Annotated in this window: 49 protein-coding genes and 1 tRNA gene (1 of these 50 running past the window's edge); 23 read left to right on the top strand and 27 right to left on the bottom strand. The window is 65.8% G+C overall.

Going from position 1 to position 57,074, the window contains the following annotated elements; genetic code table 11:
• Positions 1 to 419 carry the final stretch of a CHAD domain-containing protein gene (locus tag G3N93_RS02610; protein WP_206132236.1) on the top strand. Its footprint begins 1,219 nt before the window's first position, so the window shows 419 of its 1,638 coding nt (coding positions 1,220-1,638); its start codon lies beyond the left edge, outside the window; it ends in the stop codon at positions 417 to 419.
• Between the two features lie 48 nt (positions 420 to 467).
• A complete protein-coding gene (locus tag G3N93_RS02605; protein WP_174982698.1) occupies positions 468 to 1,304 on the top strand; it encodes a TOBE domain-containing protein in 837 nt (278 codons plus the stop codon).
• A 167-nt stretch (positions 1,305 to 1,471) separates the two neighbouring features.
• On the opposite strand, the gene G3N93_RS02600 is transcribed toward G3N93_RS02605, so the two are convergent.
• From G3N93_RS02600 to G3N93_RS02585, 4 genes are all read right to left on the bottom strand, one after another.
• A complete protein-coding gene (locus G3N93_RS02600; RefSeq protein WP_089428017.1) occupies positions 1,472 to 2,173 on the bottom strand; it encodes a sulfate/molybdate ABC transporter ATP-binding protein in 702 nt (233 codons plus the stop codon).
• 64 nt (positions 2,174 to 2,237) lie between these two features.
• On the bottom strand, positions 2,238 to 2,915 hold the full coding sequence (gene modB / locus G3N93_RS02595; RefSeq protein WP_174938667.1) for a molybdate ABC transporter permease subunit: 678 nt from the start codon (positions 2,913 to 2,915) through the stop codon (positions 2,238 to 2,240).
• Between the two features lie 10 nt (positions 2,916 to 2,925).
• A complete protein-coding gene (gene modA, locus G3N93_RS02590) occupies positions 2,926 to 3,726 on the bottom strand; it encodes a molybdate ABC transporter substrate-binding protein (protein ID WP_206132235.1) in 801 nt (266 codons plus the stop codon).
• A gap of 136 nt (positions 3,727 to 3,862) precedes the next feature.
• Positions 3,863 to 4,561, bottom strand: coding sequence for a phosphatase PAP2 family protein (locus G3N93_RS02585; RefSeq protein WP_206132234.1), 699 nt, complete (start codon positions 4,559 to 4,561; stop codon positions 3,863 to 3,865).
• 248 nt (positions 4,562 to 4,809) lie between these two features.
• Here G3N93_RS02585 and G3N93_RS02580 point away from each other — a divergent pair, with 248 nt between their 5' ends.
• Together G3N93_RS02580 and G3N93_RS02575 are read left to right on the top strand one after the other, a co-directional pair.
• Positions 4,810 to 5,919 carry a PHB depolymerase family esterase gene (locus G3N93_RS02580; protein ID WP_206132233.1) on the top strand — a complete coding sequence of 370 codons (1,110 nt, stop codon included), beginning with the start codon at positions 4,810 to 4,812 and terminating at the stop codon, positions 5,917 to 5,919.
• 81 nt (positions 5,920 to 6,000) lie between these two features.
• Positions 6,001 to 6,177 (top strand): DUF3563 family protein, encoded by a 177-nt coding sequence (locus G3N93_RS02575; protein ID WP_011355826.1) that lies wholly within the window; start codon positions 6,001 to 6,003, stop codon positions 6,175 to 6,177.
• Positions 6,178 to 6,290: 113 nt separating this feature from the next.
• On the opposite strand, the gene G3N93_RS02570 is transcribed toward G3N93_RS02575, so the two are convergent.
• The 5 genes from G3N93_RS02570 to G3N93_RS02550 all read right to left on the bottom strand — a co-directional run bounded on the left by G3N93_RS02570 (position 6,291) and on the right by G3N93_RS02550 (position 9,802).
• A complete protein-coding gene (locus tag G3N93_RS02570) occupies positions 6,291 to 6,710 on the bottom strand; it encodes an organic hydroperoxide resistance protein (RefSeq protein ID WP_174936990.1) in 420 nt (139 codons plus the stop codon).
• A 156-nt stretch (positions 6,711 to 6,866) separates the two neighbouring features.
• On the bottom strand, positions 6,867 to 7,319 hold the full coding sequence (locus tag G3N93_RS02565; protein WP_174936992.1) for a MarR family winged helix-turn-helix transcriptional regulator: 453 nt from the start codon (positions 7,317 to 7,319) through the stop codon (positions 6,867 to 6,869).
• Between the two features lie 187 nt (positions 7,320 to 7,506).
• Positions 7,507 to 8,316: a BPSS1780 family membrane protein gene (locus tag G3N93_RS02560; protein ID WP_089486238.1), complete on the bottom strand. Its 810-nt coding sequence runs from the start codon at positions 8,314 to 8,316 to the stop codon at positions 7,507 to 7,509.
• A complete protein-coding gene (locus G3N93_RS02555; RefSeq protein ID WP_174938656.1) occupies positions 8,307 to 9,305 on the bottom strand; it encodes a homoserine kinase in 999 nt (332 codons plus the stop codon). Before G3N93_RS02555 ends, G3N93_RS02560 begins: the two co-directional genes overlap by 10 nt.
• A 101-nt stretch (positions 9,306 to 9,406) precedes the next feature.
• The gene (locus G3N93_RS02550) at positions 9,407 to 9,802 is read right to left on the bottom strand and encodes a hypothetical protein (RefSeq protein WP_174936996.1); all 396 of its coding nucleotides are present in this window, start codon (positions 9,800 to 9,802) and stop codon (positions 9,407 to 9,409) included.
• 129 nt (positions 9,803 to 9,931) lie between these two features.
• Between G3N93_RS02550 and G3N93_RS02545 the strand changes: the two genes are divergently transcribed.
• Positions 9,932 to 11,458, top strand: a complete 1,527-nt coding sequence (locus G3N93_RS02545) for an AMP nucleosidase (protein ID WP_174936998.1) — start codon at positions 9,932 to 9,934, stop codon at positions 11,456 to 11,458.
• Between the two features lie 173 nt (positions 11,459 to 11,631).
• Here G3N93_RS02545 and G3N93_RS02540 read toward each other — a convergent pair whose 3' ends face one another.
• The 3 genes from G3N93_RS02540 to G3N93_RS02530 form a co-directional block, all read right to left on the bottom strand.
• Positions 11,632 to 12,603 carry an aldo/keto reductase gene (locus G3N93_RS02540; protein ID WP_206132232.1) on the bottom strand — a complete coding sequence of 324 codons (972 nt, stop codon included), beginning with the start codon at positions 12,601 to 12,603 and terminating at the stop codon, positions 11,632 to 11,634.
• A gap of 26 nt (positions 12,604 to 12,629) precedes the next feature.
• The gene (locus G3N93_RS02535) at positions 12,630 to 13,433 is read right to left on the bottom strand and encodes an SDR family NAD(P)-dependent oxidoreductase (RefSeq protein WP_206132231.1); all 804 of its coding nucleotides are present in this window, start codon (positions 13,431 to 13,433) and stop codon (positions 12,630 to 12,632) included.
• 64 nt (positions 13,434 to 13,497) lie between these two features.
• Positions 13,498 to 13,956: a cupin domain-containing protein gene (locus G3N93_RS02530; RefSeq protein WP_241026372.1), complete on the bottom strand. Its 459-nt coding sequence runs from the start codon at positions 13,954 to 13,956 to the stop codon at positions 13,498 to 13,500.
• A 164-nt stretch (positions 13,957 to 14,120) separates the two neighbouring features.
• Here G3N93_RS02530 and G3N93_RS02525 point away from each other — a divergent pair, with 164 nt between their 5' ends.
• Entirely contained in the window at positions 14,121 to 15,053 is a 933-nt protein-coding gene (locus tag G3N93_RS02525; RefSeq protein ID WP_174938646.1) for a LysR family transcriptional regulator, read from the top strand.
• Between the two features lie 154 nt (positions 15,054 to 15,207).
• On the opposite strand, the gene G3N93_RS02520 is transcribed toward G3N93_RS02525, so the two are convergent.
• Positions 15,208 to 15,504 (bottom strand): hypothetical protein, encoded by a 297-nt coding sequence (locus tag G3N93_RS02520; protein WP_174937007.1) that lies wholly within the window; start codon positions 15,502 to 15,504, stop codon positions 15,208 to 15,210.
• Positions 15,505 to 15,896: 392 nt separating this feature from the next.
• Positions 15,897 to 16,655 (bottom strand): TIGR00730 family Rossman fold protein, encoded by a 759-nt coding sequence (locus G3N93_RS02515; protein ID WP_011355812.1) that lies wholly within the window; start codon positions 16,653 to 16,655, stop codon positions 15,897 to 15,899.
• Between the two features lies 1 nt (position 16,656).
• On the opposite strand from G3N93_RS02515, the gene polA reads away from it, so the two are divergent.
• From polA to G3N93_RS02500, 3 genes are all read left to right on the top strand, one after another.
• The gene (gene polA / locus G3N93_RS02510) at positions 16,657 to 19,410 is read left to right on the top strand and encodes a DNA polymerase I (protein ID WP_174982711.1); all 2,754 of its coding nucleotides are present in this window, start codon (positions 16,657 to 16,659) and stop codon (positions 19,408 to 19,410) included.
• Positions 19,411 to 19,681: 271 nt separating this feature from the next.
• Positions 19,682 to 21,016: an NAD(P)/FAD-dependent oxidoreductase gene (locus tag G3N93_RS02505; protein ID WP_041493352.1), complete on the top strand. Its 1,335-nt coding sequence runs from the start codon at positions 19,682 to 19,684 to the stop codon at positions 21,014 to 21,016.
• Positions 21,017 to 21,439: 423 nt separating this feature from the next.
• Positions 21,440 to 22,315 carry a dienelactone hydrolase family protein gene (locus G3N93_RS02500; protein ID WP_174937010.1) on the top strand — a complete coding sequence of 292 codons (876 nt, stop codon included), beginning with the start codon at positions 21,440 to 21,442 and terminating at the stop codon, positions 22,313 to 22,315.
• Positions 22,316 to 22,369: 54 nt separating this feature from the next.
• On the opposite strand, the gene G3N93_RS02495 is transcribed toward G3N93_RS02500, so the two are convergent.
• Positions 22,370 to 23,239, bottom strand: a complete 870-nt coding sequence (locus G3N93_RS02495) for a sulfurtransferase (RefSeq protein ID WP_206132229.1) — start codon at positions 23,237 to 23,239, stop codon at positions 22,370 to 22,372.
• A 116-nt stretch (positions 23,240 to 23,355) separates the two neighbouring features.
• The gene (locus G3N93_RS02490) at positions 23,356 to 24,462 is read right to left on the bottom strand and encodes an aromatic ring-hydroxylating dioxygenase subunit alpha (RefSeq protein WP_174937012.1); all 1,107 of its coding nucleotides are present in this window, start codon (positions 24,460 to 24,462) and stop codon (positions 23,356 to 23,358) included.
• 270 nt (positions 24,463 to 24,732) lie between these two features.
• On the opposite strand from G3N93_RS02490, the gene G3N93_RS02485 reads away from it, so the two are divergent.
• The 4 genes from G3N93_RS02485 (at position 24,733) to folE2 (ending at position 28,857) form a co-directional block, all read left to right on the top strand.
• Positions 24,733 to 25,026, top strand: coding sequence for an exodeoxyribonuclease VII small subunit (locus G3N93_RS02485; RefSeq protein ID WP_174937013.1), 294 nt, complete (start codon positions 24,733 to 24,735; stop codon positions 25,024 to 25,026).
• On the top strand, positions 25,023 to 25,907 hold the full coding sequence (locus G3N93_RS02480) for a polyprenyl synthetase family protein (protein ID WP_069251092.1): 885 nt from the start codon (positions 25,023 to 25,025) through the stop codon (positions 25,905 to 25,907). The genes G3N93_RS02485 and G3N93_RS02480 overlap by 4 nt, the downstream gene beginning before the upstream one ends.
• A gap of 81 nt (positions 25,908 to 25,988) precedes the next feature.
• Positions 25,989 to 27,893 (top strand): 1-deoxy-D-xylulose-5-phosphate synthase, encoded by a 1,905-nt coding sequence (dxs, locus tag G3N93_RS02475; protein WP_174937014.1) that lies wholly within the window; start codon positions 25,989 to 25,991, stop codon positions 27,891 to 27,893.
• Between the two features lie 154 nt (positions 27,894 to 28,047).
• The gene (folE2, locus tag G3N93_RS02470; RefSeq protein WP_006486446.1) at positions 28,048 to 28,857 is read left to right on the top strand and encodes a GTP cyclohydrolase FolE2; all 810 of its coding nucleotides are present in this window, start codon (positions 28,048 to 28,050) and stop codon (positions 28,855 to 28,857) included.
• A gap of 92 nt (positions 28,858 to 28,949) precedes the next feature.
• Here the strand turns inward: folE2 and tsaD are convergent, their stop codons facing one another.
• Positions 28,950 to 29,990: a tRNA (adenosine(37)-N6)-threonylcarbamoyltransferase complex transferase subunit TsaD gene (gene tsaD, locus G3N93_RS02465; protein ID WP_206132228.1), complete on the bottom strand. Its 1,041-nt coding sequence runs from the start codon at positions 29,988 to 29,990 to the stop codon at positions 28,950 to 28,952.
• A 130-nt stretch (positions 29,991 to 30,120) separates the two neighbouring features.
• On the opposite strand from tsaD, the gene G3N93_RS02460 reads away from it, so the two are divergent.
• The 7 genes from G3N93_RS02460 to G3N93_RS02430 all read left to right on the top strand — a co-directional run bounded on the left by G3N93_RS02460 (position 30,121) and on the right by G3N93_RS02430 (position 38,792).
• Entirely contained in the window at positions 30,121 to 31,341 is a 1,221-nt protein-coding gene (locus G3N93_RS02460; protein WP_206132227.1) for an NAD(P)/FAD-dependent oxidoreductase, read from the top strand.
• A gap of 108 nt (positions 31,342 to 31,449) precedes the next feature.
• Positions 31,450 to 31,662 (top strand): 30S ribosomal protein S21, encoded by a 213-nt coding sequence (gene rpsU / locus G3N93_RS02455; RefSeq protein ID WP_006479415.1) that lies wholly within the window; start codon positions 31,450 to 31,452, stop codon positions 31,660 to 31,662.
• Positions 31,663 to 31,872: 210 nt separating this feature from the next.
• Positions 31,873 to 32,319 (top strand): GatB/YqeY domain-containing protein, encoded by a 447-nt coding sequence (locus G3N93_RS02450; protein WP_011355800.1) that lies wholly within the window; start codon positions 31,873 to 31,875, stop codon positions 32,317 to 32,319.
• Positions 32,320 to 32,389: 70 nt separating this feature from the next.
• Entirely contained in the window at positions 32,390 to 34,267 is a 1,878-nt protein-coding gene (dnaG, locus tag G3N93_RS02445; RefSeq protein WP_206132226.1) for a DNA primase, read from the top strand.
• Between the two features lie 88 nt (positions 34,268 to 34,355).
• Positions 34,356 to 36,779, top strand: coding sequence for an RNA polymerase sigma factor RpoD (gene rpoD / locus G3N93_RS02440; protein ID WP_174937028.1), 2,424 nt, complete (start codon positions 34,356 to 34,358; stop codon positions 36,777 to 36,779).
• 129 nt (positions 36,780 to 36,908) lie between these two features.
• A tRNA-Ile gene (locus G3N93_RS02435) sits at positions 36,909 to 36,984 on the top strand.
• A gap of 257 nt (positions 36,985 to 37,241) precedes the next feature.
• A complete protein-coding gene (locus G3N93_RS02430; protein ID WP_206132225.1) occupies positions 37,242 to 38,792 on the top strand; it encodes a phospholipase D family protein in 1,551 nt (516 codons plus the stop codon).
• 22 nt (positions 38,793 to 38,814) lie between these two features.
• Here G3N93_RS02430 and G3N93_RS02425 read toward each other — a convergent pair whose 3' ends face one another.
• The gene (locus G3N93_RS02425) at positions 38,815 to 40,281 is read right to left on the bottom strand and encodes a PLP-dependent aminotransferase family protein (RefSeq protein ID WP_206132224.1); all 1,467 of its coding nucleotides are present in this window, start codon (positions 40,279 to 40,281) and stop codon (positions 38,815 to 38,817) included.
• A gap of 297 nt (positions 40,282 to 40,578) precedes the next feature.
• On the opposite strand from G3N93_RS02425, the gene G3N93_RS02420 reads away from it, so the two are divergent.
• The gene (locus G3N93_RS02420) at positions 40,579 to 41,229 is read left to right on the top strand and encodes a pyridoxamine 5'-phosphate oxidase family protein (protein WP_206132223.1); all 651 of its coding nucleotides are present in this window, start codon (positions 40,579 to 40,581) and stop codon (positions 41,227 to 41,229) included.
• Positions 41,230 to 41,367: 138 nt separating this feature from the next.
• Here the strand turns inward: G3N93_RS02420 and G3N93_RS02415 are convergent, their stop codons facing one another.
• Entirely contained in the window at positions 41,368 to 43,062 is a 1,695-nt protein-coding gene (locus G3N93_RS02415; protein ID WP_206132222.1) for a DUF3300 domain-containing protein, read from the bottom strand.
• Between the two features lie 452 nt (positions 43,063 to 43,514).
• Entirely contained in the window at positions 43,515 to 45,347 is a 1,833-nt protein-coding gene (locus G3N93_RS02410) for a protease pro-enzyme activation domain-containing protein (protein WP_206132221.1), read from the bottom strand.
• Between the two features lie 774 nt (positions 45,348 to 46,121).
• On the opposite strand from G3N93_RS02410, the gene G3N93_RS02405 reads away from it, so the two are divergent.
• A complete protein-coding gene (locus tag G3N93_RS02405) occupies positions 46,122 to 46,916 on the top strand; it encodes an APH(3')-II family aminoglycoside O-phosphotransferase (RefSeq protein WP_206132220.1) in 795 nt (264 codons plus the stop codon).
• Between the two features lie 118 nt (positions 46,917 to 47,034).
• Here the strand turns inward: G3N93_RS02405 and G3N93_RS02400 are convergent, their stop codons facing one another.
• From G3N93_RS02400 to G3N93_RS02375, 6 genes are all read right to left on the bottom strand, one after another.
• Positions 47,035 to 47,505: a VirK family protein gene (locus tag G3N93_RS02400; RefSeq protein WP_206132219.1), complete on the bottom strand. Its 471-nt coding sequence runs from the start codon at positions 47,503 to 47,505 to the stop codon at positions 47,035 to 47,037.
• Positions 47,506 to 47,584: 79 nt separating this feature from the next.
• Positions 47,585 to 48,196: an ankyrin repeat domain-containing protein gene (locus G3N93_RS02395; RefSeq protein WP_174937044.1), complete on the bottom strand. Its 612-nt coding sequence runs from the start codon at positions 48,194 to 48,196 to the stop codon at positions 47,585 to 47,587.
• A 77-nt stretch (positions 48,197 to 48,273) separates the two neighbouring features.
• Positions 48,274 to 49,809, bottom strand: a complete 1,536-nt coding sequence (locus G3N93_RS02390) for a catalase (protein WP_174937046.1) — start codon at positions 49,807 to 49,809, stop codon at positions 48,274 to 48,276.
• 327 nt (positions 49,810 to 50,136) lie between these two features.
• Positions 50,137 to 51,624: an efflux transporter outer membrane subunit gene (locus tag G3N93_RS02385; RefSeq protein ID WP_206132218.1), complete on the bottom strand. Its 1,488-nt coding sequence runs from the start codon at positions 51,622 to 51,624 to the stop codon at positions 50,137 to 50,139.
• Positions 51,625 to 51,637: 13 nt separating this feature from the next.
• A complete protein-coding gene (locus tag G3N93_RS02380; RefSeq protein WP_206132217.1) occupies positions 51,638 to 53,224 on the bottom strand; it encodes an MDR family MFS transporter in 1,587 nt (528 codons plus the stop codon).
• Positions 53,217 to 54,338, bottom strand: coding sequence for an HlyD family secretion protein (locus tag G3N93_RS02375; RefSeq protein WP_206132216.1), 1,122 nt, complete (start codon positions 54,336 to 54,338; stop codon positions 53,217 to 53,219). The genes G3N93_RS02380 and G3N93_RS02375 overlap by 8 nt, the downstream gene beginning before the upstream one ends.
• Positions 54,339 to 54,430: 92 nt before the next feature.
• Here G3N93_RS02375 and G3N93_RS02370 point away from each other — a divergent pair, with 92 nt between their 5' ends.
• The gene (locus tag G3N93_RS02370) at positions 54,431 to 55,234 is read left to right on the top strand and encodes a CerR family C-terminal domain-containing protein (RefSeq protein WP_206132215.1); all 804 of its coding nucleotides are present in this window, start codon (positions 54,431 to 54,433) and stop codon (positions 55,232 to 55,234) included.
• 27 nt (positions 55,235 to 55,261) lie between these two features.
• Here the strand turns inward: G3N93_RS02370 and G3N93_RS02365 are convergent.
• Positions 55,262 to 57,074, bottom strand: a 1,813-nt coding sequence (locus tag G3N93_RS02365) for a mechanosensitive ion channel domain-containing protein (RefSeq protein WP_206132214.1), incomplete at its 5' end; no start/stop codon positions are given.

The raw sequence follows: 57,074 nt of genomic DNA, 5'->3' as shown, positions 1-57,074 counted from the left end.
TGCCGCCCGCCGAAGACGGCGACGCGCCCTCGCTGCGGCGCCACGCGACGAAGCGCGTGCGGCGGCTGTTCGGTCATCTCTATGCGTCGCCGTCGCTCACGTCGCTCGACACGGCCGCGCGTCATCAGGTGCGGATCGATGCGAAGCGGCTGCGCTATGCGCTCGAATTCTTCGCATCGCTGGCGTCGCGCCGCACGCGCACCGAGACGGTCAAGACGCTCACGCGCGTGCAGAGCGTGCTCGGTGAAGCGAACGACACGATGGTCGCGCTGCATCACCTCGAAAAATTGGCTGCCCCGCCGTACCAGCTCGGTTTCGTGCGCGGCTACGGCGCGGCGCTCGAGCAGCGCGCGGCGCGCGACGCCGAGACGCTGCTGGCCAGCCTGCGGCCGCCGAAGCTCGACGGCAAGCCGGGTTGACCGGCACGCGCTCCCTATAATGGCCCCCCGATTTCTACACGCATCCCGATGACCGACGCACCGCAATCTTCCCCGTCTTCCGAACCGCTCGAACTGGGCGGCGAGCTGTGGCTGCGCGCCGGTGAGCAGACGCTCGGCGGCGCCATGCGCATCGCGTTGCTCGCGGCGATCGGCGACACCGGTTCGATCACGCGCGCGGCGAAGGCCGTCGGCCTGAGCTACAAGGCCGCGTGGGATGCGGTCGACACGATGAACAATCTTGCCGGCGAACCGCTCGTCGCGCGTTCGACGGGCGGCAAGGGCGGCGGCGGCACGACGCTGACGCCGCGCGCGACGTCGCTGATCGCCGCGTTCCGCACGATCGAGCGCGAGCATCGCCGGTTCATCGAGGCCGCGAGCGCGGCCGTCTCCGGGTTCGACGTCGACTGGGCGCTGATCGGCCGGATCGGGATGAAGACCAGCGCGCGCAACCAGTTGTTCGGCAAGGTCGCATCGATCGTGCGCGGCACCGTCAACGACGAGGTCACGCTCACGCTGCCCGGCGGACAGCCGATCGTTGCGGTGCTGACGCACGAGAGCGCCGACGCGCTCGGCCTGCAGGTTGGCGCGGACGCCTGCGCGCTGGTGAAGGCGTCGTGGGTCGTGCTCGCGGTCGACGACGGCGAGCAAGAGCTGAAAGTGTCCGCGCGGAATCAACTGCGCGGCAGTGTGGAAACCGTTGCGGCGGGCGCGGTGAACAGCGAGGTGACGCTGGCGCTCGACGGCGGCGGGACGCTGACGGCCGTCGTGACCAACGACAGCGTCGAGGCGTTGCAACTCGACACAGGCCGGCGGGCGATCGCCTTGTTCAAGGCGTCGAGCGTGATTCTTGCGGTGACGGGCTGACGAAGCCGGCAGGACGGCGCGCTTCGACGATCGTGTGACGGGCGGGGCGAAGCCGGCATCGCACAGCGCCTGCACGGCGCCGGCTTCGTTTCCGCTTTCAACCTATGCCGCTACGCGCGGCTTCTCTCAGGCTCCAACCTGCCTGCCACGACCACGGCCTCGCGCGCTCACGTGACGCGCGTCGGCCACTCGGCGTGCGGCGGAGCCGCCTGCACGCGTCCTTCGCTCAACTGCACGACCTGGTCGCCGAACGCGGCGACGTCGTCGGGATCGTGCGAGATCAGCACCATCGGGATATCGAGCCGCGCCTGCAGCTCGGCGAGTTCGTGACGCATGCGCTGGCGCATTGCGCCGTCGAGCGCCGCGAACGGTTCGTCGAGCAGCAGGATCCGCGGCTGCGCGACCAGTGCGCGCGCGAGCGCGACGCGCTGTTTCTGCCCGCCCGACAACTGCGACGGATACTGCCCCGCGAGCGCTTCGAGATCGAACGCCTGCAGCCAGTACGCGACTTCCGGCGGCACCGTCTTCGCGCGCGGGTTGCGCAGCCCTGACGTGAGCCCGAACGCGATGTTCTGGCGCACGTTCAGATGCGGAAACAGCGCGTAATCCTGGAACAGGTACGCGACGCGGCGCTCGCGGGTCGGCACGTCGATGCGGCGAGCGGCGTCGAACAGCGGTTCGCCGTTCAGCGTGATCGTGCCTTCGTCAGGCGACAGCAGGCCGGCGATCGCCTGCAGCGTCATGCTCTTGCCCGCGCCGGACGGCCCGAACAGCACGACGCGCTGCGTCGTTGCCGTGAACGACATGTCGAGCGTGAAGCGGCGCTCGGCGTTTGCGTAGGTCTTGCGGATGTCGACGACGAGGCTCATGCATGCCTCCACCGACGCAACCCGGCTGCCGGGCGAAGCAGGCGACAAGGACGAGATGCGCGCTTCATGACAGCTGGCTCCGCGGGGCACGCGACGGCACGAGCCAGCCGGTCGCGAGCAGCACCAGCACGCAGGTGATCGACGTCACCAGCACGAGGAAGTTGGCCGTGCTGTCGTCGCCGGCCTGCACGGCCGCGTAGATCGCAACCGACAGCGTTTGCGTGCGGCCGGGCAGGTTGCCCGCGATCATCAGCGTCGCGCCGAACTCGCCGAGCGCGCGCGCGAACGCGAGCAGCGCGCCCGCGAGAATGCCGCGCGTGGCGAGCGGCAGCGTCACGCGGAAAAACACCGCGACTTCGCCGAGCCCGAGCGTGCGCGCCGCGCGCTCGAGATGCGGATCGACGCCTTCGAACGCAGCGCGCGCCGACTTCAGGATCAGCGGAAACGCGACGACCATCGACGCGATCACCGCGCCTTGCCACGTGAAGACGAGCTCGATGCCGAGCTTGTCGAGCCACGCGCCGAACACGCCGCGCCGGCCGAGCAGCACGAGCAGGTAATAGCCGAGCACCGTCGGCGGCAGCACGAGCGGCAGCGTCAGCACGGAATCGACGACGTCGCGCAGCGGCGAGCGCCAGCGCGCGAGCATGAACGCGGCCGCGACGCCGAGCACGATGTCGAGCGCGGTTGCCCAGCCGGCAACCTTCAACGACAGCAGCAGCGGTACCCAGGCGTCTTGCATCGCGCTACGCTCACTTGCCCGCGGGCTTGAAGCCGAACGTCGACAGCACGGCCTGGCCCTGCGGCGACGCGACGAAGTCGATGAACGACTGCGCCTGCGTGGCGTGGCGGCTGTCCTTGACCACGGCGATCGGATAGGTGATGGCCGTCTTCGTCGGCACGGTCAGCGCAATTTTCACGCGGCCCGGCATGATCGCGGCGTCGGTCCCGAAGACGAAGCCCGCGTCGACTTCGCCGCGCGCGACATAGTCGAGGCTCTGGCGCACGTTGGCGGCCAGCACGCCCTTCGCGCTGACGGCATCCCACACGCCGGCCGCGCGCAGCGCGCCTTCCGTGTAGCGGCCGACCGGCACCGACGCCGGGTCGCCGTACGCGATGCGCTTCACGCCGGGCGCCGTCAGGTCGTTCAGCGACGTCGGCGCGGCGGCCTTGCTGTCCGCCGGCACGATCAGCACGAGCGAGTTCGCCGCGAAATCGCGACGCGTGCCGGGCACGATCACCTTTTCGTCGGCTGCACGATCCATTGCCTTCTGGTCGGCCGATGCGAACACGTCAGCCGGCGCGCCCTTGGCGATCTGCTGCATCAGCACGTCCGACGCGCCGAAGTTGAACAGCACCTTGGTATCCGGATGCTGCTTCTCGTACGCATCGCCGACGGCCTTGAACGCGTTCGTCAGGCTGGCGGCGGCTGACACGACCAGTTCGTCGGCAGCGGAAGCGGGCGCGCTGAACGCGATACCGGCAGCGGCAAGCGTGGCGATCGGCAGCAGGCGAAGCAGGGTGCGGCGAAGCGGACGGACGGTTGAGCGCATGGTGGATTCGTTTTAATGGGTGGAAACCGTAATCGTAATATAGGGTGGGTTATAACGCTCGACATACCGCTCATGCGACGGCGCGCATGTAATGGTCAGACGTGAAAAGGGGCGGGCGTGACGGCCGGGCGGCCGGTCACGTACGGAGCGTTTGCGGCGACGACTGGGTGCGCTGCAGCGACAACGGCTGCGATGCGGGGCGATAGTTCGGGTTGGCCTTCCAGCGCGCGCGGACGAACGGGCGTTCGTGGCCCGACAGCTGCAGCGCCACCTTGGTGACCCAGCGGTGCGACGGCACCGTGATGCCGTGCAGCGCCACGGTGACTAGCGCGAGGCTTGCGACGACCGCAGGCACCGACCAGCGGTGCGGCACCGCGCGCCACGACCCGGCGATGAAGGCGAGCGCGGCGATTGCGCCGACGATACAGCCGGTGATCGATTCGGACGGCGAATGGGCATCGAGCGCGACGCGCGACACGCCGACCGCGACGCCGGCCGCGAGCCCGAGCGCGATGCCGGCGATTCGCACCGGCGTGCGCGTGCGGATCAGCGCCAGGAAAATCGCGACCGGATACACCGACGTCGACAGCATCGCATGGCCGCTGAACCCCGTGAAATCCCACTTGCGGATGCCGATCCCCCAGCCGAGGAACGCGATCTTCGTGAGCGCGACCACGCCGATCGCTGCCGCCAGCACGCCGAGCCATGCAGCCGCGCGTTGCCACGAGTAGCCGAGTGCGAGCCAGACGGCGATCGTGATCGCGAGCGGCAAGGTCAGGCCGGCGCCGCCGAACGCGGTGATCATGATCCACAGGTGAGACGACAGGTCGAACATCGGGAAGGGGACGAACGAAGGCGGGGAAGATGCTTAAATCAACGCGCGAGCCGGGAAGAACGACTACAACGGATACAAGCGGCGAAACCCCAGTATAGCGCCGCGTGCGCATGAGCCCCGTTTTTTGCGCGGCCGGGAACTATCCGCGTGCAGGAAAAATCCCAGAAACAATGTTATGGTGCATTGCACAAAGACGAACGATGCATCCGTTGTGGTGCCCCTATTTTTCCTGACTGCGAGCCCGATCGATGACCAAAAGTCTGACCAAGGTGTGGCTGGGCGGCATGAAACGCATGCTGTCTCCGGCCGCCCAGCGCGCGGCGCGCGATGCGCAGCGCATCACACGCGACGCCCTCGAGGCGGCGGCCTCTCCCGCCGTATCCGATCTGTCCCCACCGCGCGAGTCGCGCGTGCGACCGCGCGCGGCCGCATGGGCGGCCAGTGAGTGGACGCGCGGCGAACATCCGATGGCGCCCGCGCTCGGGCGCCTCGTCCAGAATCTCGCTTACGGCCTCTACGTGCCGCCTGGCCGCCGGCGTGGCCCGATGCCGCTCGTCGTGATGCTGCACGGCTGCCAGCAGTCCGTCGACGAATTCGTGCAAGGCACGCGGATGAATCTGCTGGCCGACAAGCACGGCTTCGCGGTGCTGTATCCGGAGCAATCGCTGCGCGCGCACGCGCACGGTTGCTGGCACTGGTATGAAGACACCGACCGCGCGGGCCGCGGCGAGGCGAACGCGGTGGCGTCGCTCGTCGACGCGCTCGTCGACGAGCGCGGTTTCGACGCGTCGCGCGTCTATGTCGCGGGGCTGTCGGCCGGCGCGGGCCTCGCGTCGCTTCTTGCACTGCACCATCCCGACCGTTTCGCGGCGGTGGCGCTGCACTCGGGCCCCGCGCTCGGCGAGGCGAGTTCGGGCATTACCGCGATGGACGTGATGCGGCGCGGCGTGCGCCAGAACCCGGCTGCGGCCGTCGATGCGCTGGTCGATGCCGCCGCGTATCCGGGCATGCCTGCGTTGATCGTCCAGGGTGACGGCGACCACGTGGTCGCGCCGAAGAATGCCGACCAGCTGACGGTGCAGTTCATGCGCCTGAACGGGCTCGCCGACAGCCGCGGCGCACTGCGCGGCGGCGAGCGGGTCGAGACGCGCGACGCGGGTGCGCAGATCACCGATGTCTGCCGCGACGGTGAGCCGGTCGTGCGGCTCTGTCATGTGAAAGGGCTCGATCATGCGTGGGCCGGCGGCGATGAAGCCGTACCGTTTCATGCAGCGGTCGGCCCCGACGCGAGCGCGATGATCTGGGCCTTTTTCGAAGCACATCGCCGCACTGTGGCGACCGAACGACGCATCGTCTGATCGACGCTGGCCAAAGCCTAGGGTTTTCCCTATAATTCGGGAAAACCCTAGTCAAAGAACCTTTGGATTGCGAGATCAACCATGTACCTGCTGAGCCACCTCTTCCTGATGCTGACCAAGAACGCTGAAAAGGCCTCGAAAGAGCGCGCCGAGGCGTACCTGGCCGACGCGACCGACATCTATGATCTCGAATTCCGCATGCGCAAGATCGATCGCGAAGCGGCGATGAACCGCCCGTATACGTTCGGCTCGCGCTAAGGCGCGCAGGGCGGGCAGTCAGGTCCGCCGCTCCGGCGAATCACGCAGCAAAAAAGGGCGCGTGCGGCTACATGCCGCACGCGCCCTTTTTGTATTCCAGGCGCTGTGTCGCGTCAGACGATCGTCAGGCGCACCGGCACGTTGTTACGCGTCGCGTTCGAGTACGGGCACACGTGGTGCGCCTTTTCGACCAGTGCTTGCGCGTCGGCCTTGTCGAACCCCGGCAGCGATACGCGCAGTTCGACGTCGAGCCCGAAGCCGCCTGCGTCGTTCGGGCCGATGCCCACTTCCGCCGTGACCTGCGTGTCGGCCGGCAGTGCCTTCTTGTCCTGGCCGGCGACGAATTTCATCGCGCTCAGGAAACAGGCCGAGTAACCTGCGGCAAACAGTTGCTCCGGATTCGTGCCTTCCGCGCCCGTGCCGCCGAGTTCGCGCGGCGCGGCCAGCTTCACTTCCAGCTTGTTGTCAGCGGATACCGCGCGGCCGTCGCGGCCACCCGTGCTCGTGGCGCTGGTCTTGTACAGAATGTTCATCGTGCAGCTCCTGTCGGAAAAAGGGAGGAAGCGCGGTCCGGTCGAACGGGGTGTCGCCGGCCACGTGCAAACAATAGAACACAAATTATTTGTGTGCAAATGAATTTTTGAAGAAAAGGCCCGGTACTGCCGGGCCGGTTCGTCGAGGCTCGCCTGTCAGCGTTCGTTGGCGGCCGACAGTGCGTCGCGCAACTGCTGGAGATCGGCGCGCAGCCTGACCAGGAAGTCGGGCGATTGCTGCATCGCGCAAAAGAGATCGGCGGGTACCGAGCGCGCGCGATCTTTCAGCGCACGGCCTTCCGGCGTCACAAGCACGTTCACGATGCGTTCGTCGGCCGCGCTGCGGACGCGCTCGACGTAGCCGAGCGCCTCCAGCCGCTTCAGCAGTGGCGTGACGGTGGCCGGGTCGAGGTCGAGCCGCGCGGCGATGTCCTTTACGGCGATGTCGTCTCGCTCCCACAGCACGAGCATCGCGAGATATTGGGGATAGGTCAGCGACAGCTTGTCGAGCAGCGGCTTGTACGCCTTCGTCATCGCGTGCGAAGTCGAGTAGAGCGCGAAGCAGAGTTGCTCGTCGAGCGTCTGGGGCAGCGGGGGCAGGCGGTCCATGATTCGGAAGGCGCGTCGAACGCGCGAACAATTTGTACGCAAATTATTTTGCGCGCAAAAGATCGGGATGAACAGGGGCGGCCGGCGACGAGCGGTGGCTGACGGAGGCGGGGGAAGGGCGGGTGCGCCGGGAGACAACCCGGCGCGGAGAACGGCGGGCCGGCGACGCGCGCCGGCCGGGGAGGCTTCAGCGGCCCGACGTGGTGGTCGTCGCGCCCGGTTCCTGTACGCCGAAGCAGCCGCGATAGGTCGCGTAGAACGAGCAGTACAGCATCGTGACGATGATGATCGTCACCGGCATCATGATCGTCAGCGCATAGGCGCCGGCGCCTAGCGCCTGCAGCAGCAGCGACAGCGCGAGCGACGTGCCGAGCGCGACGGCGAACCACAGCACGCCGTACACGACGAACGCGCCGCGATTGCGCCAGCAGCTGACGACGCTGAAGAACAGCGCCTTGGCGGGCGGGACGTCATGCCACGCGACCAGCACCGGCGCGAACCAGAACAGCATCGCGACCGGCAGGTAGAGCAGCGTCGCGAAGAACAGTGCGCCGAGCGTGCCTTGCGCGGCGAGCGCCTCCGGCGTCGTGCTCGCTTCGTCGGCCGCGCCCATCATCACGTGGAACAGCGCGCCGCCGTCCACGAACGACGACGCGGCGAACACGACCACCATCGACGCGACGTAGATCACGCCGAGCACGAGCAGCCGCTGGGTCGCGACGGTGCCGTACGAGCGGAAGCCGTCGACGAGGATCGTCGGCATCACGGGCTTGCCGGCCACCGTGTCGCGGCACGCGGCCATGAAGCCGACCGCGACGCCGGGAATGAAGACCAGCGGCAGCGCGGAGCCGATCACGGGCACCATCGATATCAGCGTGATGGCCAGCAGGTACGTGAAGAACAGCGTGATGAACGCGAGCGGGTTCCGGCGGAACAGCCAGACGCCTTGACGGAACCAGACATAGCCCGTTTTGGCGGGCACTTCGATCAGTTGCATGCGGTTTGGATCTCGGGAAGCGCGGGCGTATGCGCGATACGCTCGCGCAGGATGCGTTCGAAATGGCCGGGGTCGTGCGGCTTGAGCATCTCGGCCGCGCGCGGCAGGTAGAAGTCGTACAGGCGCGACACCCAGAAGCGGTACGCGCCCGCGCGCAGCATGTCGCTCCAGTGGCGACGCTCCTCGGCCGTGAACGGCCGGACCGTCTGGTACGCGCGCAGCAGCGCGTCGGCGCGCGCGACGTCGAGCACGCCGGTCGCGAGGTCGACGCACCAGTCGTTGACCGTGACCGCGACGTCGAACAGCCACTTGTCGCAGCCCGCGAAATAGAAGTCGAAGAAGCCGCCGAGCCGCACGTCGTGCCCGGTGCCGGGCGCCGCGTGCGCGAACAGCACGTTGTCGCGGAACAGATCGCAATGGCACGGCCCGGCCGGCAGCGCCGCGTAGTCGTCCGACGCGAAGAAGCTGGCCTGGTGCGCGAGCTCGCCTTCCAGCAGCGCGCGCTGCTCATCCGAGATGAACGGCACGATCGCCGGCACGTTCTCCTGCCACCACGGCAGGCTGCGCAGGTTCGGCTGGTTGCGCGGATAGTCGCGGCCGGCGAGGTGCAGGCGCGCGAGCATCTGCCCGACCTCGATGCAGTGTTCGACCCCCGGCGCGAGTTCGGCCGAGCCGTCGAGCTTCGTGACGATCGCGGCCGGCTTGCCGTGCAGCATGCCGAACAGCGAGCCGTCGTCGCGCGGGATCGGATCGGGCACCGGCACGCCGTGGCCGGCCAGGTGGCTCATCAGGTCGAGGTAGAACGGCAGCTGTTCGGCCGTGAGCTTTTCGAAGATCGTGAGGACGTACTCGCCGCGCGTCGTCGTCAGGAAGAAATTGCTGTTTTCGATACCGGACGGAATGCCGCGGAACGCAAGCACGTCGCCCAGTTCGTAGTGGCGCATCCATTGCGCGAGATCGGAGTCGGAAACAGCAGTGAAAACGGCCATGCGGGATGCGTCAGGTCAGGGTGTCGGCACGCGGGCGGCGTGCGTCGCGACAACAGGTGAAGGGGGGCGGCGCGCGGCGTTCGGTGCCGCGCGCCACGGAATCAGTAGCGCAGGTTCAACGACGGCAGGCGCGTGATCGGGATGCCCGCGTCGTGCGGCTTCGGCGACGTGTCGGGCGTCGAGCTCATCTGGTAGCGCGTGCCGAAGTTCGACTTCACGTCGATCTCGACCGGTTTGCCACGATCGCGGTACTCGGTGACTTCGGTGCCGTTCTTGCTCTTTTCGTGGAAGCTCGGCGTGCGGCGGATGTCGTCGAAGTCGACTTTCGACGTGACTTCGGCGCCCGGCCGGTTGATCTTGCGGAGATCGGGCAGGCCGGCGGCCTCGTTGGCCTCGGCCCGAGCCTGCGCGTCGGCGTCAGGCGTGCCGCCGGCGGCGTAAGCGACGCTGGCGGCGGCAAACGCGGCGGCAGCGGCGACGAGAATGAGCGGCTTCATGATGAGTCTCCAGTGAACCCACCGATTTTAGCAAATACTGCGGCCCATCCGGCCCTCGCGTGCGTAGGGGCAGCCATAAGGGCGACCGGGTTCCGTGTTAATGTCGTCGGATCAGACGAGGTGATGAAAATGAAGAACGATTTGAGCCGCCGGCACCGAGTGCTGACGCCCGAGAGCCCGTCAGTCGAGGCTTTCGACGATCCGATCGCCGCCGTCGCGCGGCTGTCCGCCATTTACGACACGAACACCGGCTTCCTGCGCGACGCATTCGCGCGCTATCGCCGCCACGAACCGATTACGGAGCACGTCCGCGCGTGCTACCCGTTCGTGCGGATCCGCACCGACGTCAACACGCATGTCGATTCGCGCCGCTCGTACGGCTTCGTCGCGGGCCCCGGCGTGTTCGAGACGACGGTCACGCGCCCCGATCTCTTCGCGAACTACTATCGCGAGCAACTGCGCCTGCTGGCGAAGAACCACCATGTGAAGATCGAGATCGGCGTGTCGTCGCAGCCGATTCCGATCCATTTTGCGTTTCCGGAAGGCATCCATCTCGAGGGCGAGCTCGACCGTGACCGCCTGCTCGCGATGCGCGACATCTTCGATACGCCTGACCTGTCGTATCTCGACGACCGCATCGTCAATGGCACGTTCGAGCCGGCGCCGGGCGAGCCGCATCCGCTCGCGCTGTTCACGGCCGCGCGCGTCGACTTCTCGCTGCACCGGCTGCGTCACTACACGGCGACGTCGCCCACGCATTTCCAGAACTACGTGCTCTACACGAACTACCAGTTCTACATCGACGAGTTCGTGAAGCTCGGGCGTACGGTAATGACGGAGAGCGACGATCCCGAGGTGCGTGCATACCGCAGCCAGTACAGCGCGTTCGTCGAGCCGGGCGATGTCGTCACTTACAACGCGAACCTCGGGAGCGAGCCGGCCGAGGGCAACGCGCCGCCGCGCCTGCCGCAGATGCCGGCGTATCACCTGAAGCGCGCGGACGGCAGCGGGATCACGATGGTCAACATCGGCGTCGGCCCGTCGAACGCGAAGACGATCACCGATCACATCGCGGTGCTGCGTCCGCACGCGTGGGTGATGCTCGGTCACTGCGCGGGGCTGCGCAACACGCAGCGTCTCGGCGACTACGTGCTCGCACACGGCTACGTGCGCGAGGATCACGTGCTCGACGCTGACCTGCCGCTGTGGGTGCCGATTCCGGCGCTCGCCGAAGTGCAGCTCGCGCTCGAGCGCGGGGTGGCCGACGTCACGCGGCTGGAAGGGGCTGAACTGAAGCGCGTGATGCGCACGGGTACGGTGGCGAGCGTCGACAACCGCAACTGGGAGCTGCGCGATCATCGCGAACCGGTGCAGCGGCTGTCGCAGAGCCGGGCGGTTGCGCTCGACATGGAAAGCGCGACGATCGCCGCGAACGGCTTCCGCTTCCGCGTACCGTACGGCACGCTGCTGTGCGTGTCGGACAAGCCGCTGCATGGCGAGCTGAAACTGCCGGGGATGGCCGACACGTTCTATCGTGGGCAAGTCGATCAGCATCTGCAGATCGGCGTGAAGGCGATGGAGATCCTGCGCACTAACGGGCTCGACAAGCTGCATAGCCGCAAGCTGCGGAGTTTTGCGGAAGTGGCGTTCCAGTAAGTGCGATGTCCGGCGGGCCCTGTGGGGCCCGCCGGGGTTGACGTTTTCCGGTTTACCGCACTCGTTGACGTGACGGCGCATGCGATTTCGCGGGCTGGCAGCGTGCGGTCGCGTACCTGTCATCAGCGACGCGGCTTCGAAACTCCGGCTCTACCGGATTGCCGGCGCCGTGATCACCATTGCACCGGTTCGACTGTCCGGTCGAATGCGGCCTCGAGCAACGCGGTCTCGCAATCGTCGAGCCTCAGGTCGAGTGCTGCGAGCGCGTCGGTCAGGTGATGCGGCTTCGACAACCCGACGATCGGTGCGGTGATGCCTGGCCGGCTCAGTGCCCATGCCAGGGCGATCCGGGCAGGCGCCACCCCGCGCGCCTGCGCCACCTGCCTGACCGCATCGACGGTCGCCGCGACTGCGTCGCGTCCGTCGTACCAGGACACCATTTGCTGGTCGGTTGCGGCCCGCGTCGTCGACGCATCGCGCGAGCCGGCCAGCAGCCCGCGGCCGAGCGGGGACCACGGCGTGCAGGCAATCCCTTCTTCGATGCAAAGCGGCAGCATGTCGCGTTCGTCGTCACGGCAGATCAGGCTGTACTGGCTCTGCATCGAGACGAATCGGGCGAGGCTGTGATGCTGCTGAAACGCGAGCATCTTCATGAATTGCCACGCATGCATCGACGACGCACCGAGATAGCGGACCTTGCCGCTTCTCACGAGGGTATCGAGCGCATCGAGCGTTTCTTCGATCGGGGTGTCCGGATCGAACCGGTGGATCACGTAGAGATCGACGTAATCCGTCCCGAGGCGCTGCAGCGACGCGTCGATGCTGGCGAGCAGATGCTTGCGTGACAACCCGCGCGCATTTGGCCCGTCGCCGGTCGGAAAGAACGCCTTGGTTGCGATCACCACGTCGTCGCGCGTCGCGAAATCGCGCAGCGCTCGCCCGAGAATGCGCTCGCTCTCGCCGCCCGAGTAGATGTCGGCCGTGTCGAAGAAATTCATCCCGGCATCGAGTGCCGTGCGGATGAAAGGGCGGGCCGCCTCTTCGGTCGCGACCCACGGACGCCATGACGGGTCGCCGTAGGTCATGCAGCCCAGGCATAGCCGCGACACCTTCAGCCCGGACCTTCCCAGTCTCACGTATTCCATCGCTTTTTCCTCCGTCGCCGTGCCGGTCAGCGCATGCCGCCGATCGTGTAGCCGCCGTCGACCAGGAGCGATTCACCCGTCACGAAGCGCGCTTCGTCGCTGCAGAGCCATACGACCGCGTCGGCCACGTCTTCGGGCGTGCCGATCCGTTGTGCGGGCGTGAATGCGGCGAAGGGGCGGAACATCTCGTCGTCGCCGAAGCGGCGCGCCATCGGCGTGTCGATGATGCCGGGGTTCACGTTGTTGATCCGGATGCCGTGCGGGCCGCCTTCTAGTGCGACCGCACGCACCAGTGCATCGAGCGCCCCCTTGCTGGCCGAATAGGTCGACGAGCCGGCAAGCGCGCCTTTCGCGAGCCACGACGACGTATTGACGATCGCACCGCCGCCGTGCGCGAGCATCGCCTCCACTTCGTATTTGATCGACAGCCACGTACCCTTGAGATTGGTGGCGATTACATGGTCGAAGTCGGCCTCGGTCTGTTCCACGATCGGCGCGAACGTGCCTTCCGTACCCGCATTGTTGAATGCGGCGTGCAATGCGCCGTAGCGCGCGATCGTGGCGTCGATGAGCGCGCGCACGCCATCGACGGATGTGACGTCAATGGCCATCGCGAAGACTTCGCCGCCGCGTTCGGCAATGGCGTGCACGGTTTCGTCGAGCGGCGCCGCGCGCCGTCCGGCGACGACGACGCGGGCGCCTTCACGCGCGAAGGCGAGCGCGGCCGCCCGGCCGATGCCGGTGCCGCCGCCGGTGACGAGCGCGACGCGTCCGTCGAGCCGGTGCCGCGTCGTGGCGGGAGAGGATGACGAGCTTCGTGAATCAGGCATGACGAGAGTGGCTCCATGTAAACGGAAGCGAGCCGGCCGGCGGGCCGGCGCATGGTCGAGGTGCTTAGTCCCGGTGGTCGGGCACCGTCAGGGGCGTGCCGGGCGAGCCGGCGTAGAACACGATCAGTTCGGCGCGCTCGTCGCCGGTTTCCCCGCGATGGGCGCCGTCGACCATTTCCGGCACCACGTCGCCGAGGCCGAGCGCCAGCCGCTTGCCGTCGCTGCGGCGCACGGCGGTCAGGTGGCCCGACAGCACGTAGCCGATGTTGATCGACGGATGCGTGTGCCACGGCAATACCGCGTGCGGCGGAATCGTGTAGCGTACGACCGAGATCTCCGGTTGTCCTGACGGGTAGGCGCGATACCGCGAGCCGTCCCACGCATGCATGGTTCGCAGCAGTACCGTCTCGGTCACGCGACCACCCGCGTCCGCTTCCTGTGCGGTTGCACGCGGCGAACCAGCGACGATCAATGCAGCCGCGAACACGGTTCGCGAAACGGCTGAAAATGTAAGTGTGTTCATGGCGGCGGGCCGTTTGGCCACGGGTATCGAAGACAGCGCCATTGTGCGAAGCAGGGTGCCGCGCGAATAGCACCCGACCGGTTGAAACCGATTCAACCGGTCGGGCAGGCGTTGCGATGCCATGGACGATTGCCCGGGCGTTCCGGGTTTGACGGGAGCTGCGAATGGATCGGTTGAAGGCGCTGACGGTATTCGTCCGTATCGCGGCCGCGGGCGGCATCAGTGCGGGCGCCCGCGAGCTGGGCATGACGCCGCAAGCGGCCAGCAAGCAGGTCGCAGCGCTGGAGGCGCTGTTGAACGTGCGGCTGCTCCAGCGCTCGACGCGCGGCATCGTGCTGACGCTCGAAGGTGAACGCCTGCTGGCACAGTGCCGCGGCGCTGTCGGGGAACTGGAGAGCGCGCTGCGCATGCTCGACGACGATCGGGCGCAGGTGGCCGGCACGATCCGTGTTGCGGCGCCGTATTCGCTGGCCCGACGCTTTCTCGCGCCGCTGCTCGGCGAGTTCTGCGACCGGCAGCCGGGCGTCACGGCCGAACTGATCGTCAGCGACGACATGGCCGACATCGTCGAACAGCGGATCGACATCGCCGTGCGGACCGGCAACCTGCCCGACAGCGGGCTCGTGGCGCGGCGCATCGCCGATCTGCAGTTGATCGTCTGCGCGGCGCCCGCGTATCTGCGTCGCCACGGCGAGCCGCAGACGATCGACGCGCTGCGCGATCATCGTTGCACCGCATTCCTGTATCCGCGCACGGGCAAGCCGTTTCCGTGGGAATTCCTGGTTGATGGTCGTGTCGATACACGACAGATCGACCCGTTCATCGCGACCAACGACATCGATGCGGAACTGGACACGGTGCTGAGCGGCGCCGCGATCGGCCAGTTCTTCGGCTATTCGGTTCACGCGCACATTCGCGAGGGACGTCTCGTGCCGCTGCTGACCCGGCACGTGACCTGCCGTTATGGCCTCCACCTGTGCATGCCGCAGCGCATGCACCTGCCGCGGAGGAGCCGTTTGCTGATGGATTTCCTCGCCGACCGGCTTGGCGGGCATCCGGATCTTGCACCGCTTTCGTTTGCGGACGCGTCGGCATGACACGTGTCTGATCGCGGGCGCGCCTCCGGGCGGCTGCGCATCATCGCTTCACGCTCGCCCGTCTTCATGTCGGTAGCAGTCGAAAATCAAAAGGCCGCCCGGCGCCGAAGCGCACGGGCGGCCTTGTGTAGGTCGAGCGGCCGAGCGGTGTGACTCAGCACTCACCCTTCTTCGCATGTCCCGGCGGGCAGTGATAGCCGCGATCATCGTGACCATGATGACGCTGGTGGTCTTCCCACTCGCGGCGTTCCCAGTAGCGGTGGCCGTCGTAGTAGCGATCGCCATGCCAGCCGACGATTACCGCGGGCGCCGGGGCGACCATGACGGGTGCGGGCGCGACGACGACCGGTGCGGGCGTGCCGATGTTGACGTCGACGTTGACGGCGTGGGCGAGGCCGGACAGCGAAAGGCCGAGGCCGGCGAAGGCAAGGGCGATCAGCGAGCGTTGCATGTTCTTTTCCGTGATGTCGTTGTAGAGGGTCGGCGCGACACGATGGAAGCGAGGGGGGATCGTTCCACCGGGGGAAACGCCGCACCGACACATGAAGTGTGCTGGCGCGCGACGGAAAACGCGAGGCGGGTTTGTTACGGCGGATTGGCGGCCGGCAGGCGCGGGGTGTGGGCGTCGGGCCGCGTCATTTGACAATGGCGGCCCACATGTACGGACGATTGCGCGTGCGTCGCACGGCACCGGCGGTGCGGATTTGACATTCCGCAGCGCACGATCGCGAAGCGCGATTAATCGCGCGTTACAAAGTGACACGCGGCAGGTGGCGGGATCGCCATGCCTGCCGCGCGGGAAGCGGTACGCCGGCCGTCGGGCCGGCAGTCGTCACGGATGGATTACAGGTAGAACATCCGGTCTTCGTCCGGGCGCGGCGGATGGCCTTCATCGTCCGAACCTTCTTCCTCGCCGCTGTCCTCGTAGAACGCGAGCACGGCGTCGAGCACCTGGTCGGGATCATCGATCACCTGCATCAGGTCCATGTCTTCCGGATTGATCAGGCCCATCGGAATGAGCTGGTCGCGGAACCACTGCAACAGCCCCTTCCAGAACTCGCTGCCGACGAGGATGATCGGCACGAGGCGCGACTTCTTCGTCTGGATCAGCGTGAGCACTTCCGACAGCTCGTCGAGCGTGCCGAAGCCGCCCGGCATCACGATCACCGCATCCGAATTCTTCACGAACGTGACCTTGCGCGTGAAGAAGTGGCGGAAGCGCAGCGAGATGTCCTGGTAGTGGTTGCCGGCCTGTTCGTGCGGCAACTCGATGTTCAGGCCGACCGACGGTGCTTTACCGGCGTGCGCGCCCTTGTTCGCGGCTTCCATGATGCCGGGGCCGCCGCCGGAGATCACGGCGAAGCCGGCGTCGGACAGCTTGCGCGCGATCTGCGCGGCAAGCTTGTAGTGCGGCGTATCGGGTTTGAGGCGGGCAGAACCGTAGATGCTGACAGCCGGGCGGATCTCCGACAGGTACTCGGTCGCCTCGATAAACTCTGCCATAATCGTGAACATCTGCCACGATGCGCGGGCCTTCTTGGCCGTCGCGCGTTCTTGATCTGCGAGCGAACGCAGACTCGGAATCACTTTTCTCTTGTTCATAATGCCTGAAGAACGAAATCTGGAAGGTAAGACCCTGCTATTGGTTGACGGTTCGAGCTATCTGTATCGGGCTTACCATGCGATGCCTGATTTGCGTGGCCCTGGCGGGGAGCCGACCGGAGCGCTCTACGGAATCATCAACATGCTGCGCCGTATGCGCAAGGAAGTCAGTGCAGAGTATAGCGCTTGCGTGTTCGATGCAAAGGGCAAGACGTTCCGTGACGACCTTTATGCCGACTATAAGGCAAACCGTCCATCGATGCCGCCCGACCTCGCATTGCAGGTCGAACCGATCCACGGCGCCGTGCGTGCGCTCGGCTGGCCGCTGCTGATGGTCGAAGGCGTCGAGGCCGACGACGTGATCGGCACGCTCGCGCGCGAAGCCGAGCGGCATGGGATGAACGTAGTCGTGTCGACCGGCGACAAGGATCTCGCGCAGCTCGTCACCGACCACGTCACGCTCGTCAACACGATGACCAACGAGACGCTCGACCGCGACGGCGTGATCGCGAAGTTCGGCGTGCCGCCCGAGCGCATCATCGACTACCTCGCACTGATCGGCGACACCGTCGACAACGTGCCGGGCGTCGAGAAGTGCGGGCCGAAGACGGCCGTGAAATGGCTGGCGCAGTACGACAGCCTCGACGGCGTGATCGCGCATGCGGGCGACATCAAGGGCGTGGTCGGCGACAACCTGCGCCGCGCGCTCGACTTCCTGCCGCTCGGCCGCACGCTCGTGACCGTCGAGACGGCTTGCGATCTCACGCCGCATCTCGAATCGATCGAAGCGTCGTTGAAGAGCGACGGCGAAGCGCGCGACCTGATGCGTGACATCTTCGCGCGCTACGGCTTCAAGACCTGGCTGCGCGAAGTCGACAGCGCGCCGGCGGAAGGCGGCGGCGCGGATGCGCCGGAAGGCGAGCCGGCGCCGGTGGTGGCGGCCGACATCGTGCGCGAATACGACACGATCCAGACCTGGGAGCAATTCGACGCGTGGTTCGCGAAGATCGACGCAGCCGCACTGACCGCGTTCGACACCGAGACGACCTCGCTCGACCCGATGCTCGCGCGGCTCGTCGGCCTGTCGTTCTCGGTCGAGCCCGGCAAGGCCGCGTACCTGCCGGTTGCGCACCGCGGCCCCGACATGCCCGAACAGCTTCCGCTCGACGAAGTGCTCGCGCGCCTGAAGCCGTGGTTGGAATCGGCCGATCGCAAGAAGGTCGGCCAGCACCTGAAGTACGACGCGCAGGTGCTCGCGAACTACGACATCGCGCTGAACGGCATCGAGCACGACACGCTGCTCGAATCGTACGTGGTCGAATCGCATCGCACGCACGACATGGACAGCCTTGCGCTGCGTCATCTTGGCGTCAAGACGATCAAGTATGAAGACGTGGCCGGCAAGGGCGCGAAGCAGATCGGTTTCGACGAAGTTGCGCTCACGCAGGCCGCCGAATACGCGGCCGAAGATGCGGACATCACGTTGCAGCTGCATCACGCGCTGTATCCGCAGGTTGCGCGCGAACCGGGCCTCCTGCACGTGTACCGCGAGATTGAGATGCCCGTGTCGCTCGTGTTGCGCAAGATGGAGCGCACGGGCGTACTGATCGACGATGCGCGCCTGCAGGCGCAGAGCACCGAAATCGCGACGCGCCTGATCGAGCTCGAAGCGCAGGCGTACGAACTGGCGGGCGGCGAATTCAATCTCGGCTCGCCGAAGCAGATCGGGCAGATCTTCTTCGAAAAGCTGCAGTTGCCGGTCGTGAAAAAGACGCCGAGCGGCGCGCCGTCGACCGACGAAGAAGTGCTGCAGAAGCTGGCCGAGGACTACCCGCTGCCGAAGCTGCTGCTCGAGCATCGCGGGCTGTCGAAGCTGAAGTCGACCTATACCGACAAGCTGCCGCGCATGGTGAACCCGTCCACGGGCCGCGTGCACACGAATTACGCGCAGGCCGTGGCGGTCACGGGCCGCCTTGCGTCGAACGATCCGAATCTTCAGAACATTCCGGTGCGCACGGCCGAGGGCCGGCGGATCCGCGAGGCATTCATCGCGTCGCCGGGCCACCGGATCGTGTCGGCCGATTATTCGCAGATCGAACTGCGGATCATGGCGCACATCTCGGGCGACGCGTCGCTGCTGCGCGCGTTCTCGCAGGGCGAAGACATCCACCGCGCGACGGCCGCCGAGGTGTTCGGCGTGACGCCGCTGGAGGTCAATTCCGACCAGCGCCGGATTGCGAAGGTGATCAACTTCGGGCTCATCTACGGGATGAGCGCGTTCGGGCTTGCGTCGAACCTCGGCATCACGCGCGATGCGGCGAAGCTCTATATCGACCGCTATTTCGCCCGCTACCCGGGCGTCGCGCAGTACATGGAAGACACGCGCTCGGTAGCGAAGGAGAAGGGCTACGTCGAAACCGTTTTCGGTCGCCGCCTGTGGCTGCCGGAGATCAACGGGGGCAATGGCCCGCGCCGCCAGGCGGCCGAGCGTGCGGCAATCAATGCGCCGATGCAGGGCACGGCGGCCGACCTGATCAAGCTGTCGATGATCGCGGTGGACGACTGGCTCACGCGTGACAAGCTGGCGTCGCGGATGATCATGCAGGTGCACGATGAACTGGTGCTCGAGGTACCCGACGGTGAACTGTCGCTGGTGCGCGAGAAACTGCCGGAAATGATGTGCGGCGTGGCGAAGCTGAAGGTGCCGCTGGTTGCCGAAGTGGGCGCCGGCGCGAACTGGGAAGAGGCACACTGACGCACCGCCGCGCGGTTCCCGATTCCTGCGGCATATTGTTGCAGGGATGCTGAATATCGAGATGGTTTGCTTGTGGTCAACGCGCAAGCTCCCGGACAATGCATGTCATTGACACGGGGGCATGCGCGCCCCGCGTTCCGGGGTTGGAAACATCGGAGTGCTTCGAACTGCACATCGATGATGTCCGAACCGGTTAATCCACCGGGTCGCGCGAATGCATTGCGTTCGCACTGTCCGGCGGCAGCAGTTTCGAATCGCAAAGGGGGAACAGATGCATCGGATCATCATCGTAGGCGGAGGCGCGGGCGGCCTGGAACTGGCGACGCGGCTCGGCGACCGTTACGGCGCGCGCGGTAATCGTTCTGCGCGGGCGCTTGTCACGCTCGTCGACCGCAATCCGACCCACATCTGGAAACCGCTGCTGCACGAGGTCGCGGCCGGCAGCATGGACCCGTTCACGCAGGAGCTCGAGTACGCGGCGCAGGCGCGCTGGCACGGCTTCGAATTCCAGCAGGGCGGGCTGACCGGGCTCGACCGCGCGGCGAAGCGCATCACGCTGTCGCCCATCAACGACAGCGACGGCGAGGAGCTGTTGCCGGCGCGCGAGCTGGAATATGACACGCTCGTGATTGCGATCGGCAGCACGACTCACTTCTTCGGCGTGCAGGGCGCGGCGGAAAACGCGATCGCGCTCGACACCGTTGGCGAAGCCGAGCGCTTCCGCAAGCGGCTGATCGCCGCGTGCATGCGCGCCGAGCATCAGCCGCCGGCGCCGACCGCGCCGGGTGAAGCGGCCGAGCCGCGCATCCAGGTCGCGATCGTCGGCGGCGGCGCGACCGGCGTCGAGCTGTCCGCGGAACTGCGCAACACCGCGCAGGTGTTGTCGGCCTACGGGCTGCACAAGCTCGACCCGCGGCACGACGTCGGCATCGTGCTGATCGAATCGGGGCCGCGGATCCTCCCGGCGTTGCCGGAGCGCGTGTCGTCGGCGACAGCCGAACTGCTCGAAAAGATCGGCGTGCGGCTGATGCTCGCCGAGCGCGTGACCGAGGTGGCGCCCGGGGCCGTCCATACGGCGAGCGGCAAGACGGTGCGTGCCGACCTGACGGTCTGGGCCGCGGGCATCAAGGCGCCGTCCGTGCTCGCCAATCTCGATGGTCTCCAGGTCAACAAGCTCGGCCAGCTCGACGTGCGCCGCACGCTGCAGACCTTTACCGACGACAACGTGTTCGCGCTAGGCGATTGTGCGGCTTGTGCATGGCCCGGCAACGAGCGCAACGTGCCGCCGCGCGCGCAGGCTGCGCACCAGCAGGCGAACTTCCTGCTGAAGGCAATCGGCTGCCGGCTCGACGGGCGCCCGCTGCCCGAATTCACGTATCGCGACCTCGGCTCGCTCGTGTCGCTCGGCCATTTCAGCGCGGTCGGCAACCTGATGGGCGGGCTGATCGGCGGCAACATGCTGATCGAAGGGCTGTTCGCACGCTTCATGTACATGTCGCTGTACCGGATGCACATCGCCGCGCTGCACGGCTATCCGCGGATGATGCTCGACACGGTCGCGCACTGGCTGCGGCGCACGACGCTGCCGCGCGTCAAGCTGCACTGAGCGCGCGTTCGCGCGGGAAGCGGGCGGGGAGTGCGCACGTCGTGCGCAGTCTTCGCCCGTTGTTCATTGCGGGTAGCCGGGCTGCCGTGCCTGCGCGTGACGGGCAATATCGACCGCGTGCTTTTCGTTTCAATTCGCAAGCATCCGATCGCGCAACGGCGATCGACAGGCGGTTTGTTGCATCGCGATTCGACGGGCCGCCGGCGGTTTTTTGCGTGACGATCGACGTGTCGAATCAACACGCCGTAATCGAGTCTTACATATCCGACAGTTGACGTGACAACGGATTATTAGGCATCGTGTCCGGGTTTCCGTTTGCGGCGGGGTGCCAACCGCCGCAGCATCCGCGCCGCGCGCCGGCGCGATGCCCCGTCATGCCGTGTCCGTGATCGTGACGGCGGCGCCCAATCGAGGAGTGCATTCATGTTGAAACCCGAAGTCGACAGCCTGGTTCCCCACGTTCCGTTCTCGCGCCGCAAGTTCATGCAGGCCGCGCTGGGCGGTGCCTTCGCGGCGGCCGTGCTGCCCGTGTCGGCGCAGACGGTCACGACCGACAGCGAAGGGCTGGACGTCGACACCGTCGAGATCCGCTCGGGCGACGCGAGCGTGCCCGCGTATCGCGCACAACCGAAGGACAAGACGAACCTGCCGGTCGTCATCGTGATCCACGAGATCTTCGGCGTGCACGCGCACATCGCCGATGTCTGCCGCCGCTTCGCGAAGCTCGGCTATCTCGCGATCGCGCCGGACCTGTTCGCGCGGCAGGGCAATGCGGCGAAGTATCCGACGATCAAGGATCTGGTCGAGCACATCGTCAGCAAGGTGCCGGACCGGCAGGTGACCGAGGATCTCGATGCGACCGTCGCGTGGGCCGGCAAGAACGGCGGCGACCTGTCGCGTCTCGGCGTGGTCGGGTTCTGCTGGGGCGGCCGCCAGAGCTGGCTGTACGCGGAGCACAATCCGCACGTGCGTGCGGCCGTCGCATGGTACGGGTTCGTCGAAGGCAAGACCGACGAGATGACGCCGTTCAACCCGGTCGATCATGCATCGATGCTGAAGGTGCCGGTGCTCGGGCTGTATGGCGAGAAGGATGCGAACATCACGCAGGCTTCGCTTGCGGACATGCGCAAGGCGATCCAGGCGAGCGATTCGAAGCTCGCGCGCGAATCGGAGATCGTCGTGTATCCGGATGCCGGTCACGCGTTCTTTGCCGATTACCGGCCGAGCTATGTGAAGGCCGATGCGGAAGAGAGCTGGAAGCGCGCGATCGCGTGGCTCCGCCACTACGGCGTGATGTAAACGGCAAGCGGCGGCACATGCCGCCGCTTCGTTACGACTGCGCCGCGTCGGCGCTTACGGCGTCGGGCCGGTTGCGATCGGCCGCGACGGGTCGGCGCTCCATTCGCTCCACGAGCCCGGATACAGCGACGCGCCGTGCAGGCCCGCAACCTCCAGCGCAAGCGCGTTGTGGCATGCGGTGACACCGGAGCCGCATTGCAGGATCACGCGGTTCGGTTCGGTGCCTGCCAGCACGGCGGAAAACGCCTCGCGCAGTTCATGGCCGGTCTTGAAGCGGCCGTCGGCGGTCAGGTTGTCCTTGAAGAAGCGGTTGCGTGCGCCGGGGATGTGGCCGCCCACGCGATCGATCGTTTCGTTTTCGCCGCGGTAGCGATCGGGTGCGCGCGCATCGATCACGACACGCGTGGGTGCATTCACATTGGCGAGCACGGCTGCTGCGTCGACCGTCGATTCGAGCGGCGCCGCCGCGCGGAAATCGCCAGCGGCCGGTTTCGGTGCGTCGGTTGCCAGCGGCTGGCCGGCTGCCTCCCAGGCCTGCAGGCCGCCGTCGAGCACGGCAACCGAATCGTGGCCCAGCCAGCGCAGCAGCCACCACAGGCGCGCCGCATAGGCGCCGCCTTGTGCATCGTACGCGACGACCTGCTGGCCCTGCTTGAGGCCGCGGCTCGCGAGCAGCGTGGCGAGTGCGTCGCGGGTCGGCAGTGGGTGGCGGCCGTTGGTGCCCGTCTTGCGGCCTGACAGGTCGCGGTCGAGATGGAGGTACTGGGCGCCGGGGAGATGGCCGGCCGCATACGCGGCTTCGCCGGCAGCGGGATCGGCGAGATCGAAGCGGCAGTCGAACAGCGCGACGCTGCCGGGCGCCGCCGCCAGGCGCTCGGCGAGATTGGCGGCGGAGATGAGCGTGGTGTAGTGAGTGTGTGGCATGACGGCTCCCTGGAGTGCGAATGGCCTGACATTCCAAGTCTAAACAAAAAAGACGGGCCGAAGCCCGTCTTTTCGTCTGCCGGATGCCATGCAGCGTCAAAGCGCCGCACCGGTTGTCAGATGTCGCCGAGGTGGCGGCGCAGGAACTCGTGGAAGTGCTGCATGCCGTCTTCCATCGGGCTCTGGTACGGGCCGACCTGCGACTCGCCGCGTGCCATCAGCGCACGGCGGCCTGCGTCCATCCGCATCGCGATCTCGTCGTCCTCGACGGCCGTTTCCATATAGGCGGCGCGTTCCGCCTCGACGAATTCGCGTTCGAACAGCGCGATTTCCTCGGGGTAATAGAACTCGACGATGTTGGTCGTCTTCTGCGGGCCTTGCGGAATCAGCCACGACACGACGAGCACGTGCGGATACCACTCGATCATCAGGCCCGGGTAGTAGACCATCCAGATCGCGCCGAACTCCGGCGGCACGCCGTTGCGGAACTTCAGCACCTGCTCGTGCCATTTCTGGTAAGTCGCGCTGCCCGGTTTCGCAAGGGCGTTGTGCACGCCGACCGTCTGCACGCTGTACCAGTCGCCGAACTCCCAATTGAGGTCGTCGCACGACACGAAGCTGCCGAGGCCCGGGTGGAACGGGACGACGTGGTAATCCTCGAGGTAGACCTCGATGAACGTCTTCCAGTTGTAGTCGCACTCGTGCACTTCGACGTGATCGAAGTGGTACTCGGAGAAGTCGAAGTGATGCTTCGTGCCGAGGTTGGCGAGGTCGCGCGCGACATTCCTGCCTTCGGCCTCGAACAGCAGCCCCTGCCAGTTCTGCAGCGGGCTCTTGCCGAGGTTCAGGCACGGCTTGTCGGGGAAGTGCGGCGCGCCGAGCAACTCGCCTTCCAGATCGTACGTCCAGCGGTGCAGCGGGCACACGATGTTCTGCGTGTGGCCGCGCCCGTTGAGCATGATCGCCTGCCGGTGGCGGCAGACGTTCGACAGCAGTTCGATCTGGTTCGCCTGGTTGCGGACCAGCACGCGGCCTTCCTTCTCGGACGGCAGCGCAAAATAATCCCCCGCCTCGGGCACCATCAACTCGTGCCCGACGTAACGAGGTCCTTTCTTGAAGAGGGTTTCGATCTCGCGCTCGAGTAGCGCCTCATCGAAATATGCAGTGACTGGAAGCTGGCTGTGAGCCGACTTCAACTGAAGCGCGTCGCTCAGATTGGACATTCCCACTCCCGGTGTTAGCGTGAAAGCAGTGAACAACCCAACCATCGAAAAATCGATTTAGGGAAACGGGGAATTATACCCGGTTCGCCTCGCAAGGCTAGGATTAAGTGCCTGATTTGTGTCAATTTTTTGTCGGGCGACAATCGGAAGGCGCACAATGTGTGTCGAAGATGGGGCCGGAATATGGACCCGGGTGCCAAGACGGCAGGTCGGAAAATTCTCTTTTGCCGTAGAATGTCCGACTTGTTTTGAAATTTGACACCCTCGTCCATGGCGAAAACCGCATCCCCAGGCGCCACGCCGCCCGGCAATGGCACCGAACCGTTGCCGGACAATTACGAGATGGCGCTCGCGGAACTCGAGACGCTGGTTACCCGGATGGAAGGCGGCGCGCTGAGCCTCGAGGATTCACTGACGGCGTATCGCCGCGGTGCGACCCTCGTTGCGTTTTGCCAACAGCAGCTCGAGAAAGTGGAGCAGCAGGTTCGCGTGCTCGACGGCGCGACGCTGAAGCCGCTTTCGTCCGGAACGGCCGCCACGGACGGCGAAGACGACGATCTATGACATTCGAACAATGGATGCGGTCTGTGCTTGACCGTGTCGAGGACGCACTCGGCCACTATTTGCCCGCTGAAACCGCGGTGCCGGAGAAACTCCACGAGGCGATGCGCTATGCGGTCCTCGGCGGCGGCAAACGCGTTCGCCCGCTGCTGTGCCATGCAGCAGGCGAACTGACCGGCGCGACGGAAGCAGCGCGCAATGCGGCGGCAGCGGCACTGGAGATGATCCACGTCTACTCGCTCGTGCACGACGACATGCCGTGCATGGACGACGACGCGCTGCGTCGCGGCAAGCCGACCGTGCACGTGCAGTACGACGAGCCGACGGCACTGCTGGTCGGTGACGCGCTGCAGTCGCAGGCGTTCGTTGCGCTGACCGACGCCGCTGCGCTGTCGCCGGTGCAGCAGGCTGCGCTCGTGCGCGAGCTGGCGCTGGCAAGCGGCTCGATCGGCATGGCCGGCGGGCAGGCGATCGACCTGGCGAGCGTCGGCCTCAAGCTGACGCGCGAGCAGCTCGAGACGATGCACCGGATGAAGACGGGCGCACTGTTGCGCGCGGCCGTGCGGATGGGCGCGCTGGCCGGCGAGACGCCGTCCGCGGAAACGATGGCTGCGCTCGATGTGTACGCGGGGGCCGTGGGTCTGGCCTTCCAGGTCGTCGACGACATTCTCGACGTCACGACCGATTCGGCGACGCTCGGCAAGACGGCCGGCAAGGATGCGGCGAACGACAAGCCGACCTATGTATCGATCCTCGGCCTCGAGGCGTCGCGCGAGCTCGCAGCGCAACTGCGCGCCGAAGCGCACGACGCGCTGAAACCGTTCGGCGCACGCGCACAGCGTCTCGCCGAACTTGCCGACCTGGTAGTGAACCGGGTCAGCTGACGCGAAAGCCCGCCGCCGCGCACATGCTACGGTGCGTGCAACAGAATGCGGGCGCGTTTGATTTCCTACAATGGAACGACGATGTACGACTTGCTGAAAACCATCGACGACCCGGCGGATTTGCGCCGCCTCGATCGTCGCCAACTTCAACCGCTCGCGGATGAACTGCGCGCGTTCGTGCTCGACAGTGTGTCGAAGACGGGCGGCCATTTGTCGTCCAACCTCGGGACGGTCGAGCTGACGATCGCGTTGCACTACGTGTTCAACACGCCGAACGATCGGATCGTCTGGGACGTGGGCCACCAGACCTACCCGCACAAGATCCTGACGGGTCGCCGCGACCAGATGCATTCGCTGCGCCAGCAGGACGGCATCTCGGGCTTCCCGCGTCGCAGCGAATCCGAATACGACACGTTCGGCACCGCGCACTCGAGCACGTCGATCTCGGCCGCGCTCGGCATGGCGATCGGCAGTCAGCTGAACGGCGACGACCGCTTCTCGATCGCCGTGATCGGCGACGGCGCGATGACGGCCGGCATGGCGTTCGAGGCGATGAACAACGCGGGCGTGTCGGAAGACGCGAAAGTGCTCGTGATCCTGAACGACAACGACATGTCGATCTCGCCGCCGGTCGGCGCGCTGAATCGCCATCTCGCACGCCTGATGTCGGGCCGCTTCTATGCGGCTGCGCGCGCGGGCGTCGAGCGCGTGTTGAGCGTTGCACCGCCGGTGCTCGAACTCGCACGCAAGCTCGAAGAGCACGCGAAGGGCATGGTCGTGCCGGCCACGCTGTTCGAAGAGTTCGGCTTCAACTACATCGGCCCGATCGACGGTCACGATCTCGATTCGCTGATCCCGACGCTGCAGAACATCCGCGAACTGCGCGGCCCGCAATTCCTGCACGTGGTGACGAAGAAAGGCCAGGGCTACAAGCTCGCCGAAGCGGATCCCGTGCTTTATCACGGCCCCGGCAAGTTCAACCCGGCCGAAGGCATCAAGCCGTCGACCACGCCCGCGAAGAAGACGTACACGCAGGTGTTCGGCGAGTGGCTGTGCGATGAAGCCGAGCGCGACACGCGTGTCGTCGGCATCACGCCGGCGATGCGTGAAGGCTCGGGCATGGTCGAGTTCGAGAAGCGCTTCAAGGATCGCTATTACGACGTCGGCATCGCCGAGCAGCACGCGGTGACGTTCGCGGGCGGCATGGCAACCGAAGGCCTCAAGCCGGTCGTCGCGATCTACTCGACGTTCCTGCAGCGTGCTTACGACCAGCTGATCCACGACGTCGCGCTGCAGAACCTGCCGGTCGTGTTTGCAATCGACCGCGCGGGCCTCGTCGGCGCCGACGGCGCGACGCACGCGGGCGCGTACGATCTCGCGTTCATGCGCTGCATCCCGAACATGACGATCATGGCTGCGTCCGACGAGAACGAATGCCGCCAGATGCTGCACACGGCGCTGCAGCAGCCGAACCCGACCGCCGTGCGCTATCCGCGCGGCGCGGGCACGGGCGTGGCGACGGTGAAGGAATTCACCGAGATCCCGCTCGGCAAGGGTGAAGTGCGTCGCCAGACGTCGCAGCCGGAAGGCAAGCGCGTTGCGATCCTCGCATTCGGCACGATGGTCGCACCGTCGCTCGCCGCGGCCGAGGAACTCGATGCAACCGTCGCGAACATGCGCTTCGTGAAGCCGGTCGATGCGGCGCTCGTGCGTGAACTCGCCGAGACGCACGACTACCTCGTCACGGTCGAGGAAGGCTGCGTGATGGGCGGCGCGGGCTCGGCCTGCGTGGAAGCCCTGATGGAGAGTGGGGTTATCCGACCCGTACTACAATTGGGCCTCCCTGACCTGTTCATCGATCACGGCGACCCCGCGAAGCTGCTGTCGCAATGCGGCCTCGACGGCGCGGGTATCGCGAAATCGATTCGCGAACGCTTTCTGAATCCGGCGGCCGACGTCGCCGGTCAGGCGAAGCGCGTCGCATAAGCTGGCGCCGCCTGCGGGCGGTGTCGGTGCGACTGGCGCAACCGGTCTTCATTGATGCGGAAAACATGGGCCTGCGGGCCCATGTTGCTTTTCCGGCTGCCGCATGACGCGGCGTGCGCGTCGTCGAACGCGCGGCTTACAAGGATTGAACAAGATGAACCAGATGAATCCCGCCTTCGTGATGCCCGACGTGCAGAGCACGGTGGATACCCGCCAGATTCCGATTCAGCGCGTGGGCGTGAAGGCGGTCCGGCATCCGTTGACGGTGTGTACCGAAAGCGGCGACGTGCAGCCGACCGTCGGTGTCTGGAACCTCGATGTCCGCCTGCCGGCCGACCAGAAGGGCACGCACATGTCGCGCTTCGTCGCGCTGCTCGAAGAGAACCGTGCACCGCTGACGGTCGAGCGTTTCCGCGCAATGCTCGCGTCGATGCTCGAGAAGCTGGAAGCCGAAGCCGGTCGCATCGAGGTCACGTTCCCGTACTTCGTGAACAAGACGGCGCCGGTGTCGGGCGTGCAGAGCCTGCTCGATTATGAAGTGACGCTCGCGGGCGAAAGCCGCAACGGCGACACGCGTCTGTTCCTGAAGGTGCTCGTGCCCGTGACGAGCCTGTGCCCGTGCTCGAAGAAGATCTCGCAGTACGGCGCGCACAACCAGCGTTCGCACGTGACGATCGACGCGGAGCTCGCGGCCGACCTGCCGGTCGAGGCGCTGATCCGCATCGCGGAGGAAGAGGCGTCGTGCGAGCTGTGGGGCCTGTTGAAGCGTCCGGACGAGAAGTTCGTCACCGAGCGTGCGTACGAGAACCCGAAGTTCGTCGAGGATCTCGTGCGTGACGTCGCGCAGCGTCTCGACGCGGACGAGCGTGTGGTGGCGTACGTACTCGAAGCTGAGAACTTCGAGTCGATCCACAATCACAGCGCGTATGCGTTGATCGAACGCGACAAGCGACAGGCTGCATAACGCTGCGGCGTTTTGTCGCGCCGATGAAAAAAGGCCGCTCGAACGAGCGGCCTTTTTGTTTGCCGGTGCGACGTTGCGTCGCGTCGCATGGCTCAGTGTGCGAGCGATGCGAGATCCCAGCGCGGCTTCACCGTGAATGCGTAGTCGGCGCTCGCCTGCTCGGGCCAGCGGCCGAGCCGCAATGCGCCTGCGAGCGCGATCATCGCGCCGTTGTCGGTGCAGAGCGCGAGATCGGGGTAGTGCACATCGAAGCCGCGCTTGGTCGCGGCGGCCGACAGCGCGGCGCGCAACTGGCGGTTCGCGCCGACACCGCCCGCGACCACGAGGCGCTTGAGCTTCGTCTTCTTCAGTGCGGCGAGCGACTTGGCGACGAGCACGTCGACCGCCGCGTCGACGAAGCCGCGCGCCAGGTCGGCCTTTGCGCGTTCGAGTGCTTCACCGTCGAGCTTCGCCGCTTCGAACTTCTTCATCTGCGTGAGCACGGCCGTCTTCAGGCCGCTGAAGCTGAAGTCGAGGTCGCCCGAATGCAGCATCGGGCGTGGCAGTACGACCGCACCCGGCGTGCCGGTTTCGGCGAGCTTCGATACTTCCGGGCCGCCCGGGTAGCCGAGGCCGATCAGCTTGGCTGTCTTGTCGAACGCTTCGCCGGCCGCGTCGTCGAGCGTTTCGCCGAGCGTCTCGTACACGCCGACGTCGGTCACGCGCATCAATTGCGTGTGGCCGCCGGACACCAGCAGCGCGACAAACGGGAATGGCGGCGGCTGGTCGACGAGCAGCGGTGACAGCAGGTGACCTTCGAGATGATGGATGCCGACGGTCGGCTTGTTCCAGGCGAGGGCGAGCGCATTCGCGATGCTCGCGCCGACCAGCAGCGCGCCGGCAAGGCCGGGGCCCTGCGTGAACGCGATCGCGTCGATGTCGTCGCGGTGCGTGCCGCTTTGCGCCATCACTTCCTCGAGCAGCGGTAGCGCGCGGCGGATGTGGTCGCGCGATGCGAGCTCGGGCACGACGCCGCCGTATTCGCGGTGCATGGCGATCTGCGAGTGGAGCGCGTGCGCGAGCAGGCCGCGCTGCGTGTCGTAGAGCGCGAGGCCGGTTTCGTCACAGGAGCTTTCGATGCCGAGAACGAGCATGGGTACGGGCAGGGCACGCCGTCTCGGGCGCGCCGCAGGAAGGTCAACGTAACCGGAAAGTATAGCAGGCGAGGGCCCGCTGCCGCTGGCCGCGGCCCGGGCCCGATGCCGGGCAGGTACAATCCGCGCCATGGAAACTTATGACATCGCCGTGATCGGCGCGGGCGCGGCCGGGATGATGAGCGCCGCGGTTGCCGGGCAGCTTGGCCGCCGCGTCGTGCTGATCGATCACGCACCGCGGCTCGCCGAGAAGATCCGCATCTCGGGCGGCGGCCGCTGCAACTTCACGAACCTGTACGCCGGCCCCGACAACTATCTGTCGTCGAATCCGCATTTCGCGCGCTCGGCGCTGGCGCGCTACACGCCGCGCGACTTCCTCGGGCTGCTCAAGCGCCATCACGTGACCTGGCACGAAAAGCACAAGGGCCAGCTCTTTTGCGACCACGGCAGCGACGCGGTCATCGACGTGCTGAAGCACGAGTGCGATGCGGGCGGCATCGCGTGGCGCCGTCCTGTCGTCGTTGAGGCGGTGCGCCACACGCCGGCCGACGGCTTCACGCTCGACACGCAGCAGGCGGGGACGATCGGTGCGCGCGCACTGATCATCGCGACCGGCGGCCTGTCGATCCCGAAGATCGGCGCAACCGACTTCGGCTACCGGATCGCCAAGCAGTTCGGTCACAAGCTCATCGATACGCGGCCCGCGCTCGTACCGTTGACGTTCGCCCAGCAGGACTGGGAGCCGTTCGCGGCGTTGTCCGGCGTCTCGCTCGAGGTGCGCGTATCGACCGGCGACAAGAAGCGCGGCGGCGAATTCGTCGAGGACCTGCTGCTGACCCATCGCGGCCTGTCCGGGCCCGGGATCCTGCAGATTTCGAGTTACTGGCAGCCTGGCGACCCGATCCGCGTCGATCTGCTGCCGCAGCGCGACACGGTGGCCGACCTGCTCGACGCGAAGCGCACGTCAAAGCGCCAGATCGGTTCGCTGCTCGCGGACTGGGTGCCGTCGCGCCTCGCGCATGCGTGGCTCGACACCCACCGCGTCGCGGCCGATGCGCGGCTCGCGGACCTGCCCGACAAGACGCTGCGCCAGATCGGCGACGCGCTGTCGGGCTGGACGCTGACGCCGAACGGCACCGAGGGCTACAAGAAGGCCGAAGTGACGAAGGGTGGGGTCGATACACGCGACCTGTCGTCGGCGACGATGATGAGCGCGCGCGTGCCGGGGCTGTTCTTCGTCGGTGAGGCAGTGGACGTGACGGGCTGGCTCGGCGGCTACAACTTCCAGTGGGCGTGGGCGTCCGGCACGGCCGCCGGACAGGCCGCGGCGGAGTATTCGCGCGGCGCCTGACGGGGCAGGGCCGACGCCGTTTTGGCGGGACCAGGCCCCGTGCCTTTAGGCAATCGCTCTGCTATACTCGGTAGTCTTTCCCTTGCAAACCTTTATTCGTGTCGGATCATGACGATCATTCGCGTTAAAGAGAACGAGCCGTTCGAAGTTGCAATGCGTCGCTTCAAGCGCACGATCGAGAAGAACGGTCTGTTGACCGAACTTCGTGCGCGCGAGTTTTACGAGAAGCCGACCGCGGAGCGCAAGCGCAAGAAGGCTGCTGCGGTGAAGCGTCATTACAAGCGTATCCGTAGCCAAACGCTGCCGAAGAAGCTGTACTGAACGATTGGGCGCCGCACGGTTCGTTGAGCGGCGCACTGGCGATTCCGTGCGATTGGGTGATCGCGAAAGATCGAGCATGATCGTGCGACTGATCAGGCGAGCCGCCGATGCCGGATTCGAGCAACCCGCTTGAGACACTGTCCCAAGCGGGTTTTTGTGTTGACGCCCTGTTGGCGGGCGTCGGATTCACGTTTCCTTCCCGGGTGAAAGATGAGTTTGAAAGAGCAGATCAGCGAAGACATGAAGGCCGCGATGCGCGCGAAGGAAAGCGAGCGCCTGGCAACGATTCGCCTGCTGATGGCCGCGATCAAGCAGCGCGAAGTCGACGATCAGATCACCCTCGACGACGCGGGCATCACGGCCGTGATCGACAAGATGATCAAGCAGCGCAAGGATTCGATCAGCCAGTTCCAGGCAGCCGGCCGTGACGACCTCGTCGCGAAGGAGCAGGCCGAACTGGTCGTGCTGGGCGGCTACATGCCCGAGCAGCTGTCGGAGGCCGAGGTGGCCGCCGAAGTCCAGGCTGCGGTCGCGCAGACCGGCGCCGCCGGCCCGCAGGACATGGGCAAGGTGATGGGCGTGCTGAAGGGCAAGCTCGCCGGCCGTGCCGACATGACGGCCATTTCCGCGCTGGTCAAGGCCGCGCTCACGAAGTAACACCTGTTTCCCCGGCGCGCGCGGTGCGTGCGCCGGGGTGTCGTATTGTCTTTTTTCGCTCGATCCCACGGTGATTCCGCATTCGTTCCTGCAGGACTTGCTGAACCGCGTCGATATCGTCGACGTGGTGGGCAAGTACGTGCAGCTCAAGAAGGGCGGCGCCAACTTCATGGGGCTGTGCCCGTTCCATAACGAGAAAAGCCCGTCGTTTACGGTCAGCCCGACCAAGCAGTTCTATCATTGCTTCGGTTGCGGGGCTCACGGCACGGCGATCGGCTTCCTGATGGAACACGCGGGGCTCACGTTCCCGGAGGCCGTGCAGGATCTCGCGCAGTCCGTCGGCCTGACCGTGCCGCACGAGCCGTCGATGCGTGGCGGCGGTGGGGGCGGAGGCGGTGGCGGCGACTATCCGGCGCCAGTGTCGAAATCGGTCGCGACCGCGCTGTCCGATGCAATGACCGCCGCGTGCGACTACTACCGCAAGCAATTGCGCGGCGCGACCGTCGCGATCCAGTACCTGAAGAACCGGGGCCTGACCGGCGAGATCGCCGCACGCTTCGGGCTCGGCTACGCGCCGGACGGCTGGCAGAACCTCGAAGCCGCGTTCCCGGACTATCGCGACGAGTCGCTCGTCGAGTCGGGGCTCGTGATCGTCAGCGAGAAGACCGATGCGCAGGGCGTTGCGCGCCGCTACGACCGGTTCCGCGAGCGGATCATGTTCCCGATCCGCAACGTGAAGGGGCAGGTGATCGGCTTCGGCGGGCGCGTGCTCGGCAGCGGCGAGCCGAAGTACCTGAATTCGCCCGAAACCCCGCTGTTCAACAAGGGCAGCGAGCTGTACGGCCTGTTCGAGGCGCGGCTCGCGATTCGCGAGCGCAAGTACGTGCTGGTCGTCGAAGGCTACATGGACGTCGTCGCGCTCGCGCAGCTCGGGTTCCCGAACGCGGTTGCGACGCTCGGCACCGCGTGCACGCCGATTCACGTGCAGAAGCTGCTGCGCCAGACCGATACGGTCATTTTCAGTTTCGACGGTGATTCGGCCGGGCGGCGTGCGGCCCGGCGTGCGCTCGAGGCTTGCCTGCCGCATGCGGGGGACAACCGCACGATCCGGTTCCTTTTTCTGCCGGCCGAGCACGATCCGGACAGCTATGTGCGCGAGTTCGGCGAGGATGCGTTCTCCGAGCAGGTCGAGCGCGCGATGCCGTTGTCGCAATTTCTGCTGAACGAAGCAATTTCCGGCAAGGCGCTCGATCAGCCGGAAGGCCGCGCGAAGGCGCTGTTCGATGCGAAGCCGTTGTTGCAGGCGCTGCCCGCGAATGCGTTGCGCGCGCAGATCATGCACATGTTCGCCGACCGCCTCGATATCCCGTTCGAAGAGGTCGCGGGGCTGTCCGACGTCGATACGCGGATCGCGGCGCCGCCGCGCCAGGCGCCCCCGCGCAGCGAGCGGCGCCGCGTGACGGACAGCGAAAAGCGTGCGCTGCGCACGCTGGTGATGCATCCGCGCATCGCGTCGCAGCTCGACGACGAGCAGCTTGCGACCCTGCGCGCGTTGCCGCGCATCGGCGAACTGTTCGCGGAAGTCGTCGATCATGCGCGCGCGCTGGGCGACGGCGCGGAGTTCCGGCTGCTGTCGGATGTCCTGCGGACGTCCTCCAATGGAGCGACTTACGAGGAAATCTTCCGCGAAATTCTGGACTATGATGAAAACGTCCGCGACTTGCTGTTACAGAATCCGGAAGACGAGACGGTGCCCGAGCGGCAGCGTGAACAGGAACGGATCGCGGGGGAGGAACTGCAGGCGGCGGTGCTCAAGATGCGTTACGACGCCTGCTGCGACCGGCTTGACAGGCTGGCGCGGCAATCCACCTTCACACCCGAGGAATTGGCCGAATTGACGGAATTGAACCAGCAGCGAACCGACATGAAGCGTCGGCTCGGGCTGTAGGCGGCCGGGGAGCTTAGAGAGGGTTCCCCAGCGTGCTATAATATAAGGTTTCCAGCGGTTTGTTTTCTAAGCAGAGGCGAGAATCGCGATGGCAAAGACGACAGGCGGAAAGAAAGCAGCAGGCAAGGGCTCGACGGAGCCGACCAAAAAGGTCACAGCGGCCAAGTCTGCTTCTTCCACCAGGACAACGTCTTCAGCCACGTCAGCCCCTGCAGGAAAGAAAACCGTGGCCGGCACTGCTCAGGCTGCGCCGGCGCCGGCAGCCAGAACACGGGCTGCCGCCAGACCCGACTCCGGGCCGGCCAAGCCGGCGGCGAAGCGGGCAAGTGCGAAAAGCGCAAGGGACACGACTGTCGCCGCGGACGAAACGGCAGTACGTACTACTCATGCACCCACGGTTCAACCGGCTGTCGTCCAGCAGCCGCGAGTCGATATAGCCGGTACGGCGAACTCCATGACCAAAAAGCTGAACGAAGTATCCGTCGAAGACGACGCAAATCAGAGCGACGAGCAGCCCGCAGCAGCAGCAGCGGCTGCACCGGGCAAATCCAAGGTGCGCGACCGTCGCGCCAAGGAAAAGGCGCTACTGAAGGAAGCGTTCGCGACGAGCACGCCGGGTACGGCCGAGGAGCTCGAAGAGCGCCGCGTGAAACTGCGCGCGCTGATCAAGCTCGGCAAGGAGCGCGGCTTCCTGACGTACGCCGAAATCAACGACCACCTGCCGGACAACTTCACCGAGACCGAAGCCCTCGAAGGCATCATCGGCACGTTCAACGATATGGGCGTGGCGGTCTACGAGCAGGCGCCGGACGCGGAAACGCTGCTCTTGAACGACAACGCGCCCGCTGCGTCGTCGGACGATGAAGTCGAAGAGGAAGCGGAAGTTGCGCTGTCCACCGTCGATTCGGAATTCGGCCGTACGACCGATCCGGTCCGGATGTACATGCGTGAAATGGGCACGGTCGAGCTGCTCACGCGCGAAGGCGAAATCGAGATCGCGAAGCGGATCGAGGACGGCCTGCGCCACATGGTGATGGCCATCTCCGCGTGCCCGACGACGATCGCCGACATCCTCGCGATGGCCGAACGCGTCGCGAACGAAGAGATCCGCGTCGACGAGCTCGTCGACGGCCTGCTCGATCCGAATGCTTCGGACTCCGCCGATACCGACGGCTTCTCCGCGAAGGAAGCGGAAGCCATCGAGAACGAGGACGAGGAAGCCGAAGAGGAAGAGGAAGAAGAGGAAGAGGAGGAAGATGACGGTGCCGCGCAGGCATCGGCCAACGCCGCCCAGCTCGAAGCCCTCAAGCGTGCCTCGCTCGACAAGTTCTCGCAGATCAGCGAGTGGTTCGACAAGATGCGCCGCGCGTTCGAAAAGGAAGGCTACAAGTCGAAGGCCTACCTGAAGGCGCAGGAAACGATCCAGACCGAACTGATGACGATCCGCTTCACCGCGCGTACCGTCGAACGCCTGTGCGACACGCTGCGTGCGCAGGTGGACGAAGTGCGTCAGGTCGAGCGTCAGATCCTGCACATCGTCGTCGACAAGTGCGGCATGCCGCGCTCGGAATTCATCGCGCGCTTCCCGGGCAGCGAAACCGACCTCGACTGGTCCGAGAAGATCATGGCCGAAGGCCATTCGTACAGCGCGGTGCTGTCGCGTAACGTTCCGGCGATCCGCGAACAGCAGCAGCGCCTGCTCGACCTGCAGGCGCGCGTCGTGCTCCCGCTGAAGGACCTGAAGGAAACCAACCGCCAGATGGCGGCCGGCGAACTGAAGGCGCGCCAGGCGAAGCGCGAAATGACCGAGGCGAACCTGCGTCTCGTGATCTCGATCGCGAAGAAGTACACGAACCGTGGCCTGCAGTTCCTCGACCTGATCCAGGAAGGCAACATCGGCCTGATGAAGGCGGTGGACAAGTTCGAATACCGTCGCGGCTACAAGTTCTCGACCTATGCGACGTGGTGGATCCGTCAGGCCATCACGCGCTCGATCGCGGACCAGGCGCGCACGATCCGTATTCCGGTTCACATGATCGAGACGATCAACAAGATGAACCGCATCTCGCGGCAGATCCTGCAGGAAACCGGTCTCGAGCCGGATCCGGCAACGCTTGCCGAGAAGATGGAGATGCCGGAAGACAAGATCCGCAAGATCATGAAGATCGCGAAGGAGCCGATCTCGATGGAAACGCCGATCGGTGACGACGACGATTCCCATCTCGGCGACTTCATCGAGGACACCAACACGGTCGCGCCGGCGGATGCCGCGCTGCATGCGAGCATGCGCGACGTCGTGAAGGACGTGCTCGATTCGCTGACGCCGCGCGAGGCGAAGGTGCTGCGGATGCGCTTCGGTATCGAGATGAGCACCGACCACACGCTCGAGGAAGTCGGCAAGCAGTTCGACGTCACGCGTGAGCGGATCCGTCAGATCGAGGCCAAGGCGCTGCGCAAGCTGCGTCACCCCAGCCGTTCCGACAAGCTGAAGTCGTTCCTCGAAGGGAACTGATTTCCAGCGTCTCTCCTGCGAACGCCGCCGGTATCCGCGTGATACCGGTGGCGTTTGTCTCCTTTGTTGTTACAATGCCGGCCCGGCTTCTTCGTCGGGGCGGCGTGTGACACGCTTCGCTTCTCATCAGGGCTTGTAGCTCAGCGGTTAGAGCAGTCGACTCATAATCGATTGGTCGCGGGTTCGAACCCCGCCGGGCCCACCAGATTTCATGCGCGCGATTGCGCATGCCGAAAACCCGCGATGGCTTCATGCCTCGCGGGTTTTTCTTTGCGTGGACGCGTGATGAGCGTCAGGATCAGGAAAGTACCGAGAGGGTGCCGCGTCGCAGTCAATCGAAGTATGCTGTAGCGCGGCCGTTCCAGACGCGACATCGGTTGCGGCCGAAAGAAAGCCAAACAGCCCCGCGAGCCATTCGGCGGCAAGAAAAAACAGACTTCGGCCGGGAGTGGGACGGCAATCATGACCATGCTGCGTTCGTGGGGTGCGATTCTCTCGTTGCTGGCGCTCGTTGCATGCGCGAGCCTGCCGCCGCAGGCCGAGCGCGTGCCGACGCACGCGTACACCGATACGGACAACACGCGGCTGGGTGTCGCGTTCCAGCAGCAGGCCAGTACGCATCCGGGGCAGGACGCGTTTCATCTGCTGACCGATCCGGTCGACGCGCTGGATGCGCGTGTGCTGCTGGCCGATCGCGCAGATCGCTCGCTCGACCTTCAGTACTACATCTGGCACGACGACCTGACCGGGCATGAACTGGCCGACGCGATCATTCGCGCGGCCGATCGCGGCGTGCGCGTCCGTGCGCTGCTCGACGACCTCGGCACGAACGCGGACGACCGCAAGCTGCTCGAGATCAGTTCGCATCCGAACATCGAGATCCGGCTGTTCAATCCGGTCGCTACACGCCGGTTCAAGAAGATCGGCACGGTGTTCGAGTTCTCGCGCGTCAATCGGCGCATGCACAACAAGGCGATGATCGCGGACAACCAGGCGGCGATCGTCGGTGGCCGCAATATCGGCGACGAGTATTTCGGCGCATCGTCGATGCTGGAGTTCGGCGATCTCGACGTCGTCGTTCACGGCCCGGTCGTGAAGAACATCTCGACCGAATTCGATACGTTCTGGAATTCCCCGTACGCGTATCCGATCAGTGCGCTGGTCGGGCATGACGCGGCGCCGGGCGGGCTGGACCGCGAGCGCGAACGGTTACGCGACTACCTCAGGGCCATGGAGGACAACCCGTACGTGCTCGAGGCCAGGCAGCGGCTTGACCGGATCGTTCATGGGCAGGGCACGGAATTGTCGTGGGGCCACGCGACGGTGCTGTACGACGATCCGTCGAAGATCGCGCACGCACCGAAGGACAGCGACGGCCACCTGATGCCGCAGTTGCGGGCACTCGCGTTGCAGCCCGAACATGATCTGCTGATCGTGTCGCCGTATTTCGTGCCGGGCAAGGAAGTCGTCGAGCGGCTGCACGCGCTCACGGCGCGCGGCGTGCGCGTGACGGTGCTGACCAACTCGCTTGCGTCGACCGACGTGGCGGCCGTGCATGCGGGCTACCGGCACTATCGAAGCGATCTCGTCGCCGCCGGCGTGCGGCTTTACGAGCGGCGGCCGTCGGGCGACAAGAGCATTTCGAAGCAGGTCATCATCGGGTCGTCGCGTGCGTCGCTGCATGCGAAGACCTACGTGTTCGATCACAAGAGCATTTTCATCGGGTCGATGAATCTCGATCCGCGCTCGCTGAACCTCAATACGGAGATCGGCGTTTACTGCGAGAGCCCGGCGATTGCGTCGCAGGTGGCCAACGATCTGGAGGCACGGCTCGATCGAATCGCGTGGCGCGTCGAGCCGAGGACCGATCCGGCGGGCAACGGGCAGCTCAAGTGGATTCAGACCGATTCGGACGGCAAGGTCACCGAGCTCGATCGCGAACCGGAAGTGTCCGCCGCGCGGCGGATGGAAGTCTGGTTCCTCGGGCTGTTTCCGATCGAATCGCAACTGTGAGCGACGATGCCGCGTGTGATATTCAGCGACACGTGCGGCCGTGCTGCTCGATGACGGCCGCGAGCTGCATCGTCGCGGCCTCGATCGTCGTGTCGTTCAGCCCGGAGTAACCCAGCACGAAGCCGTTGTACGGCCGGCCTTCGCCGACTCGATAGCTGCTCAGCGGCTGAAGCAGCAGGCCATGCGCGGCTGCCGCGCGAGCGACATCGGTATCGTGCAGCGGCAGCGCGAGATCCGCCGACAGATGCATGCCGCCCGGGCTTTCGCGAACGCTCAGCACGGTGCCGAGGTGGCGGGCGAGTGCCGCCTCGAGGCTGCTCCGTCGCTCGGCATACAGCATCCTCATCCTGCGCAGGTGTCGCGCAAAGAGGCCCGTGTCGATGAATTCGGCCATCGCCAGTTGATCGGCCGAGTGGCCGCGATGGACGAGTTCGCGCAGCGTGCGGGTGAAGCGGTCGACCAGAATCGGCGGAACCACCATGAAGCCGAGCCGAAGGGCAGGAAACATCGTCTTGCTGAAGGTGCCGAGATAGCAGACCGGTGCGTCGGCATGCAGGCCCTGGATCGCGGGCAGCGGCTGGCCGCCGAGGCGGAACTCGCTGTCGTAATCGTCCTCGATGATCCACGCGCCGCATGCACGTGCGTGCTCGACGAGCGCCGCGCGCCGCTGGGGGCTCATCAGCGCGCCGAGCGGGTATTGGTGCGACGGTGTCGTATAGATCAGCCGGGGCGGCCGGGTACGCCACTGTTCGTCGGTTGGCGCCATTCCTTCGTGGTCGACCTCGATCGGCACGAGATCTAGGCCGGTCGAGCGGAATGCGGTTCGGGCGCCGTTGTAGCAGGGGTTCTCGAGCCAGCCGTATTCACCGGGATTCGCCAGCATGCGCGCGCACAGTTCGAGGCTGCCTTGCGTGCCGTCGGTGATGAATACCTGGCCGGTTTCGCAGCGCACGCCTCGCGAGACCCGGATGTAGGCGGCCACGGCACGCCGCAATTCGGGCAGCCCTTCGACCGGGCCGTAGGCGAGCTGCGCGGGCTTGATGACTCTCCACGCGCGCTCGATACAACGGCGCCATTGGGCAACCGGGAATTCATCGAGAGAAGGGAGGCCGGGGACGAACGGCAGCATGCGTTCGGGTTCGGGGTTGGTGTTCTCCAGCCCGTGCACGCGCTCGGACAATTGAACCGGGGCCGGGCCGCTTTCAAGCCCTGCGCCAGACCGGCCGCATCCGTCCCATAACGTGATCGTGCCGTTGCGCGTGCCTGCCACGAAGCCTTCCTCGGCAAGACGGGCGTACGCATAGTCCGCCGGGTTGCGCGCGATACCCAGCTCAGCCGCGGGCACACGCGTCGACACGAGCCGCGTGCCGGGCGGGATATGTCCGTCCAGCAGCATGTTGCGCAGGCTCCGGTAGAGGGCTTCCTGCTGGCTGTGTCGTGTCGTGCCGTCCTGTCTGGAAAGCGAGGAGATGAGCAGCGCGAGATCCATGGGCTGGTTCTAGAATTTTTCGTTGAGCTGGTTCTTTTGAAGATTCGACGCGCATCGTATCGTTCACGTTCTCGCGGTGCCGGCCGGTGCGCGGGCATTCTCGGCGATCGTCGCGGATAGCGGCACGCGCGTATTTTGATCGATTTGGCGAGCGATTGTCGATGGGCCGATCGACCGGTCGTTCAGGCGTGGAAGTCGAACATCTCCGATTCGATTAGATTCGGAGTGCAAAGATATTCCGAGCGAATGCGCGAGCGGCTCGATGCGCACAAGGGCGCGCAAACAGGAAAACGAAACATGAAAGACCAGACCGTCATCTCTCCCACATCCCGCACCACCATTCGCCGCCTGCCGGAACTGGCAAGCCACGATCGCGAGATGCTTCATCGCATCGTGGACGAGGCCTACGTCTGCCACATCGCGTTCGGTGCGGGCGAGGACACGCACTGCATCCCGACCGCGCACTGGAGACGGGGCGATGACCTCTATATTCACGGGTCCAACGGCAGCCGGATGATCAAGGCGCTGTCGGCCGGTGCGCAGGCCACCGTCGCGATTACGTTGCTGGACGGTCTCGTGTTGGCCAGGTCGGCCTTCAACCATTCGATGAATTATCGATCCGCGGTGATCTACGGGCGGTTCGAGATGGTGGAGGGCAGTGTGGACAAGCTGGTCGCCCTGGATGCATTGATGGACAAGATCGCGCCCGGTCGCAAGCATGACGCGCGGCCTGGCAACGAGAAGGAACTCAATGCGACCAGCGTGCTGCGGATTGCCCTTGCGGAAGCCGCTGTAAAAGTCAGCGATTCAATGCCGTCCGACAAGGAAGAAGATCTTGCGCTCGCTGTCTGGACGGGCATCCTGCCGCTGAAGGCGACGCGCGGCGCGCCGGTTCATGCCGACGGCAACATGCCGGTGCCGGACTACGTTCGCAACTGGGCCGAGTGAGTTGCGCGGCGGGGCCGCGCGGTATCGTGGAAAACGGCGGTGTACGACGTTGTGCGCCCTGTTGCCTCGGCATGGCAGCGAGACGCGGGTTTCGCCGGCCGGCAGCGCGAATGCCGCGCTGCCGTGACGGGGTGCGCTTTACTCGGCGCGATGCTCATGCGTGTCGTGCGGCGGATGCGGCTCCTCAGGGTGCGGACGCGGTGCGGGCGCGTGCTCGGCGGCCGGTTGCCGCGGCTGCGGGGCCGCGCGTTCCTGCGGTTGCGCTTCGCTGCGCGGCGGCGTTTCCTTGTGCACTTGCTGCTGCGCTTCGTTGCGTTGCTGCATTGCTTCACGCTGCCGTTGCTGCTCCGCATTGCGTTGCTGCATCTCCTCGCGCTGCTGTTGCTCCGCCGCGTTGTGTTGCTGCATTTCCGCGCGTTGCTGCTGCTGTGCCGCGTTGTGCTGTTGCGTCGCCTCGCGTTGCTGCTGAGCCTCGTTGCGCTGTTGTTGCTGCAATTGCTGCTGCTGCGAGGCTGCACGATTTTCCTGCGCGACGTGCTCCTGCTGCATTGCCTGCTGCCGCTCGTCGTGCATCGCACCGGGCGCATGTTGCGCGGGTGCTTCTGCATGCGGTTCGTTCGCGCGATTCTGCGCGAATGCGTCGGGCGACGGCCGCGCGCCGGAGCGCGTATCGTTCGCGCCGAAGTGCGGCATCGTCATCGGCACGGCGCCCGGGCGTTGCTCCATCGCCTGTCCGCGCATCGGCTCCGCGCCCGGCTGCATCGTGTTGCGTTCGATCGTCGTGTTGTTGGTGACGTTGCCGCCGTAGTTGTTCGTGATCCGCGTGTTGCGGATGTTGGTGATGTTGTTGATCACGGTGGTCGATTTCGACACGTACGTGGTGTGGTTGTACACCACGGCCGGGCGCTGCCAGCCGCCGTGCCAGCCGGGGCCTTCCGGCCGCGGCGCGCCCCAGTTCATGCCCCATGCATGCCAGCCCCAGTCGTGGTGCCCGAAGATCGCGGCGCCGACGGCGATGCCGACGCCGAACGTGATCACGCCGGCGGCAACGACTTCACCCGTGCTGTATGAAGGCGGCCGATACTCGTAACCGGGGTAGGACGAAACCGGCTCGCCGTAGACGACCGTCGGGTTGTAAGACGGGACATAGACGACGTCGGGCTGTGCGGATTCGATCTCGATGGCCTGCGCGGGCGGCGGCACGATCGCCGGCCCGGCGTAGACCACGGGCGCATCGGTGGCCGGCGTGTAACCGGTCGGTGCGGCCTGCGCGACTTGTGTGACCCGCATCTGGCCGCCCGAACGGAGATGGCCGGACGTCTGCGCGCGCTGGCGCATCACCTGGATCGCGTTCATCACGTCGGTGGGGTCGTTGTAGTAAGCCTGGCCGAGCGACGTGGTCCAGGCCGGGTTCGACGCCATTTGCGACAGCACCGCGGGGAACGCGGTCAATGCCTTGACGGACGGGTCCCACGGCTGCGTATCGGCCGCGGTTGCGAGTGCCTGCCCCTTCAACGACGGATTCTGCATGACCCAGTTGTTGGCGGCCGTGACCTGGTCCGGGTAGGTTGCACCCGCAAGCACCAGCGCGACGAGCTTGTCGGGGAACAGTGCGATCGGCGCGACCATCTGGTAGAGCTGGTCGGCAGTCGGCGGTGTGTAGGCGACGGGCGTCGACGCGGGCTGGGCCGCCGCGGCCGCGCTCGCGTCGCTGGTCGGCGCCGCAGTGCTGCTGTCGCCGTTCTTGTTGCAGGCCGAGAGGCCGAGCAGCGACACGATGAGGGACGACGCGATCAGCGTTCTGACGGGGCGGTGTGCACGTGTGTTGTTCATGTTGTTCGTTCGGTGTTGTGTCGGCGTTGGCAGGCACGCGGGCCACGCGATCGGCTTGAGCACTGTGCCGCGACCGTTTGCACCTGCTCTGGAGGCATCAGTCGGGGCAGGCGGCAAGGTCGTGTTCGCATGGTGATTGTCCCGCGACGAATCGATATATCCAGTTAAACGCGCGACACGTGCGGAAGTTGTCTGGGTCTTGTGTAACAGTGTGTGTACCTTGCAGTCCGTAAGCGGGTCAGCACTGCCCGGGTAATGAACATGAAAGTTGCTTGCGCAACGATTGCAAGGTCGGCGAGGGCATCGTTACGCCCGATGCGGTTCCACGAGAGTGAGCGGCACGCAAAAAACCCGCGAAGGCCGTGCGGCCGTCGCGGGTTGTTCAAACGATCACATCCGGTTCCATGCATGCGCTGCGGTGCGCACGCGGAACCGGGGCGGTCATCGATCCATCAGCGTGCGAAATCCGATGTGCTCTGGATGAACGTGTTCAGCTTCGAGATGTTCACGCTGCCGAAGCCTGTCGTCGCGTCCCATCCGGCCTTCGCCTTGTAGCCGTAGGTGCCGCTTCCGTTGTTGCCGGACGTGACGTCGTGCAGCAGCGCTGTGTTGCTCGGGAAGTACTTGTAGATGCTCGACGCGGGGAACCCGAGCGCATTGTTGTTCGCGGACTGCAGGCGCGCCCAGATCCCCGTGAAGATCGGTGCGGCGAGGCTCGTGCCGCCTTCGTTGTTGAGATAGCCCGAGCCCCACAGCGTGTCGGACGTCTGGCCGTTCACGACGAGAATCGCGCCGGTGCGCAGGTCCGCGTCGAAGCCGACGTCAGGCAGTGCGCGCTTGGTCGATCCCGTGAGGCTCGACGATTGCCACGACGGCGCGGCTTCGTACTTGCTGTACCCGCCGCCCGTGGACCACACGGTGCCCGGTTGCCAGCTCGGATCGTTCCAGACGATCTCGCTGTTGTACGCGTTGGTCGACGTATTCGTGAACAGCGTCGTGCCGCCCACCGCGATCACGTACGGCGACGTTGCAGGTTCACTCACCGTGTAGGTCGAGCGCGACGGCGTGCCGCTCGCACATTCGTACGCGCCGTGGTCGCCGGCGGATACCGAGAAGGTCTGCCCTTGCGCGACCGCCTGCTTGAAGATCGTGTCGTCGGTTGCCTGCGAGCCGGTGCTGTTCGCGGACGATTCGCACACGCCGAGCGACACGTTGATCACCTTCGCGACGTTGTCGGTCACGGCCTTGTTGTACGCGGCGGTGATCGCCGTGAGCGTCATCGACGGTGCGACGTAGAACACCACCTGCTTCACGCTGCCGCCGGCCGCACCGACGATCGACTGGCTGTCGAGGTTCCATTCGACGGTGCCGTCGGTGTCGGTGTACGAGCTGCCGGACGGGCCCGTCTTCACGACGCTGCTGCTGATCGTGCCGAGGCTGTTGTTTGCGGCGAACGTATTGAGGTCGCTCACCGTCTGCGACAGGTCGCCTTCGGAGATGATGCCGACGGTGGTCTGCGACGCTGTCGGCGTGCCGTTGCCGCCGTAGATCGACGAGAATTCGGTCGGGTTGTGCGGCACCGCCGATGCGCCGGCCGGAATCGTCAGGTTGCTGGTGTTGCCTTGCGGCTGGCTGCCCGCGCCCGTGTGCATCAGCTCGACGTTCTGCAGGCCCAGCACCGAACCCACGACGCCACCGATCGCGTTCGGCACTTGCGCGGCGTCGGTATTCGCATAGACGCTGCGGCCGTTGCGCGTGAAGCGCTTGAGCGTCGTGCGGAACGCGGACTTGATGGTGGCTGCGGTACCGGACGCGGAAACCAGCAGGCGGTTCGGCGCGACCACGATGTTCACGAAGCCTGCCTTGCGGAGGTGCGCGACGACCGAGGCGACCTGCTGGTCGGTCGGCGCATATTGCGCCGCGAACTGCGCCGGCGTGAGGAACTGCCGGTAGTGCGGCGAACCAGGCGTATGCAGGTCGTGCAGATACTGGTCGAGTTGCGCCTCGTTGCGCAGGTTCAGGCCGAGCACGATGTCCACCGACTCGCCCGGCGCCATCTCGACGGCTGCCGCCGTAGCGGCAGCCGTGCTCGCGGCAGGCGCGCCGGCGGTACCGGCTTCGCTCTGCTGCACGAGCGGCAGGAAACCCTTGGTGTGCGTTTCCGTCCAGCCGGCCGCAGGCGCGGCGTGGGCGGTCGCCATGCCGAACGACGCGACGGCTGCGGCGGCGAAGGCGAGCTTGACGAAGCGATTGTGCTTTTGATTCTTGTCTGCAACCTGATTCATTTGAATTACCCCTCCGGTTGAACATCGAACAGCACGAACAACAACGGTCGACAGCGGTGCGGGTCATGCACCGCCGATTTCTGTCGCACGCGTGCGGATGGCACGGACGCGACAGGGCCTTTCGCCCGATCCGGAAAGGTGTCTTTTCTCCGGAGGCGAAATACGGAAAACGCGGTAACGGGAAGGCTGCGTCGCGATACGACGCAACCGCGCCGGACAGGGCGCGGGCGGGATTGCTAGAGCAACAGTTTCGTTGTCCTGCTCATTTGATTCGATCCTTCGGCCCGCTGCCGGATGGCAGTTGTCCAATGAGATGCATCGGGATGTTGCATGCGCCGGCGCGCGAACGATACAGCCGGCGGCGAGCACTGCGGTGCGGCGGAAGCGAAAAAACGTGGAGCGGAAGCGATTGCGTGGTGAGCAATTCGTCAGATTGCTTGCATCGGACGGTATCAAGAATGAAAGCGAGGTGTCAAACTTTTTTTGATTATATGAAACTAAATTAAAGCGAATATGTGCAATGTTTTTGAAAATATTGGCAGTGTTTTGTAATATTCGAGGCCGCCAAAGAAAGTAATGCGGAATTCGATTTGCCGATCGTTTCTGGTTTGATGCGTAATGGGTGCAACTGGCCGATCGTGTTCGAGGCCTGACTCGAATCCCGGGGGGCGCGGCAGAGAAAGTCGAGGCCGCGCGCCGCACGAAGCGGCGCATGCAGTCGCGAGATGTCCGACGTTCCGCATACCGGCCCAGTCAACGAGGATCGAACCTGACGTGATCGACAACGACAAGCTTTGCATCGAAGTACCCGCGACCTGGAAGGCCGCGCTGGCCGATTGCCGATGGACGCAACAGACGGAAGGGCAATCGGATGCCGCGGTGTTCCGGCTCGATGCGCGCGACGGATCGCGTCGGTTCGTCAAGACGGAACCCGCGGGACCGCTGAGTGAACTGGGCGACGAGGTGGCGCGACTGCACTGGCTGTCGACGACGGGTTTGCCGGGCGCGCAGGTGCTCGACGTGGCATCGGCGGCGGGGCGCGAGTGGATGCTGCTGAGTGCCGTGCGTGGCGAGAATCTCGAAGTCGCGCGACTCGGGCCGGCGGCGAAGGTGGCGATCATTGCAGATGCGCTGCGTGCGCTGCATCGGCTCGATCCGGCAACTTGCCCGTTCGATCATGGTGCTGCGTCACGTATCGAGCGGGCCCGTGCGCGGATGAGCGAGGGGCTCGTTGACGAGGGCAACCTCGATGATGCGAATACCGGTGTGCCGCTCGATGAACTATTCGCGAGGCTTCAGGCGAGCAGGCCGTTGATCGAGGACAGGGTCGTTACGCACGGTGACGCGTGCCTGCCCAACTTCATGGTCGAAGACGGTCGTTTCTCGGGTTTCATCGACTGCGGGCGCCTCGGTGTTGCCGATCGCTATCAGGATCTGGCGCTGGCAACGCGCGATATCGAAGCGGATCTCGGCAGCGAATGGGTCGCGCCATTTTTTGCCCGGTATGGAATCGAGCAGCCCGATCCGGGCCGGATCGCGTTCTACCGGCTGCTCGACGAGTTTTTCTGATTCCTCGAGTGTTCACTGGCGGCGCACGAGACAGTTTTCTTGTCCCGTGCATCGGCTCGTTTCGTAGTACTCCTGCTTTTCAATCGAAGATTTTCGCGTTCTCTACGGATCTCCTCCGTCAGTCACGCTCGCGCCATGCATAGGTGAAGCGGAGGCCGTCGCCGAGCGTGCACTGGAAGACCTGGGCCGGCGCGACCGGCTGATACGTGGTTGGCGAAAGCGAGCGGACCGTCACCGTCGCGCTTTCATCCTGCATGACGCGGTACTGGATCAGCTCCAGCACCGGCGTTCCGCTGGGCTGGACGGTAAGGTGCTGGTTGGCGAATGCGAGCGTATTGCCACCGACTTCCATGAAGTCGCGTATCGCGAAGCCGCCCGATACGGTGGGCGCCGTTGCCTTCGCTTGAGCCGGCTGCGCGTTCTGGCACTGGTTGGGTGAAAAGATTGCAGTCACCGTCACGCCGGCAAACAGCCGCGTGCGCAACTGCCGATACGAATTGACGTTGTCCGGCTGGGGGCTTGCAGCTGTTGCCGCGAGACTGGTTGCCGCGCCGGCGGCAACAAGAACAATGGCGAAGCGATTCAGCATTTTCCTGTCTCCGTGCGATGAAACCACGGGCACGATAGCACGGTGCGCAGGCATTGTTCAGACGGTTCGATCGCGGCAGCTACTGCGCCGCACCTGCATGCCGCAGCGCGTCCACGGCTTCCGTGTTGTCGTGCGACTGCGCGAGCTGGAGCAGTGACTGTCCGCGCCGATCGACATGATTCGGATTCGCACCATGTGCGACGAGGAGCGGGATCAGCTCGAAGCGATTGAACAGCGTGGCGAAACCCAGCGCGGTTTCCCCGGCGCCGTTCGTCTGGTCGATCGGGCATTGCGTGTCGATCAGGCGCCGCGCGATGTCGGGTTCGTTCTTGAAGAGGGCGCCCATCAGCGCCGTGTTGCCGTGACGGTCGCCGGCACATGCGTTTGCGCCGGCCGACAGCAGGTAGTCGAGCGCGGCTGGCTGGCCGTCGTAGGATGCGAGTATCACGGCCGTAAAGCCGCGGCTGTCGGTGGCATCGACGGGAAAGCCGGCGTCGTGCAATGCACGCAGGATGTCGACGCGTCCGACGCGGGCGGCATCGAACCAGTCGCCGTCGTAGCGGCGCAGCGCGGCAGGGTCGGCCCGCGCATACGCAGGCTGGTCGGGAAGGTGCGCGCAACCGGCGAGCGCGGCCAGCGCCACGGCTGTTGCGGTCGAGCGGATCGCGCGCGTCAGGCGTTTGGATTGCATGGGGATGTCCTGATGGGTGAATCAGGTCGACGTGCGCGGCGCAACCCCGCACGTCGACCGTGACCGGAGTCGCGGGATCAGTTCTCGCTCAGCTTTGCCGCGAGCGCTTGCACTTGACCGACGTCAGCGTGAATGGCCTGCGCGAGACGCGTGCCGTAGTCGGGATCGGCCTTGTAGAAGTACGACAGCATCGCGTACTGGTTGTGCGCGTTCGTCACCTTGCCGAGATCGCCGGACAGCGCGGTGATCAGGTCGTCCCTGTCCTGCTGCGACAGGCCGCGGTAGTACTCGCCCGCCTGACGGAATCGCAGCTTCTTGTGGATCGCTTCCTGCTGCGTCGTTCCGCCGAGCGCCATGCGCACGGACTTGTACTGCGGATTCGGCGCGAGTTCATGCAGCGTCGACGGTTCGTAGTTCACCTCGCCCTTGCGGTCGCCGGCGTTCATCTTGCCGTCCTGGTTGTTGTTGACCACCGGCACGACGGGCCGGTTGATCGGCAGGTCCATGTAGTTCGCGCCGAGCCGGTACATCTGCGTGTCGGCGTATGCGAACAGGCGATCCTGCAGCATCCGGTCTTCGGACGGCTCGATGCCGGGCACGAGCCGCGATGGCGCGAACGCCGATTCCTCGGTCGACTGGAAGTAGTTGTCGGGTACGCGGTTCAGCGTCATCGTGCCGATCTTGCGCTCGGGGACGCCGGTCCACACCTTCGTGTCGTCCAGCGCATCGAAGTCGAACCGGTTCAGGTCCTGCGGCGTGAGCACCTGCACGTACAGGTCCCACTTCGGGAAGTCGCCTTGCTTCAGCGCGCCATACAGGTCGTTCGTCATCATGTTCCAGTCGCGCCCGATCGATGCGTCGATGTCTTGCGGACGCAGGCCGTGCACGCCTTGCTGGCTTTTCCAGTGGAACTTCACGTAGTGCACGTCGCCGCGCGCATTGACGAACTTGAACGCATGCACCGCAAAGCCGTCCATGTGACGATACGAATCGGGCATGCCCGCATTCGTGTACAGCATCGTCAGCATGTTCGTCGCTTCGGGCGTATTCGCGAAGAAGTCGAATGCGAGATTCGGATCCTGCACGCCGGTCACGGCGCTCGGCTTGTTCGCGTGAACGAAGTCGGGGAACTTGATGCCGTCGCGAATGAAGAACACGGGCCAGTTGATGCCGACCATGTCCCAGTTTCCCTGTTGCGTATAGAACTTCACCGCGAAGCCGCGCGGATCGCGTGCCTGCTCAGGCGAGCCGCGATAGCCCATCACGGTGGAGAAGCGTACGAACACGGGTGTGCGCGTGCCGGGTGTGAAGACCTTCGCTTTCGTCAGGTTCGAGATGTCGGCGGACGGCACGAACTCGCCGAATGCGCCGGTGCCGCGTGCATGCACGACGCGTTCCGGAATGCGTTCGCGATCGAAGCGCTGCAGTTTTTCGATGAGTGCCGAGTCTTGCAGGAGCACGGGGCCGGCAGGGCCGGCCGTCTGCGAATTCTCGTTGTCGCCGACGGGGGCGCCCGTGTCGCGAGTGAGTTCGGCTGCATGGGGGGACGCGGAAAGTGCAACGCAGATCGCGGCGACTGCGTGTCTCAGCACGCGATGGGAGGATGAGGACATGACGATGGAACTCCTTGAATCCGATCGGTGGTGGGGAAGCCGACTGAATTAGAAGAGATCGTCAGATGATTGGCTAATTGATATTCGATATGTTTCCGATAGCGGCGGCGTCGATGCAGCGTGAGCGCGGTGGTTATCGGCGTGGGCGGTGAATATTGTTGCGCGCGCAATGAGTTGTTGCGTCGCATGCCGTGAAGCGATCCGCGCGCGTCGAGCGCGGACGATTGAACATGCGATGCCTTGCGCGGGTGTTGCGATCCGCCTTTCAAGCATCGGTGCCGCAGCAGCCTCGACGAACCCGAACGCGCGGCACCGATCAACCTGCCGTCAACTCGCGCCGGCTTGCCACCCGAGCCCGAGGTTCTTCTGCAGCGACACGTAGTCCTTGATCAGTTCGGCCTGCCCGGCGATCACGTTCTGCTGCGCGGACAGCGCTTCGCGTTGCGTATCGAGCAGGTCGATCATCGACGCGACACCCGCACGATAGCGCTCGTCCATCAGCGATCGGGAATGCACGGCCGACGTCTGCACCTTGGTGAGCGCAACGACGTGCTCACGCTGGTGCCCGTAGCGCTGCAATGCCGTGTTGGCGTCCTGCAGGGCGCCGAGCACCGCTTTCTGATAGTTCGCTTCCGCTTCGTCGCGCGATGCTTCGGCCGCTCGCACCGCGCCGCGCGTGCGTCCGAAGTCGAGAATGTTCCATTGCAGATACGGCGCGCCGACCCAGGTGAAGTTCTGCTTGCGGAACAGGTGGCCCGGGTCGGTCGCGCTGAAGCCGAGATCGCCGAGCAGCGTCACCTTCGGGAAGTAGTCGGCGACATGCTCGCCGATCTGCGCATTGCTCGATGCGAGCCGGCGCTCGGCCGCACGAATGTCCGGGCGCTGTTTCAGCAGCGTGGCCGGATCGCCGATTGCGACGCTACCGGGCAGCGTCGGCAGCGGTGCGTCCGGTGTCGACAGCGTTGCGTCGAGCGTACCGGGCGCGCGGCCCGTCAGGATTGCGAGCCGGTCGAGCGATTCCGTCACCTGCGCGTCGAGCGGGATCAGAGACGCACGCGTGGTTTCGACCTGTGTCGTCAGGCGCTCGATGTCGACGTCTGCGGCGACGCCGCGCGCGCGGCGCTGCTGCGTGAGTTCCAGCATCGTCTGCTGCTGCTCGGCGGTGCGTTGAGACAGCGCAAGCCGCTGCTGCTGGTCGCGCAGGTCGACATACGCGTTCGCGACTTCGGCCGCGATCGACACCTGCGTATCGGCGAGATCGGCGTCGACCGCTTCCGCTTGTGCGGACGCAGCTTCGACCGCGCGGCGCGTGCCGCCGAACAGGTCGATTTCCCAGGTTGCGTCGAAGCCTGCCGAATAGAGCTGCAGCGGGCCCGAGCCCCCCAGCGACGGCGATGTGCCGCCCGATTGGCTCGAGCCGTTCGACGGCAGCAGCGACCCGAGCGCGCTGACGTCGGGCTCGCGCATGCGGATGGCGGCAACGGTGGCCGACGATTTCGGCAACTGCGCGGCGCGCTGTTGCGAGAGTTGCGCGCGCGATGCGCGCAAGCGTGCCTGCGCGGCGTGCAGATCGGGGTTGTACACGAGCGCGGCGGTGATCAGGTCGTCGAGCTGGCGATCGTTGAGCGCATGCCACCATGCGCTCGGCGCGGGCGCAGTGGTGTCGACACCGGAGGCCGGCGCGCGCACGAAGGTCGGCGCATCCGGTGCGGCGGGTGCGCCGCGGCAGTCGGGGCCGACCGTGCAGCCGGCGAGCAGGCCAGCGGCCGCGCACAGCGTGCGCACAGGGCGGCCGGGCAGGGAGACGGGTCTCATCGCGTAAGACGGTTCAGTGGCCGGACGACATCGGCTGCGGCCCGCGCGGCGTTCTCAGCAGCAGCGCGAGCGGCACGCAGGCAAGCAGCGCGAGGCCCAGCAGATAAAAGGTTTCGGAATAGGTCATCACGACCGCCTGGATCTGGATCTGCTGCGCCAGCTGTCCGAGTGCGCGCATGTTCGAATACGCGAGGTCGCCGGTGTGCGCGAACCAGTTGGCCGCGTAGGCCGACAGCCGGTCCTGCCCGATCAGCGAGTTCGCGGTCACCGATTCGCGGAGCGCGGCCGTATGGAAGGTCGTGCGCCGGTCGATCACGGTGCCGATGATCGCAAGCCCGATCGAGCCGCCGAGATTGCGCGCCATGTTGTAGAGCCCGGCCGCATCACCCGAGTCTTCGCGCGCGACGGCCGCCATCGAGGCCTGGTTGAGCGGCATCATCGCGAGCATCTGCGCGACGCCGCGGATCAGTTGCGACCAGACGAAGTCGTGGCCGACGCTCTGCGCGGTCAGGCTGATGTCGAGCATGCAGCTCAGGCAGAACAGCAGCAGCCCCGAAATCACGAGGATGCGGAAATCGACCTTGCCGAGCAGGCGCGGCAGGATCGGCATCACGAGAAAGGCCGGCAGCCCCGACAGCAGCATGATCGCGCCCGCCTGTTCCGCGTTGTAGCCGGCGACGATCGCGAGGAACTGCGGCAGCAGGTAGGACACGCCGTACAGCCCGGCGCCGACCGCGGACACGATCACGATCACGCTCGCGTAGCGCGGGTTGCGCATCAGCGACAGCCGCATGATCGGCCGCTTCGCAAAGATCTGCGACAACGCGATCAGGATCATCCCGGCGAGCGACACGAGGCTCAGCGTGACGATCATCTGCGATTCGAACCAGCGTTCGCGCTGACCTTCCTCGAGCACGACGGTGAGCGAGCTCAGCCCGATCGCGAGGCCGAGGATCCCGAGCCAGTCCGCGTTGAAGAACGAATGCCATTGCGGGCGATCCGACGGCAGCCCGAACACCAGCAGCGCCATCAACAGCAGGCACACCGGCAGGTTCAGGAAAAAGCACCAGCTCCAGCTCACGTTTTCCGCGAGCCAGCCGCCGAGCACAGGGCCGAACAATGGCCCGAGCAGCACGATCAGGCCGAACAGCGTCATGCCGACCGGCAACTGCGACAGCGGCAGCCGCGTGCGGATGATGGTCTGCGCGGTCGGGATCAGCGCACCGCCGGTGAAGCCCTGGCCGATCCGGCCGGCGATCATCATCGGCAGCGAATGCGACCAGCCGCACATCATCGAGAACGCGATGAACAGCGCGGAGTTCGTCAGCAGGAAATTGCGCAGCCCGAACACGCGCGTGAGCCAGGCGGCGAGCGGGATCATCACGATCTCCGACATCAGGTAGCCGGTCGAAATCCACGTGCCTTCGGTGCCGGTCGCGCCGATTTCGCCCTGGATCTGCGGCAGCGCGGAGTTCGTGATCGAGATGTCGAGCGTCGCCATCAGCGCGCCGAGCGCACCGGCCGCGACGGCGATCCAGTCGGTCACGCTCGCACGGCCTTCGTGCGGCGGCATGGGCATCGTGGCGGACGGTTCAGCCATGATGCGTCTCGTCGCGGGTCGAGCGCGTATCGACGTCGACCGTCACCGACAGCCCCGGCAGCAGCATGCGCTGCGCGCGGGCATTCGCGGCGAGTCGGATGCGCACCGGCACGCGCTGGACGATCTTCGTGAAGTTGCCGGTCGCATTCTCGGGTGGCAGCAGCGCGAACTGCGCGCCCGTGCCGGGGGCGAAGCTGTCGACGACGCCGGACAGCGCGCCGTCCGGCAGTGCGTCGACGTGCAGTTCGACGGGCTGGCCGATGCGCATGTTGCCGATCTGCGTTTCCTTGAAGTTCGCGACGAGGTAGATCGAGTCGACGGGTACGACGGTCAGCAGGCGCGTGCCGGGCTGCACGTATTGCCCGACGCGCACCGTGCGGTCGCCGACGCGGCCGGCGAGGGTACTGCGCACGATCGTGTTGTCGAGATCGAGTTGTGCCTGCGCGGCGCTGGCCTGCGCGGCTTCGAGCTGCGCGCGCGCCTGCTGGAGCTGCGCGGTGAACGACGCGATCTGCGTGCGCGCGGCAGCGATCGACGCATTGTTCGCGGCGAGCGTCGCGGCCGCCTGGTCGCGCGTGCTCTTCAGGTCGGCTACGCGTTCGTGCGTTTCCGCGCCGGTCGCGGCGAGCGGCGCATAGCGCGTGTATTCGTCGCTGGCGTGCTGCGCATTGATGCGCGACACCTTCGCCTGCGCGTCGGCCTGTTCGAGATTCGCATGCTGCTGGCTGATGTCGGCCTCGGCGCGTGCGATATCCGCGCGGCGCGCGTCGACGGTCGCGAGCGATTGCGCAAGCGCGACCTGGTACTGGCGGACGTCGAGCCGCACCAGCGGATCGCCGGCCTTTACGGCCTGGTTGTCGCGCACATATACGTCGGTCACGTAGCCGGCGACCTTCGGCGCGGCGGTCATGCTGTCCGCCTGCAGGTACGCGTCGTTGGTGCTTTCGATGAAGCGGCCGACCGTCCACCATCGGCCGAGCCAGATGGCGCCGCCGATGGCCGCAAGCACGGCGACGACGAGCAGGACGCGCCGCTTCGTGCCGTTGCCGTTTCGCGGCGTTGTTCCGTTTTCCTGACGATTTGCTTTCTGTGGCGAGTCTTGCAGCGTCGACATGCTGGCGTCCAATTTATTCCAAGTGGAAGAATTATTCCAGTTGATAAAATTGTGTCAAGTAGAATGTCGGTCGATCGAATGACGAGGAAGGCATGAACGAAGCGAAGAAGCTGCGCCGTACGTCGGCGGGCGGCTACGCCCGTGGCGACGAAACGCGCCAGCGGATCATCGAGGCGGCGATCGAACTGTTCGGCGAGCGCGGGTTCGCGGGGGCATCGACCCGCGAGATCGCCGCGATGGCCGGCGTGAACGCGCCGGCGCTCCAGTACTACTTCGAGAACAAGGAAGGTGTGTACCGCGCGTGCGTGGAGACGATCGCGGAACACGGCTGGGAAGTGTTTGCGCCGGCAGTCGGCCATGCGTGGGCGATGCTCGACGCGGACGCGGACGTCGACGTGCTGATCGACGCGTTCGTCGGGCTGCTGCGCGCGCTGTCGGACCGGATGTTCACGGCGCCGAAGACGATGAACCAGCGGATGTTCTTCGCGCGCGAGCAAGGCGGCCAGGAGCCGGCGAGCGCGAGCGAAATCCTGATGAAGCGCATGCGCAAGCCGCTCAACGACGTGAGCGCCGAGTTGATCGGCCGCATCTCGGGGCGGCCGGCCAACGATCCCGTCACGCGCTTGCGTGCACTGAGCCTGTTCGGGCAGCTCACGGTGTTCCACATCGCGCAGCGTTCGGCGCTGCAGTTGCTCGAATGGGAGGCGTTCGAAGGCGAGCGCGCGACCCTGCTGATCGACACGATCGCCGAACAGACGCGCGTGCTGCTCCAGCAATGGCACGCGCAGCGCAACGTGTTGGCGGTCGATCCGGACGCCGATTCGAAGCGGGGGACGGGGGCGTCTACACCCGCCGCGAAAAGCGCTCGGCGCGTGACCAAGCCGGCCGCGCGTTAAACGCGGCGCGTTGTCAGTCCCGGCCGGTCAACTCGGCTTGCGCCCCGGTTCCGAGGGCGACGGCGGCCGGGCCGAAGTTTCGGCAGCATGGCCGTTGTCGCCGTTGTCGCCGTTGTCGCCGTTGCTGCCGTTTTCGTCATCGACCACAGGCCGCGATCCGTCCGCGTACGCAACGACGCTGCGCTGCGGATTGGCGATCCGGATGCCGCGTTCGCGGAACGTCTCCGCGATCCGCCGGTTGAATTCGCGCTGCACGCTCCAGCGCGTCGAGTCCGTGCATTGCATCTGTCCGGCCAGCGCGAGCGTCGCGCCATCGACCTGGTCGATACCCCAGTAGCTGAAGTCCGACAGGATGCCGTCGTGGTACTTCGGATCGTCGCGCAACGCGGCGCCGATCTCCTTCAGCGTCGCGATCGCGCGATCGATATCCTCGCCGTAGGCAATGCTGATCTTGACGGACGCGTTGCCGAGCCCGCGATTCGTATTGTTGACGGTCGTCACCGAGCTGAACGGGATCGTGTACAGCGACCCGTCGCCGGCGCGCAACCGCACGGTGCGGATCGACAGGTACTCGACCGTGCCCGACACGCCGGCGAGCGTGACCCAGTCGCCCACCTGCATCGCGTTTTCCATCAGCAGGAAGATCCCGGTGATGAAGTCCTGCACGAGCTTCTGCGAGCCGAAGCCGAGCGCGACGCCGAAGATGCTGGCGCCGGCAAGCAGCGGGCCGACGTTCACGCCGAGCTGGCTGAGGCCCGTCAGCACGACGACGAGCGCGATCATCACGAACAGCAGCGAGCGCAGCATCGGCAGCAGCGTACGCAGCCGCGCCGCGCGCATGAGATTGCCTTCACGCGTCCATCGTTGCAGCCGGCGCTCGATCGCGATGTTCGCGGCTTCCCACACGATGAGCGCGACGATGGCCGCGATGGCGATCGTCACCAGCGCCGACGCGAGCCGGTGGCCGATCGTGCCGGTTTCGAACGCGCGGAAGATCGGCACGCCCCAGATCTGCAGCAACAGCACGAGTGTCACGATGCCGATCGCGCCCGACACGATCTGGCGCAGCAGCGGGTAGTAGCGGTACGCGTGCACATGGACGAGCGTGCGGTCTTCGTCGCGGCCCTGGAACAGCCGCGCGAGCGCGCCGAACACGACGATCGACGCCATCCGCATGCCGATCATCACGGCGATCGAGCGGCCGCCGAGCGTGATCAGCACGCGGTAGCCGTTGTGGACGTCGAGCGCCCACACGAACCACAGCGCCATCACGATGAATACCGAGACGGGCGCCCATGCGTCCGCGAGCGCGTTGGCGATCATCGTGACCGACGGACGATCCTCGCCGGCCGAGCGGATCCGCGCGGCGACCGGCAGGCGGCACTGCAGGATCAGCGCCGAGACCATCAGGTGCCCGACGAGCGCGACGGCTTTCAGCAGCGCGACGTGACCGGCGTCGCTGAGACCGAAGTTCGCGGCGATCTCGACCGCGGCCGTGCAGGCGCCGATCACGATCACGATCCGCGCGATCGAGCGTTGCGCGAAGTCGGCCCATGCGTCGCTGATATGCAGTAACCGCAATTGCCGCGCATCGGGCTGGAAGAACAGCCGGCTGACGATCGTGACGAGCCGGCAGATCACGTAGATGTCGATCAGCGCTTCGAGCGCGGATTCGATCGGGGTGCCCGTATCGCCGATCACCGACATCGTCAGGCTCGCGACACCGACGAACACGAGCAGTGGCACGGCACGCAACGCCAGACTGACGAGCGCGCGCGGCATCCGGTGCAGCAGCGTGGTGTGGCGGCGCGCGTGGCCGCGGCCTTGCGACGAGGCGGGC

The organism is Burkholderia sp. Se-20378 (genome assembly GCF_017104665.1).
Lineage (GTDB): Bacteria > Pseudomonadota > Gammaproteobacteria > Burkholderiales > Burkholderiaceae > Burkholderia > Burkholderia lata.
This window is presented reverse-complemented; position numbering and strand designations above follow the sequence as displayed.

Bases quoted from the DNA above. Each gene is read 5' to 3' on its own strand.
- G3N93_RS02500 (WP_174937010.1), top strand. From the start codon at position 21,440: ATGTTGAAACCCGAAGTCGACAGCCTGGTTCCCCACGTTCCGTTCTCG.
- G3N93_RS02390 (WP_174937046.1), bottom strand. From the start codon at position 49,809: ATGTCCTCATCCTCCCATCGCGTGCTGAGACACGCAGTCGCCGCGATC.
- G3N93_RS02520 (WP_174937007.1), bottom strand. From the start codon at position 15,504: ATGCAACGCTCGCTGATCGCCCTTGCCTTCGCCGGCCTCGGCCTTTCG.
- G3N93_RS02530 (WP_241026372.1), bottom strand. From the start codon at position 13,956: ATGAACACACTTACATTTTCAGCCGTTTCGCGAACCGTGTTCGCGGCT.
- G3N93_RS02450 (WP_011355800.1), top strand. From the start codon at position 31,873: ATGAGTTTGAAAGAGCAGATCAGCGAAGACATGAAGGCCGCGATGCGC.
- G3N93_RS02415 (WP_206132222.1), bottom strand. From the start codon at position 43,062: ATGAACAACACACGTGCACACCGCCCCGTCAGAACGCTGATCGCGTCG.
- G3N93_RS02550 (WP_174936996.1), bottom strand. From the start codon at position 9,802: ATGAAGCCGCTCATTCTCGTCGCCGCTGCCGCCGCGTTTGCCGCCGCC.
- G3N93_RS02430 (WP_206132225.1), top strand. From the start codon at position 37,242: ATGACCATGCTGCGTTCGTGGGGTGCGATTCTCTCGTTGCTGGCGCTC.
- rpoD (WP_174937028.1), top strand. From the start codon at position 34,356: ATGGCAAAGACGACAGGCGGAAAGAAAGCAGCAGGCAAGGGCTCGACG.
- G3N93_RS02555 (WP_174938656.1), bottom strand. From the start codon at position 9,305: ATGGCCGTTTTCACTGCTGTTTCCGACTCCGATCTCGCGCAATGGATG.
- G3N93_RS02535 (WP_206132231.1), bottom strand. From the start codon at position 13,433: ATGCCTGATTCACGAAGCTCGTCATCCTCTCCCGCCACGACGCGGCAC.
- G3N93_RS02570 (WP_174936990.1), bottom strand. From the start codon at position 6,710: ATGAACATTCTGTACAAGACCAGCGCCACGAGCACGGGTGGCCGCGAC.
- G3N93_RS02605 (WP_174982698.1), top strand. From the start codon at position 468: ATGACCGACGCACCGCAATCTTCCCCGTCTTCCGAACCGCTCGAACTG.
- G3N93_RS02565 (WP_174936992.1), bottom strand. From the start codon at position 7,319: ATGGACCGCCTGCCCCCGCTGCCCCAGACGCTCGACGAGCAACTCTGC.
- G3N93_RS02525 (WP_174938646.1), top strand. From the start codon at position 14,121: ATGGATCGGTTGAAGGCGCTGACGGTATTCGTCCGTATCGCGGCCGCG.
- G3N93_RS02385 (WP_206132218.1), bottom strand. From the start codon at position 51,624: ATGAGACCCGTCTCCCTGCCCGGCCGCCCTGTGCGCACGCTGTGCGCG.
- G3N93_RS02425 (WP_206132224.1), bottom strand. From the start codon at position 40,281: ATGGATCTCGCGCTGCTCATCTCCTCGCTTTCCAGACAGGACGGCACG.
- G3N93_RS02575 (WP_011355826.1), top strand. From the start codon at position 6,001: ATGTACCTGCTGAGCCACCTCTTCCTGATGCTGACCAAGAACGCTGAA.
- G3N93_RS02400 (WP_206132219.1), bottom strand. From the start codon at position 47,505: ATGCTGAATCGCTTCGCCATTGTTCTTGTTGCCGCCGGCGCGGCAACC.
- G3N93_RS02585 (WP_206132234.1), bottom strand. From the start codon at position 4,561: ATGTTCGACCTGTCGTCTCACCTGTGGATCATGATCACCGCGTTCGGC.
- dxs (WP_174937014.1), top strand. From the start codon at position 25,989: ATGTACGACTTGCTGAAAACCATCGACGACCCGGCGGATTTGCGCCGC.
- G3N93_RS02485 (WP_174937013.1), top strand. From the start codon at position 24,733: ATGGCGAAAACCGCATCCCCAGGCGCCACGCCGCCCGGCAATGGCACC.
- rpsU (WP_006479415.1), top strand. From the start codon at position 31,450: ATGACGATCATTCGCGTTAAAGAGAACGAGCCGTTCGAAGTTGCAATG.
- folE2 (WP_006486446.1), top strand. From the start codon at position 28,048: ATGAACCAGATGAATCCCGCCTTCGTGATGCCCGACGTGCAGAGCACG.
- G3N93_RS02580 (WP_206132233.1), top strand. From the start codon at position 4,810: ATGACCAAAAGTCTGACCAAGGTGTGGCTGGGCGGCATGAAACGCATG.
- G3N93_RS02600 (WP_089428017.1), bottom strand. From the start codon at position 2,173: ATGAGCCTCGTCGTCGACATCCGCAAGACCTACGCAAACGCCGAGCGC.
- modB (WP_174938667.1), bottom strand. From the start codon at position 2,915: ATGCAAGACGCCTGGGTACCGCTGCTGCTGTCGTTGAAGGTTGCCGGC.
- G3N93_RS02515 (WP_011355812.1), bottom strand. From the start codon at position 16,655: ATGAACAAGAGAAAAGTGATTCCGAGTCTGCGTTCGCTCGCAGATCAA.
- G3N93_RS02540 (WP_206132232.1), bottom strand. From the start codon at position 12,603: ATGGAATACGTGAGACTGGGAAGGTCCGGGCTGAAGGTGTCGCGGCTA.
- G3N93_RS02560 (WP_089486238.1), bottom strand. From the start codon at position 8,316: ATGCAACTGATCGAAGTGCCCGCCAAAACGGGCTATGTCTGGTTCCGT.
- G3N93_RS02410 (WP_206132221.1), bottom strand. From the start codon at position 45,347: ATGAATCAGGTTGCAGACAAGAATCAAAAGCACAATCGCTTCGTCAAG.
- tsaD (WP_206132228.1), bottom strand. From the start codon at position 29,990: ATGCTCGTTCTCGGCATCGAAAGCTCCTGTGACGAAACCGGCCTCGCG.
- G3N93_RS02480 (WP_069251092.1), top strand. From the start codon at position 25,023: ATGACATTCGAACAATGGATGCGGTCTGTGCTTGACCGTGTCGAGGAC.
- modA (WP_206132235.1), bottom strand. From the start codon at position 3,726: ATGCGCTCAACCGTCCGTCCGCTTCGCCGCACCCTGCTTCGCCTGCTG.
- G3N93_RS02460 (WP_206132227.1), top strand. From the start codon at position 30,121: ATGGAAACTTATGACATCGCCGTGATCGGCGCGGGCGCGGCCGGGATG.
- G3N93_RS02545 (WP_174936998.1), top strand. From the start codon at position 9,932: ATGAAGAACGATTTGAGCCGCCGGCACCGAGTGCTGACGCCCGAGAGC.
- G3N93_RS02395 (WP_174937044.1), bottom strand. From the start codon at position 48,196: ATGCAATCCAAACGCCTGACGCGCGCGATCCGCTCGACCGCAACAGCC.
- G3N93_RS02420 (WP_206132223.1), top strand. From the start codon at position 40,579: ATGAAAGACCAGACCGTCATCTCTCCCACATCCCGCACCACCATTCGC.
- G3N93_RS02370 (WP_206132215.1), top strand. From the start codon at position 54,431: ATGAACGAAGCGAAGAAGCTGCGCCGTACGTCGGCGGGCGGCTACGCC.
- G3N93_RS02490 (WP_174937012.1), bottom strand. From the start codon at position 24,462: ATGTCCAATCTGAGCGACGCGCTTCAGTTGAAGTCGGCTCACAGCCAG.
- G3N93_RS02495 (WP_206132229.1), bottom strand. From the start codon at position 23,239: ATGCCACACACTCACTACACCACGCTCATCTCCGCCGCCAATCTCGCC.
- polA (WP_174982711.1), top strand. From the start codon at position 16,657: ATGCCTGAAGAACGAAATCTGGAAGGTAAGACCCTGCTATTGGTTGAC.
- G3N93_RS02505 (WP_041493352.1), top strand. From the start codon at position 19,682: ATGCATCGGATCATCATCGTAGGCGGAGGCGCGGGCGGCCTGGAACTG.
- G3N93_RS02375 (WP_206132216.1), bottom strand. From the start codon at position 54,338: ATGTCGACGCTGCAAGACTCGCCACAGAAAGCAAATCGTCAGGAAAAC.
- G3N93_RS02380 (WP_206132217.1), bottom strand. From the start codon at position 53,224: ATGGCTGAACCGTCCGCCACGATGCCCATGCCGCCGCACGAAGGCCGT.